Origin of the sequence: Criibacterium bergeronii (genome assembly GCF_001693775.2) — a bacterium.
Taxonomy (GTDB): domain Bacteria; phylum Bacillota; class Clostridia; order Peptostreptococcales; family Filifactoraceae; genus Peptoanaerobacter; species Peptoanaerobacter bergeronii.
The window spans coordinates 1-44,195 of sequence record NZ_MBEW02000015.1 but is presented as its reverse complement, the minus strand read 5'-3'; the positions used below and the strand labels follow the sequence as shown (position 1 = coordinate 44,195).

40 protein-coding genes are annotated in these 44,195 nt (G+C 33.9%); 10 read left to right on the top strand and 30 right to left on the bottom strand.

Annotated elements, in window-relative coordinates; translation table 11 throughout:
• The 14 genes from BBG48_RS07310 to BBG48_RS07245 all read right to left on the bottom strand — a co-directional run.
• A partial coding sequence (locus BBG48_RS07310; protein ID WP_116170953.1) for an FAD-dependent oxidoreductase occupies positions 1–182 on the bottom strand: 182 nt, incomplete at its 3' end.
• An 11-nt stretch (positions 183–193) separates the two neighbouring features.
• Entirely contained in the window at positions 194–1,627 is a 1,434-nt protein-coding gene (locus tag BBG48_RS07305) for an NAD(P)/FAD-dependent oxidoreductase (RefSeq protein WP_068913329.1), read from the bottom strand.
• A 5-nt stretch (positions 1,628–1,632) separates the two neighbouring features.
• Positions 1,633–2,319 carry an MgtC/SapB family protein gene (locus BBG48_RS07300; RefSeq protein WP_094754442.1) on the bottom strand — a complete coding sequence of 229 codons (687 nt, stop codon included), beginning with the start codon at positions 2,317–2,319 and terminating at the stop codon, positions 1,633–1,635.
• 95 nt (positions 2,320–2,414) lie between these two features.
• The gene (locus BBG48_RS07295; protein WP_068913327.1) at positions 2,415–3,206 is read right to left on the bottom strand and encodes an HAD-IIA family hydrolase; all 792 of its coding nucleotides are present in this window, start codon (positions 3,204–3,206) and stop codon (positions 2,415–2,417) included.
• On the bottom strand, positions 3,206–4,495 hold the full coding sequence (locus BBG48_RS07290) for a TRAP transporter large permease (RefSeq protein ID WP_068913326.1): 1,290 nt from the start codon (positions 4,493–4,495) through the stop codon (positions 3,206–3,208). The genes BBG48_RS07295 and BBG48_RS07290 overlap by 1 nt, the downstream gene beginning before the upstream one ends.
• 2 nt (positions 4,496–4,497) lie before the next feature.
• On the bottom strand, positions 4,498–4,995 hold the full coding sequence (locus tag BBG48_RS07285) for a TRAP transporter small permease (RefSeq protein ID WP_068913324.1): 498 nt from the start codon (positions 4,993–4,995) through the stop codon (positions 4,498–4,500).
• A gap of 109 nt (positions 4,996–5,104) precedes the next feature.
• The gene (gene dctP, locus BBG48_RS07280; RefSeq protein ID WP_068913322.1) at positions 5,105–6,157 is read right to left on the bottom strand and encodes a C4-dicarboxylate TRAP transporter substrate-binding protein; all 1,053 of its coding nucleotides are present in this window, start codon (positions 6,155–6,157) and stop codon (positions 5,105–5,107) included.
• Positions 6,158–6,231: 74 nt separating this feature from the next.
• Positions 6,232–6,798, bottom strand: a complete 567-nt coding sequence (locus BBG48_RS07275) for a glycerol-3-phosphate responsive antiterminator (protein WP_068913320.1) — start codon at positions 6,796–6,798, stop codon at positions 6,232–6,234.
• A gap of 354 nt (positions 6,799–7,152) precedes the next feature.
• The gene (locus tag BBG48_RS07270; protein ID WP_308592777.1) at positions 7,153–8,253 is read right to left on the bottom strand and encodes a M20/M25/M40 family metallo-hydrolase; all 1,101 of its coding nucleotides are present in this window, start codon (positions 8,251–8,253) and stop codon (positions 7,153–7,155) included.
• Positions 8,254–8,354: 101 nt separating this feature from the next.
• A complete protein-coding gene (locus BBG48_RS07265; RefSeq protein ID WP_068913318.1) occupies positions 8,355–9,881 on the bottom strand; it encodes an AbgT family transporter in 1,527 nt (508 codons plus the stop codon).
• A 186-nt stretch (positions 9,882–10,067) separates the two neighbouring features.
• The gene (locus BBG48_RS07260; RefSeq protein WP_068913317.1) at positions 10,068–11,438 is read right to left on the bottom strand and encodes an MATE family efflux transporter; all 1,371 of its coding nucleotides are present in this window, start codon (positions 11,436–11,438) and stop codon (positions 10,068–10,070) included.
• A 210-nt stretch (positions 11,439–11,648) separates the two neighbouring features.
• Positions 11,649–12,959 carry a Na+/H+ antiporter NhaC family protein gene (locus BBG48_RS07255; RefSeq protein WP_068913315.1) on the bottom strand — a complete coding sequence of 437 codons (1,311 nt, stop codon included), beginning with the start codon at positions 12,957–12,959 and terminating at the stop codon, positions 11,649–11,651.
• A 183-nt stretch (positions 12,960–13,142) separates the two neighbouring features.
• A complete protein-coding gene (locus BBG48_RS07250; protein ID WP_068913313.1) occupies positions 13,143–13,391 on the bottom strand; it encodes a hypothetical protein in 249 nt (82 codons plus the stop codon).
• Positions 13,392–13,859 carry an MATE family efflux transporter gene (locus tag BBG48_RS07245; RefSeq protein ID WP_068913312.1) on the bottom strand — a complete coding sequence of 156 codons (468 nt, stop codon included), beginning with the start codon at positions 13,857–13,859 and terminating at the stop codon, positions 13,392–13,394.
• 230 nt (positions 13,860–14,089) lie between these two features.
• Here BBG48_RS07245 and BBG48_RS07240 point away from each other — a divergent pair, with 230 nt between their 5' ends.
• From BBG48_RS07240 to BBG48_RS07230, 3 genes are all read left to right on the top strand, one after another.
• Positions 14,090–14,368: an autorepressor SdpR family transcription factor gene (locus BBG48_RS07240; protein WP_068913311.1), complete on the top strand. Its 279-nt coding sequence runs from the start codon at positions 14,090–14,092 to the stop codon at positions 14,366–14,368.
• 32 nt (positions 14,369–14,400) lie between these two features.
• On the top strand, positions 14,401–15,186 hold the full coding sequence (locus BBG48_RS07235; protein WP_094754441.1) for an SdpI family protein: 786 nt from the start codon (positions 14,401–14,403) through the stop codon (positions 15,184–15,186).
• Positions 15,187–15,248: 62 nt separating this feature from the next.
• Positions 15,249–15,842 carry an isochorismatase family protein gene (locus tag BBG48_RS07230; protein WP_243446765.1) on the top strand — a complete coding sequence of 198 codons (594 nt, stop codon included), beginning with the start codon at positions 15,249–15,251 and terminating at the stop codon, positions 15,840–15,842.
• Positions 15,843–15,932: 90 nt separating this feature from the next.
• Here BBG48_RS07230 and BBG48_RS07225 read toward each other — a convergent pair whose 3' ends face one another.
• The 6 genes from BBG48_RS07225 to BBG48_RS07200 all read right to left on the bottom strand — a co-directional run bounded on the left by BBG48_RS07225 (position 15,933) and on the right by BBG48_RS07200 (position 23,977).
• Positions 15,933–16,568, bottom strand: a complete 636-nt coding sequence (locus BBG48_RS07225) for an ABC transporter permease (RefSeq protein ID WP_068913310.1) — start codon at positions 16,566–16,568, stop codon at positions 15,933–15,935.
• Complete coding sequence (locus BBG48_RS07220) at positions 16,565–17,491, bottom strand: osmoprotectant ABC transporter substrate-binding protein (protein ID WP_068913308.1); 927 nt, start codon at positions 17,489–17,491, stop codon at positions 16,565–16,567. Before BBG48_RS07220 ends, BBG48_RS07225 begins: the two co-directional genes overlap by 4 nt.
• Positions 17,492–18,157: an ABC transporter permease gene (locus BBG48_RS07215; RefSeq protein WP_068913306.1), complete on the bottom strand. Its 666-nt coding sequence runs from the start codon at positions 18,155–18,157 to the stop codon at positions 17,492–17,494.
• Between the two features lies 1 nt (position 18,158).
• On the bottom strand, positions 18,159–19,337 hold the full coding sequence (locus BBG48_RS07210) for an ABC transporter ATP-binding protein (protein ID WP_068913305.1): 1,179 nt from the start codon (positions 19,335–19,337) through the stop codon (positions 18,159–18,161).
• Between the two features lie 220 nt (positions 19,338–19,557).
• Entirely contained in the window at positions 19,558–22,509 is a 2,952-nt protein-coding gene (locus BBG48_RS07205; RefSeq protein ID WP_068913303.1) for an EAL domain-containing protein, read from the bottom strand.
• Between the two features lie 34 nt (positions 22,510–22,543).
• Positions 22,544–23,977 (bottom strand): extracellular solute-binding protein, encoded by a 1,434-nt coding sequence (locus tag BBG48_RS07200; RefSeq protein ID WP_068913301.1) that lies wholly within the window; start codon positions 23,975–23,977, stop codon positions 22,544–22,546.
• A gap of 201 nt (positions 23,978–24,178) precedes the next feature.
• Between BBG48_RS07200 and BBG48_RS07195 the strand changes: the two genes are divergently transcribed.
• A complete protein-coding gene (locus tag BBG48_RS07195) occupies positions 24,179–25,003 on the top strand; it encodes a Cof-type HAD-IIB family hydrolase (protein ID WP_068913299.1) in 825 nt (274 codons plus the stop codon).
• Positions 25,004–25,049: 46 nt separating this feature from the next.
• Here the strand turns inward: BBG48_RS07195 and BBG48_RS07190 are convergent, their stop codons facing one another.
• The 4 genes from BBG48_RS07190 to BBG48_RS07175 all read right to left on the bottom strand — a co-directional run bounded on the left by BBG48_RS07190 (position 25,050) and on the right by BBG48_RS07175 (position 29,419).
• The gene (locus BBG48_RS07190; RefSeq protein ID WP_068913297.1) at positions 25,050–26,375 is read right to left on the bottom strand and encodes a CCA tRNA nucleotidyltransferase; all 1,326 of its coding nucleotides are present in this window, start codon (positions 26,373–26,375) and stop codon (positions 25,050–25,052) included.
• Positions 26,376–26,455: 80 nt separating this feature from the next.
• Entirely contained in the window at positions 26,456–26,785 is a 330-nt protein-coding gene (locus BBG48_RS07185) for a hypothetical protein (RefSeq protein WP_068913296.1), read from the bottom strand.
• A gap of 101 nt (positions 26,786–26,886) precedes the next feature.
• Positions 26,887–27,255: a hypothetical protein gene (locus tag BBG48_RS07180; RefSeq protein ID WP_144015776.1), complete on the bottom strand. Its 369-nt coding sequence runs from the start codon at positions 27,253–27,255 to the stop codon at positions 26,887–26,889.
• Positions 27,256–27,262: 7 nt separating this feature from the next.
• Positions 27,263–29,419 carry a Tex family protein gene (locus tag BBG48_RS07175; RefSeq protein ID WP_068913292.1) on the bottom strand — a complete coding sequence of 719 codons (2,157 nt, stop codon included), beginning with the start codon at positions 29,417–29,419 and terminating at the stop codon, positions 27,263–27,265.
• A 237-nt stretch (positions 29,420–29,656) separates the two neighbouring features.
• Here BBG48_RS07175 and deoC point away from each other — a divergent pair, with 237 nt between their 5' ends.
• From deoC to BBG48_RS07150, 5 genes are all read left to right on the top strand, one after another.
• The gene (gene deoC / locus BBG48_RS07170) at positions 29,657–30,307 is read left to right on the top strand and encodes a deoxyribose-phosphate aldolase (RefSeq protein ID WP_330410366.1); all 651 of its coding nucleotides are present in this window, start codon (positions 29,657–29,659) and stop codon (positions 30,305–30,307) included.
• A gap of 194 nt (positions 30,308–30,501) precedes the next feature.
• Positions 30,502–31,068 carry a TetR/AcrR family transcriptional regulator gene (locus BBG48_RS07165; RefSeq protein ID WP_068913290.1) on the top strand — a complete coding sequence of 189 codons (567 nt, stop codon included), beginning with the start codon at positions 30,502–30,504 and terminating at the stop codon, positions 31,066–31,068.
• Positions 31,069–31,107: 39 nt separating this feature from the next.
• Complete coding sequence (locus BBG48_RS07160) at positions 31,108–33,189, top strand: efflux RND transporter permease subunit (RefSeq protein WP_068913289.1); 2,082 nt, start codon at positions 31,108–31,110, stop codon at positions 33,187–33,189.
• A gap of 2 nt (positions 33,190–33,191) precedes the next feature.
• A complete protein-coding gene (locus BBG48_RS07155) occupies positions 33,192–35,708 on the top strand; it encodes a hypothetical protein (protein WP_068913287.1) in 2,517 nt (838 codons plus the stop codon).
• Between the two features lie 187 nt (positions 35,709–35,895).
• Complete coding sequence (locus tag BBG48_RS07150) at positions 35,896–37,425, top strand: dihydrolipoyl dehydrogenase family protein (RefSeq protein WP_068913285.1); 1,530 nt, start codon at positions 35,896–35,898, stop codon at positions 37,423–37,425.
• Positions 37,426–37,558: 133 nt separating this feature from the next.
• On the opposite strand, the gene BBG48_RS07145 is transcribed toward BBG48_RS07150, so the two are convergent.
• The gene (locus BBG48_RS07145; protein WP_068913284.1) at positions 37,559–38,251 is read right to left on the bottom strand and encodes a hypothetical protein; all 693 of its coding nucleotides are present in this window, start codon (positions 38,249–38,251) and stop codon (positions 37,559–37,561) included.
• A gap of 175 nt (positions 38,252–38,426) precedes the next feature.
• On the opposite strand from BBG48_RS07145, the gene BBG48_RS07140 reads away from it, so the two are divergent.
• Positions 38,427–39,716 carry a carboxylate--amine ligase gene (locus BBG48_RS07140; RefSeq protein WP_243122936.1) on the top strand — a complete coding sequence of 430 codons (1,290 nt, stop codon included), beginning with the start codon at positions 38,427–38,429 and terminating at the stop codon, positions 39,714–39,716.
• Positions 39,717–39,895: 179 nt separating this feature from the next.
• On the opposite strand, the gene zupT is transcribed toward BBG48_RS07140, so the two are convergent.
• The 5 genes from zupT to clpP form a co-directional block, all read right to left on the bottom strand.
• Positions 39,896–40,708: a zinc transporter ZupT gene (gene zupT, locus BBG48_RS07135; protein WP_068913282.1), complete on the bottom strand. Its 813-nt coding sequence runs from the start codon at positions 40,706–40,708 to the stop codon at positions 39,896–39,898.
• A 199-nt stretch (positions 40,709–40,907) separates the two neighbouring features.
• Positions 40,908–41,786, bottom strand: coding sequence for an Hsp33 family molecular chaperone HslO (hslO, locus tag BBG48_RS07130; protein ID WP_068913280.1), 879 nt, complete (start codon positions 41,784–41,786; stop codon positions 40,908–40,910).
• Positions 41,787–42,323 (bottom strand): hypoxanthine phosphoribosyltransferase, encoded by a 537-nt coding sequence (gene hpt, locus BBG48_RS07125; RefSeq protein WP_068913267.1) that lies wholly within the window; start codon positions 42,321–42,323, stop codon positions 41,787–41,789. It abuts the gene before it with no gap.
• An 8-nt stretch (positions 42,324–42,331) separates the two neighbouring features.
• The gene (gene clpX, locus BBG48_RS07120; RefSeq protein ID WP_068913269.1) at positions 42,332–43,591 is read right to left on the bottom strand and encodes an ATP-dependent Clp protease ATP-binding subunit ClpX; all 1,260 of its coding nucleotides are present in this window, start codon (positions 43,589–43,591) and stop codon (positions 42,332–42,334) included.
• Between the two features lie 8 nt (positions 43,592–43,599).
• A partial coding sequence (gene clpP, locus BBG48_RS07115; RefSeq protein ID WP_243446764.1) for an ATP-dependent Clp endopeptidase proteolytic subunit ClpP occupies positions 43,600–44,195 on the bottom strand: 596 nt, incomplete at its 5' end.

Genomic DNA, 44,195 nt, shown 5'->3' with positions numbered 1-44,195 from the left:
AATTCCTCTTTAAATGTGTGCAAGCCAAATCCGTTGTGTATGCACTGTCTAAGTATACCTCCAAGATACTCGTCACGTTCAAGTATTAGGATATCGTCTATACCGTTTTTTTTCGCAGATACCGCAGCTGCCAGTCCTGCTGGACCTCCTCCGACTATTACTATGTCATAATTTGTTTTCATTTGCAGTCTCCTCACCCTTGTTTAATTTCACCTGTTAACAGATAAGAATTTTTATTATTTTTGCATATCTGCTCTTTTGGTACGTTTAGCTCTCTTGAAAGTATATCTATCAAAAATGGTGTGCAAAAGCCTCCTTGGCATCTGCCTGATGTAGGTCTTACTCTTCTTTTTATTCCGTCTAAGCTTTTTGCTCCCACCGGTCTATTTATCGCCTCTACTATTTCACCTTCAGTTATCATTTCACATCTGCAAATGATATGTGAATAGCTTTTATCTTTTTTTATCAGTGCGTTTAGCTCTTCTTTGTTCATTTTTGCTGTACTGTTAAAACCTTTGCGTTTTTCTATAAAATTGTTTTTCTTTTTCAGGTCTATGATATTTGCCACTATTTCTGCTGCCATTTCACCTATAGCAGGCGATGCAGTAAGCCCGGGTGACTCTATACCGGCACAATCTACAAATCCCTTAGCATCTTCTACCTCTCCTATGATAAATTCGTGACCGTCCTCATGTGCTCTCAAGCCTGAAAAAGATGTGATTACCATGTTAAGAGGCGGATTTTTTACAGACATGGATGCTTTATCTGTCAAGAATTGCAATCCCTCTTTTGATGTGCAGGTAGCCTCTTTATCGTCCACGTCTTCTGCATTTGGTCCTACTATCAAATTGCCATGAACTGTAGGAGCTAGTAGCACTCCCTTACCTAATTCATTTGGTAGCTGGAAAATTGTGTTGTTTACATAATTACCCACTTTTTTGTCAAGTAGCATATAGTTTCCTCGTCTAGGGGTAATATGTATTTTTTTATTGCTTACCATATTGTGAAATACATCTGAATACACACCTGCGGCGTTTACTATTGTCTTTGTCTCATAGATTTTATCTTGTGCTTTTACTACCCAATAGCCTTCTTTTTTTTCTAATGCGGTAACCTTTGTGTCAAATATAAATTCTGCTCCATTTACATTTGCATTTTCTGCAAAGGCTATTGTCAAATTAAACGGACATATTATACCGGCAGTTTTTGCGTATAAGGCAGCTACTACACTGTCAGCGATATTTGGCTCAATTTTTTTTATCTCGTCCTTGTATATTATCTGCATATCTTCTACGCCGTTTTTTATACCCCTTTGGTACAATTCTTCCAACTTTGGTATATCTTGCTCATTACTTGTCACAACCAATGAACCGTTGTTTATATAATGAACATCCAAGTCCTCGACGATTTTTTTCATCATTTTGTTGCCCTTGACATTTAACTTTGCCATTAGTGACCCTGTTTGTGCATCGTAGCCAGCGTGCACTATGGCACTGTTTGCCTTTGATGTGCCTGAACATACGTCTTCTTCTTTTTCAAGTACCGCTATCTTGCAGTCATATCTTGATAGCTCTCTTGCTACTGAGCAACCAATTACTCCTGCTCCTATTACAATACAATCATACATCTTTTTTATCCCCTTCCAATCGTAAATTGACAGCTTTCCACGCCTTCTATTTGCATTATGTCTTGCTGTAGTGTCAAAATGTCTACACTATCTATAAATTTAAGATACATAATCACATCTATTTTTTTGCAATCCTCGATGTCTCTTTGTATATCCCAGCCAAGCTTTAGATTTATTATACGGGCATTGTGTCCTAATACTACCTTTTCTATATCGCCTAGGAAATTTTCACTTTGTTGGCATACAATTTTTACTTTTCTGTGCTTTCTAAATACAACTTTTTCTTCTATATGGTTTAGTATAGTCAAAGAAATAATTGTGATTAACGCTGTAACACCTGCAGGTATATACATACCAGCACCAACAGCTAAGCCAAGCCCTGCTGATACCCACAAGCCTGCAGCAGTAGTAAGACCTCTTACTGTAGACTTACCCTTAAATATTGTACCTGCACCCAAAAAACCTATCCCGCTTATTACCTGAGCAGCCAGTCTTGCACTGTCACCCGGTCTAGGTACATATACAAAGCCGTACATCGATACCAGCATCACAAGAGTAGAGCCTACTGTAACCAGTATATGCGTCCTAAGACCAGCCGGCTGATTTCCTTTTTCTCTGTCTAATCCTATTAGTCCCCCTATGATTGCTGACACTAGTATTCTTATCACCATCTCCTTACTGTCAAGCATCATATATCTAATTCCCCCCTATAAAAAAATGCAAAAAGCCCCTATAAAAAATAGGAAAGCTCTCTGCACTCTGCTTATTATTAATTATTTATAATTTATCAGTTTATAAGATTTATCATATCTTTTACTGAATTATATACGAACGTTGCTTTTATTTCACTTTTTTCGTAATCTTCAAGTGTTGTCTCACCTGACAACACCAAAGCTGATTTTATACCAGCTTTTTCACCCATGGCAACATCGGTATACAATCTATCGCCTACCATGAGCAAGCTATCCTTGTCAAAACCATATTTTTTTTGCACACCTTTTATCATAGTTTTTTCTGGTTTGCCAATGACTAGAGGTTGTTTTTTAGTAACAGAATATATAAGGTTTGATATTGCTCCGCTGTCCGGCATAACTCTACCACCCTCTAAAGGACAAACTAAATCCGGATGTGTGCTGATATAAAGTATACCATCCATTATATAGTCACAAGCTATCTGCAATTTTTCGTATGTCAGCTCAGTATCAAAGCTGGATACTACAGCGTCTATTTCCTTGCCGTATTCCTTTACTACCTCTATCCCGCTATTTTTGAACTCATTTTCCAACGACGTATTTCCTACCAAAAAGACTTTTCTTATATTTTTGTCATTTAGGTAGGCAATCGTCGCATCAGAGGATGAATATATTTCACTCTTTTCTGAGGAAATACCTAGTTTATTTAACTTTTCAACATATAAGTTTTTGTCCTTAGATGTGTTGTTTGTCAAAAAAATATATGACCTGCCCGTTTTTTTTATCTTTTCCAAAAATTCCTTTGCACCATCTATCAAAGTATTACCAAGATAAATCGTACCATCCATGTCAAGTAAAAATACTTTTATGTCATCCAAATCGTTCATCATACTCCTCCAAAAATTAGAGGTACAAATAAAGCAATTTTTTCAGAGAATGTAACCATTGCCAAAACTAACAGCAAAGATACTATAAATGGCCAAACCTCTTTTATAAAGTCTTCTAGTTTTACATCAAGTATTGTACATACCGTAAACATCATCGAACCAAATGGAGGTGTCAATCCACCAATCATGATATTTACTATAAAAATCATGCCAAAATGTACAGGGTCTATACCAAATGTTTTTACAGCAGGTACTAGTAGAGGCGCTAAAATTACAAGTGCAGCTCCACCTTCTATAAACATACATATTACTAAAAGTAGCAGATTTATTATTATTAGCAGTACAATCGGACTGTTTGTAAAGCCTACTAAGAATTCAGTAATCATTTGAGGTATTCTTTCTAGTGTCATGTAATATCCAAATACCTTAGCACTTGCTATTATCAATAACACCGCTCCGGTAGATTGTACTGTATCTTTTAATATGATTGGCAAATGATGTAGCTTTAATTTTTTGTATACAAAAAATCCTACAAAAAACGCGAATACACAAGCTATAGCTCCAGCCTCTGTAGGTGTAAATGCACCCATTCTCATACCCATTATTATTCCAAAAGGTATTACCAATGCCCATATAGAATGAATTAATTGCTTTATAAAATCTAAAAATGTAGCTCTTTTTTCAAATGATGGCTTGTAGTTTCTCTTTACAGAAATTATCTGTACCACTATCATCATAGCAATAGTCATTAGTATACCAGGACCATACGCAGCTAAAAACATAGTACCTACAGGTATACCTGCAATGATAGAGTAAAGTATCAGATTTGTTCCCGGAGGAATTACAGGGCTGACAGCAGAAGATGCCGCTGTTACTGCCGCTGAAAATGGCAAAGGAAAACCTTTTTTAGTCATTTCAGGAACTAACATCTTAGACTGCATCGCAGCATCTGCATTAGCTGAGCCTGATATACCGCCCATCAAAGCGGATAACAGCACGTTTACCTGTGCCAGTCCACCTTTTGTATGACCAACCAATACATTTGCCAAGTCCATAAGTGCCTCTGATATACCTGAGTAGTTCATTACTGAACCTACCATTATAAAAAATGGCACCGCTAGATACGGAAATGACTCTACTGAAGTTACAAACTGTTGGATTACCATTTCCATACTCATAGTTGTGTTTATAAATATGAAGTAAACTAGCGATGAACCCATAAGCGAAAATGCTATCGGCACGTTTAGAAAAAACAATATAAATAAAACCACTATCGGTATAAATTGCATTATCAGCCCTCCTTATTTGGTGTCGTTTCAGATACTTTATCTTCTGACTTTGCTTTTTTAACAAGCTTGTATGCTTTGATACATGAATATATACAAATTAATAAAAAAGCAACTAGTATAGACGTATAAATCAGCTGATATGGTAGCTCAAGTGCTGCAGTTATTTTTGTCATGTTTACTATGTATTGCCATGAAAAATAAAACATTATAGTTGAAATTACCAAAACGATTAAATTAGTTATGATAGCTAAAACATCATGCACCTTTCCGTGAAAAAGGTCTACCAATGCGGATATGCCTATCAGCTTATCTGTCCTATATGAATAAGAAAATCCTAAAAAGATTACCCAAACAAAACACCCTACGGCAACTTCTTCAGCCCAAAAAAACGTAAAACTGAAAAAATATCTAGTGATTACATTTATTACGGCCAAAACGAACGTCACCGCATAAAACGCAGAGCCTATATTAAGTTCAAATTCCTTTAAAAATTTTTTCATTGTTGACTCCAAATACAATTTTATTTTGGTTGACAAATATATTTTTATATAAACCTGCCAACAGATATTTTTAATAGTAACCATTGGCAGGTAAAATATTTATATTATTTTATTTTTGTTCCATCTTTGAAAGCTCATCTAGCACTCTTTCGTATATGCCAGGTGTCCATTTGTCAAATTTTGTATATACTACCTGAGTTGCATCTTGGAATGCTTTAGTGTCTACTTCGTTAAAGTGTACACCCTCAGCTTTTAATTTTTCTTCATATTCTTTTTCCAATTTGTTTGTAGCGTCAAGGTTGTCTTTTGCTCCGTTTTCAAATTCTTCCATCAAAATAGTCTGTTCTTCAGGTGTTAGCTTATCCCATAGCTTTGTGCCTATAACAACTGCAGATACACCTAGTAAATGTCTAGTAAGTGAATATTCTTTTACGTTTTCATATTGCTTTGTGCCATAGTAAGACATGATTGAGCCTTCAACGCCATCTATAACACCTTGCTGTAATGCTGCATAAGTATCAGGATATGGCATAGCTACCGGATTTCCACCCATAGCTTCTATAGTGTAAGTATAAAGTTGGCTAGTAGGGACGCGTATGTTTAGTCCTTTTACGTCATCAGGAGTTTTTATAGGTTTATTAGTTTCCATACTTCTAAATCCAAAAACCCAATCCATATTTAAAACTTTTATTCCTTTTTCTTCTGCTTGTTTGTTTAACTCTTGTCCTATAGGTCCATCTACTATATGGAAATATTCGTCAAATGTCTTGTATAGGAATGGTCCAGTTATTGCATTGTAATCAGGTACATAGTCACCCAAAAAGTTTACGCCGTCTACTAGTATCCAGTCAGAGCCTGCTACTACCTGCTCCATACCATCTTTGCCTATTGGCAAAATACCATTTGCAAAAAGTTGTAATTCTAATGAACCGTTACTTCTTTCATTTACTTTTTCTACAACTTTTTTAAGAGATATAGCTGTCTGTTCGTCATCTACGAACTTTGTTGATACCTTTATTACTCTTTTTTCAGTAGGTGCACTTTGCTCTGTCTTAGTTTCCTTTGCGTCTTTGGTTTCTGTAGCTGGGGCTTTTCCTCCGCCGCCACAGGCTGTAAGTAGCATTGCCATTGCTAAAGATATGGCAACTAGTGATTTTTTCATTATGTTTCCTCCTAAATTTTTTTTAAATTATATTTTACTATTGCTAGTTGTTCCTCCTTTCTAAAATCATAATGTCAAACTTGCCATACGTCACTGTTGGTAGACGAAATAGCAACCGCTCCTGATTTTAACATGAGCATTACTTCGTCTTTTGATGAAATCAAACCTCCAGTTATTATAGGCTTATTAGACATTTTTGATATATTGCTTATTACCTTGGGCATATTGCCAGGTAATATCTCTACGGCATCAGCATGGACATTTTTTATCTGCGATTTGACATTTGAGTATGACATAGAGTCCAGTACAAAATATCTCAGTACTGAGCAAAGTCCAATCTCATTTGCTCTTTTGGTGCAGTTTTCTTTTGTCGATATGATACCGTCAGATTCTGTGTATTTTTTTACGAAATCTACTGCTATCTCTTTGTTAGATAGTCCTTGAATGAGGTCTGTATGTACTAATACAAATTTTCCTTTGGATTTTAATTGGCTAACCTTGTCTTGAATGTTGCACACATCTCCATATAGCAAAAAAACAATTTCGTTGTCATAATCTATACATTTTTCCAGCTCTTCATCGTTTTTTATAGCCATTATCAGCGGGTTGTCGTATAGCCTATCTATAAAATCACTCTTCATCTCATTTCTCCAATATTTATTTTAGGCAAATCTATTAGTTTTTGAAATAGTGCTTTTTTATAACCGTAGAGCATTTATTTTCGCTGCTCATTTTTAATAAAACAGCGAACAAAACACAAGTCGAGTTTTTTTAGTCTCAACGTTGTTTTCGTTCGCTCAAGTCTCAAAAACGTTTTTCTATTCTTTTCTCAATTGTAACATATATAAAATTATATTTCAACTGTTTTTTTTGAGTAAATTTTAAACATCCACCTGGTAATTTATCAAAGTAAATGCACTCACAAGTGTGTTCACTTTGTATAACCTTATCAAAAACAACTTGACTTAAATATTAATGGTTTTAATTAATACTGATTAGGCTTTTGCAATTTCAATCAATAATTTGGTGCATTTTTCGATATCTTCTATATTGATAAATTCTTCAATTGCATGAGAATTCCCCATACCTATGCCTAAATTAACCGATGGTATATTGTTAAGGCAATAATTGTTTGTATCTGAACCTCCGCCTGTTTTTCCGGCTACAAATTCTAATCCTGTCTTTTCGCAAGCAGCTTTAACAGCTTTAATAACTTCACTATCTTCATCAATTTTAAACGCACTATATGCTGATATAACTTCAATTTCTGCTTTAAGACCATATTTTTCTTGAGCATCAGTTACACATTTTATCATATGCTCTGTTTGTGCTTTTAATTTTTCTCCATTAAGTGACCTTACTTCTGCCTTGATTTCTACTCTATCTGTTACTATATTTGTAGCACCGCCGCCATTTATAGAGCCTATATTGGCTGTTGTTTCTTCGTCTATTCTTCCCAGTTTCATATTGGCGATTGCCTCTGCTGCGATTTTTATTGCGGATACTCCTTTTTCTGGTGCTACTCCAGCGTGAGCAGCCTTACCTACAAAAGTGACATTCACTTTATTTTGAGCCGGACCTTGGACTACAACATTTCCCGGAGCACCCCCTGAGTCAACGACTATTCCATAATCTGCACTAAATTTTGAATAATCAAGATTTTTAGAGCCTGAAAGTCCAACTTCTTCCGATACTGTAAATGCTACCACTATATTATGATGTGGAATTTTTTCTTCTTTTAGCACCGTAAGCATTTCTATTATAGCTGATACTCCAGCCTTGTCATCCGCAGCAAGTATTGTTTGCCCTTTAGATGTAATAACACCGTCTTTAATTTCAGGCTCTATACCTCTGCCTGGAGATACAGTGTCCATATGTGCTGAAAATAGTATAGTCTTGTCGCCAGTACCTTGAATTTTTGCAATCAGATTGCCAGTATTGCAACCTATCACGTCTCCTGCATTATCAAGCTCGTGACTAATACCTAATTTGTCTAAATCTTGCTCCAATCTTTGTCTAAATTGTTTTTCTTCTTTAGTCGGGCTATCTATTTTTACATATTCTAAGAAACGCTCAATAACTCTTGAATTTTCCATTATTTCCCCTTTCAATTTGTTTTTTAGTTAACTTGAAGATTTATTTACATTTTTATTCTAAAAGAGCCGAAATTACTCGGCTCTTTCAACTTTACAAAAATTTAAATAAATAATGGCGCTCCAGGACCTACAGGTAAGCCTAATAACATCCATACAACAAGTAAAATTGACCATGTAATTAAAAATACTATAGAATATGGAGTCATAGTAGAAATCAATGTGCCTAATCCTTTTTCAGGCTCATATTTTTGCATAAATGCAACTATAACAGGGAAATAAGTCATCAAAGGTGAAATAATATTTGTAGAAGAGTCGCCTATTCTGTAAGCAACCTGAGCTAATGCAGGGTGTATACCCATTTGTAACAACATCGGTATAAATATAGGTGCCATTATAGCCCATTTTGCTGATGCTGAACCCATAAATAAGTTTAAGAATGAAGTTAACAGGATAAATAATAGCACTAGAGGAATTCCCTTTAAGCCAACAGATTGCAAGAAATTTGCTCCACTGACAGAAATAATTTTACCTACATTAGTTACTGAGAAGTAATTTATAAATTGTGATGCAAAAAACGCCAACACAATGTATCCTCCCATACCCTGCATACCTTTTGTCATAGTCTTAATCAAATCTTTTGAGTCTTTGATTACTCCAGTTGTAACACCAAATACCAACCCAGGGATTAAGAATAATAAAAATACAGCAAAAATAAATCCGTCATACAAGAAAGCCTTTATAGAGTCAATTCCTGTCTTGGTTGGGTCTTTAAAAACTGTCATCATACATATTGCCATTATGACAATGTAAAGTAAAAGTGATAGCCCTGCTCTTTTTAAACCTTTTTCTTGCTGAGGTGTTATAACAGTATTTTCATGTTCGTAGTCACCAGTGTACTTTCCAAGATTAGGTTCAACGATTTTTTCTGTAATAAGCGTACCTATAATTGTTAAGAAGAAAGTTGATGCCATCAAAAAATACCAGTTACAAGTAGGGTCTAATGCCATATCAATTCCTGAAATTTTAAGACCTTCATTTGTAATACCTGTAAGCAGTGGGTCGGTAGTACCTATTAATAAGTTCGCTGAAAATCCACCTGATACGCCTGCAAACCCTGCCGCAAGTCCAGCAACCGGGTGTCTACCAACAGATGCAAACATTAACGCTCCAAGTGGTACAACTACTACATAGCCGGCATCTGATGCTATGTTTGACATTATACCGGCAAATACAACAATTGCAGTTAACAATCTAGGATTTACTCCTGTCAATAGCTTTGACAAAGCTATATGGAATAATCCTGTATGTTCTGATACTGCTACACCAAGCATCGCTACAAGAACAGTCCCAAGTGGTGCAAATCCGGTGAAGTTTGCAACAGCAGAATTAAATATGTAATTAATTCCTTCTTTGTTAAAAAGAGACACTGCTATAAGCTCTACTTCTTCATGAGCCTTGGCATCATAGTATTTAAAACTTACACCTGCTCTAGCTAAAGCATCTGCCGCAATCAATAAAAAAACTGTCATAATAAGAAAAATTATGGCAGGATGAGGTAATTTATTCCCGATTACTTCAACGGATTTTAAAAAACCTCCAACTTCATTTTCATTCTTTTTCTTGCTCATAGAAACCTCCAAAAATTTATTTTTTCAATTAGTACAAGTAGACTATGACATTTTAACACATGAAAATGTTTCTTTCAACACACATCTTGCATAATTTTTTAGAAAATAAGCTACATTCCCCTATTAACCTAATTTTTATACAATAAATTTTTTAATTACAGATTATTATCTTAAATTAACAGCACATTACATTTTTCTAGCATATTTTTCCTTTTTTATAACATTAAAAACTATTATCAACGCAACAAGTCCAGCTAAAATATCTGACAGAGCCTTAGAAATGTATACCCCGTTTATACCATAAATCGGAGGGATAATATACAGTAAAGGTATCAATATACCGCCATATCTTAATACATTAAGCAAAGTTGCCAAAAAAGATTTTTTAGTCGACTGTAGAAAAGTCGTAGTTATCGAATGAGCACCAATCATAGGTAGACCTAATAGAAAAACCCTTAAAATTCCTGATGTAAGGCTAAGCAGGCTTTTATTATTTTTTACAAAAATTGATACAATTTGGTCTGCAAACAACAACAATATCCCCAAGCCACCACCTGCTACTATTAATACAAAAATCAACGTAAGCTTGTAGCTGTAAGACACCCTTTTGTAATCTCCACTGCCAAAATTATATCCTATAATCGGCTGCATACCTTGACTTATACCATAAATCACCATAGTAACTAGCATTGATACAGAATTTACAATAGTGACCGCCGCCATATGATAATCTGCACCATACTGTAAGATGGAATTGTTTAATAGCACTGTCACGACTACTCCGAAAAGCTGCATAAAAAAGCTAGGAGTGCCGGCTGAAATAATTTCCAGCAAAGTGTGAAAATATTTTTTCTCCTCAAAATAACTCTTTAAATATTCCCTAGAAAAGTGGAGCTTTATACTTGATTTATTACTTGTAAAAAATCTTATTACAAAAATAGTCACAAGAAATTCAGAAATAATAGTAGCAATTGCAGCTCCTCTCACACCCCAGCCAAATACTAATACAAAAAATATATCTAAAGCAATATTTAAAATACTGCTAAAGCTCACATAAAACATGGACTCCTTAGCATATCCAAGTGCACGCACACTGTTATTTAAACAATATCCTGTAAGTGCCGGTACTGCCCCAATTACTATAATTGAAATATACTTATATGACAAATCATGTAGACTAGAGCCGATTTTTAAGACGCTAAAAATAGGCTCTATAAAAATCATATATAAAATCGAAATTATAAGCTGAGATATTACTATAAATACAAAGCCTGTAAACAGCACATCACTTGCCCCGTCAATATCTCCCTTACCATATTTTATTGATATTAAAGTCGCTGAGCCTACTCCAATAAGTAGTACAAATGCCATCTGCACCACTTGAAAAGGCATAGTAACACCAATTGCACTAAGACCAAGAGGATTTACCCTGCCTACTACAACTCTGTCAGCGAAATTGTATAAAGCGGCAACCAGCATACTAAGTGTAGCAGGTACACTTAGCCTTAAAAGTAAGCCTAAAATATTGTCTTTGCCTAAATCTATATTGTTTTGCAAAATTTACTCCAAAAAAATACCATAAAATTGATAAAACTAGTCCTTGTAAAAATTTGTCTTGATATACATACATTTAAGAAAATTAAAATCAAAATAATAATCCCATATAATAAATATTTGATATAATCTTATCTTTTCATTTAATCCCCCAAGTTAAAATAAACAATAAATTTAATACAATATATGCCAACTCAACACACAATTTAAAATCTATTCTAAATTATTCTTTTTATTTTTGTTAAAAAGTTCTACAATCAGTCTCCAAAGCGGAATCAAATACAAATAAAAACCAAAAAATAAACTTGATAAAGGTGCACCTATAGACGCCAATGGCACTGCTCCCGCTATTGACCAAGGGATAAGTCCGGCAATCATCACTACTGAGTTTTCAAGATTTATTGCCATTTTTGAATTGTCCTTTTCTAAATCCTTGCAAAGTTGGTTTGTCAAAATAATTGCCAAAGTTTGGTTGCACGCTATAGCACTTGCCAAAAAGGAAGTGGCAACCAAAGCACCAAAATTTGTTATTTTTTCACTTAACCTTTTTATCCCAGCTTTTAATTTTGAAAGCAATTGTGTTTTTTGGAAAAAACCTGAATACGATGAAGATATACACAAAACAAAGACAACATTTATCATTGAAAGCAGTCCGCCACCATTTAACATCTTGCCTACTTCTCCATTGGACGCTTTAAATCCAAATAAAGCAATTTTACAAAGCTCTACAATACCAATATGCTGAAAAAATAGACAAATAGGAATTGCACTAAAAATACTTGCAATCATGGCACACTTAACCTTAACCCTAAAAGCTGACAACCCCAAAATCAAAACCGCAGGAATTAGCAAAAACCAAGCCAAATTAAATTCTTTACCAAATATCACCCTCAAATCCATATTTATAGATTTGTGCGGTGTAACAAAGCCAATCACCAAAAACAGTAAAGACGTTACAACAAATGGTACTATAGCAGTCTTAAACATATTTTTTATATTTACATATAAATCGCTATGCGTAACTTCACTAACTAATATCGCACTTGTAGAAAGCGGTGAGCATCTATCTCCAAAAAACACTCCTGATAAAACAGCTCCGCCAGCTAGAACAACAGGAATATCCATAGTAGACGCCATGGTTGCACATATCACTCCCATGGTAGCCGCTGTACCAAATGATGTACCAAGTAAAAACGAAACTATACAATTAAGTAAAAAGCTCATGAACAAAAAAATCGAAGGCTTTATAAAATAACCGGCATACACTATTATCATAGAAATTGTACCTGATGCTCTCCACATAGCTGTCAGTATACCTATTATAAGCATAGTAATAATTATATTACCCGCCTCTTTAATCCCATCAATACACATCTGTAGAATTTGAGCAAAAGAAAAATGCTGATAAAATCCATAAATAAAAAAAATTACAAGTCCTGTAAAAAGTGCAACAACTATTGGAAATCCCAGAGAAATAAAAAGTATTAGTACAAAGCAAAATAAAAATAGTGTCAAAGTTTCCATGAATTTATACCTTTATGTGAGTAATATTAAATTTAACTACAAAATTACATAATTATTAATCAACTACTAGTTTAACCGCATAAAGCCATATTTGTAAAGCTAAAATTATTAATGCCAAAGTAAATAAACCTTAAAGTTCATTTACTTTGGCATTTTTTACCTTACATATTCCATTTTATATAATTATACTTTGTGTGACAGCCACTTATCTGTCCTTGTCCTTGTAGTAGATGCAAGCATTCTTAGCGACTGGTCGACTAAAAAGGCAAGCCAAGCACCTGATAAGCCTAAATTAAATTTAAATGTAAATATATATGTTAGCATAGGTCTGACGAACGCAATTATTATCAAGCTATATTTAGCAACATACGCTGTATCCGATGCACCTCTTAACGCTCCTGAAAATATTTGTGCAAGTGCCTGTTGCACCATTTAAAGTGCGGCTATAATCATAACCTTGTCACCAAGAGCTACTGCATTTGGGTCACCACTTAACATCGTAAATATAGGTCGCCTTAGGAAAATAAAAATAAAAGTAGCAATAACACCTGCAAGTATTCCTGAGTTTTTAAATACTTTTATATACTCTTTTAACTCTTTTTTATTCCCTTCTCCTAAAACTCTGCCCGTAATTGATGATGATGCCTGCCCCATTCCCATAAATATATAGTAAACTACATCTACTGCAATCATGACGATGTGACTTGTTGCAGTGGCGACAGCACCAAGCTCAGCAATCATTCTAGTAAATAAAAACATTCCTATTCTTTCAAAAATCTGTTCCAAAATTGAATTACCTGAAATTTTAGCTACACTTTTGTAATCTGCAAATATATCTTTACCACTGTTTATACTAACTCCACTTTTGTGTAAAGAATAGCCTAAAGCTACAACTATCAAGCCTTCCCCAATCAGTGTACCTATACCCGCACCCTATGGGTAGAGTTATAAGTCCATACATTCCACATCAAATTAAACTACGTCAAGGTAAACAGCTTTAATTATGAAAATAATTTCTATTTAGAAATTTATCAAAATAGTTGTTGACATTTTTAGCATAAGTAATATAATCTATTTAGATATATATCGAAATAGATTTAGTTCATAAAAATTTTTACTGGAGGTGAAATTTGCCACTAATAGATACTTTTAAAGCATTAAGCGACCCGGTGAGAAGAGATATACTAAACATACTTAAAGATGGCACAAAAAAATCCGCAGGAGATATCAGCTCTTGTTTTGACCTTAGTCCGGCGACTATTTCACATCATTTATCCATACTAAAAAATGCGGATTTAATAAGACAAACAAAAGAAAAAAATTACATCTACTACGAATTAAACACCTCAGTGTTTGAGGAGATACTGTCCTATATTTCAGGTTTTATGGATAAGGATAGTAATAAGTAATAAAACTTTTATAATAATTACAGGAGAATAAAATGGATAACCTAAATAAAAAATCAGACCCAACTTCTAAAAAATCCGCTCAGTCAGATTATGACACCGGTATTTACAATATAGAGCTTGAAAAAGATGAACTGCAAGATACAAAAGGTATACTAAAAAATAAGAAAAGGTATTTCATACTTGTAGCTGTACTTTCACTTTTATGCTTAATACCAATGATAATAGGCTTAACAGTTTATGATGAAATCCCCGATATATTGCCAAACCACATGAACTTTAAGGGTGAGATTGACGGCTACGCATCAAAAAATGAAGTGGTGTTTATCATGCCACTAATTATGGCAGCTGCTACAATTATTACAGGTGTGGTGACTTATTTTGACCCGTTCGACAAGCGTAGAAACAATAAAAATTCATTCTTACTAATCTTATCCTTAGTTGCAATTCCAGTTGTAAGTAATTTGATTTTTTGGCTGTCATATTTTTGGTCTCAGGAGAAACATTTTAACTCCCCAATAGTATTCGTATTTGTAGGTATAATCATAATAATAGCTGCAAATTACATGACTAAAAACAAGCTCAACTCCCAAATTGGTTTTAAAACTCCATGGTCTTTAAAGGACGAAGAAAACTGGAACAAAACCAATCGACTGGGTGCTTATATGTTCATATTTTTCGGGATATCATTTCTACTGGCCCCTATACTTATAAATTTCTTTGGAGATGCAATATATACACTATATCTGATATTAGGTTGTAGCGTAGCTGTAATACCATCTATTTACTCTTTTATAATTTATATCAAAAAACAACGCTAATTTTTTGTAATTTGTGGTATCATATAAATGTAACGATAAATATAAATTTTTAGGAGGAATATATGTCAGAAAATATGGCACATCACTGCGGTCATCTAAAAAAAAGATTGCAAGCCTTTTATCATAATAACGATGATACCCTACTGTTAGTAATAGATGTTCAGGACAAATTGTCTAAGGCAATGTTTAATGAAGATTTGGTCAAAAAAAACACAAAGATTTTGGTGCAAGCCGCTAGAATATTAGAAATACCTACTGTATTTACAGAGCAATATCCAAAAGGTCTTGGAAATACTAACCAAGAAATATTTGCAGAGGCAAAAGAGCCTACTGTCATAGAAAAAGTTTCCTTTGCTGCCTACGATGGAGAGCTAAAAGAAAAATTGGCAGAGCTTGGCAAAAAGCATATCATCGTTGCCGGTATAGAGGCTCACATCTGCGTAATGCAAACTGTACTGGATTTAATGATGGACGGTTACGAAGTAACTGTAGTAGGTGATGCGGCAGGCTCTAGGTCAAAAGAAAATTATAAAAATGGACTGGAAATGATGAAAGATATGAAAGCTGTAATATCCAATACAGAGGCTGTACTGTTTAGCTTGCTTAAAACTTCAAAACATCCAAACTTTAAAGAAGTACAAGCGTTAATAAAATAAATTATCACATCGTTATTTAAGCCAAAAATAAAGCGTAGTATATTAAATTTTTTAATATATTACGCTTTTTTTATTCAATATTTAGCTCTTTTATTTTAACGGGTCTAATAACTTTTCTATCCTTTGCAAAACTATATCACTTATTACCGCCATCAAGGCTGTCGGCAGTGCTCCAGCAAGTATGATTGCAGAGCCGTTGGATACATTTATCCCTCTTGTAATTATATCTCCAAGTCCTCCCGCTCCGATAAATGTGCCTATAGCAGTAACCCCTATTGCCATGACTAAAGCATTTCTTACTCCTGCCATTATTATAGATATGCTCAATGGTAATTCTATTTTAAAAATCACCTGTAGCTTTGTCATGCCCATAGCTTTTGCCACATCTACTAAATTTTTGTCTACATTTCTTACACCTGTATAAGTATTTTTTATAATAGGTAGCAAGGAATATAAAAATACCGCCATTATGACTGTATTTACTCCAAGTCCCATTACTATCATCAAAATACTTACCATTGCAAGCGATGGTATTGTCTGCAAAATATTTGCCAAAGATATTACAATTTGAGAAAGGTTATATTTCCTAGAAATATAAAACCCTATAGGAATGGCTACCATTGACGCAAACAACACACCATATATTGAAATAAGAAAGTGTCTTACAAACTGCTCAAAAACATAGGCTCCATTGGTCGCATAATATTCAAGAAATTGTCTTATCATTTTGACACCTCCTCGAAATAATTATTTTCCTCCAAAAAATTCTTAGCAACTGTTGCTGGCTCAATAAGCTGCTCGTCTGACATCCTATTAAGCTTTTGCATAGTAGAGCTATCTATTTTACCTTCTAACTTACCAAAGACGTCATCAAGCTCAGGATGTTTATTTAATAAATCATAGCTGGCTACAGTACTGCAATCGTAAGGCGGAAAAACGTGTAGGTCATCTTCAAGCAAAACTAAATCATAAGAATTAATTCTTCCATCGGTAGAATATCCTAGCACTAAATCCATTTCACCATTATTTACAGCATCGTAGACTAAACCAATCTCCATAGGGTATACCTTGGCAAAATCATAGCCATAGGTCTGTTTAAACGCCTCGTATCCATCGCCCTGCCTCCTCATCCAAGAGGTATCCACTCCGGCTCTTAATTTTGGTGCAAGTGCCTTTAAATCTGATAAGGTTTTTATATTATTTTTTTCAGCAAATTCCCTCTTTACCATGAAAGCATAGGTATTTGAAAATCCATAGGAGTCATACCATTTCATATTAAATTTATCCTTATATCCATTTTTTACTAATTCCATTGCTTTTTGTGGATTAGTCTCAGGCTCCATGCCCAGCTCTCCTGTAAGTGACGTGCCTGTATACATACCGGCAGAAACATTGCATATTCCCCTCATAAATGTCTGTACTATCAAGGTAGTTGAGCCTAGATTATTTATAACGGATACCTTAGCTTTTGGCATATAATGCTGTATAAGCTGCTTTTGTATTTCTGATAATATTTGTCTTTCAGAAGTATTTCCTCCTGCTATAACTATACCACTTTTTGTATCTGAGCTGCCTAAAAATGGCAACGAACACGCAGTCAAGCTAACGCATAAAATTGCTGAGGTAATTAATTTTATAATTTTTTTCATTTATATCTCCTCCTTTAAATCGGAAGAAGGGGCGGTCTTAACCTGAGATGTCTCTTTAGGTTTTACTTTTTCTTCGACTTTACCTAAAATTAAGTCCGCTACCAACGCTAAAAGTGTGACAGGCACTGTACCAAGTAAAATAAGCTTGGTATCAAATGTATTTAAACCTGAAAAAATAAAATCTCCAAGTCCGCCCGCACCGATATAAGAGGCTATTGCAGTCCAAGAAATTACATATATAGCAGACAGTCTAATCCCCGACATAATCACTGGTGCAGCTAATGGTAGCTGTACCTTTTGTATTATTTCATTTGGTGTCATTCCCATACCCTTTGCCGCATCTACTAAGGACTCATCAACCTTATTTATTCCTATCGTAGTATTCCTAAGTATTGGCAAGAGCGAATAAATAAAAAGTGCTATTATTGCAGGCTTTTTACCTACTCCGACCAAGGGCACCATTATAGAAAGTAATGCAAGCGATGGAATAGTCTGCAATATAGACGCAATAGTCATAACTATCGAAGATAGTTTTCCATTTTTAGTTATAAATATTCCTATTGGCATTGCAACTAAGACTCCTAATGCTAAAGCCAAAAGAGCTATTATAAAATGCTCACCCAGCTTGACAACCAAATCGGAAAAGTTTTGTGTTAAAAAATCCATCCTACACCTCCTGATTTTTTTCAGGTGTTGCTTGAATTAGTTCTTTATTTTCATTTTCCGGAGCATAGTCTCTTAAAAAAGATTTATAAACTATATCCATGATTGATGCTCTGGTAACTAGACCCACAAGCCTTCTTTCATCATCAACTATAGGCAAATTACGATGTCCTAAATCATTAATATAGTAAATAGCATCCTTTAGTACAGTTTTTTCGTTAATCGCCTCTACCGGCAACGCCACATCTGAAACCATACCATCAATTTTCCCGCTGTCTCTGATTTTAAATACGTCTGTATATCCAATCAAAATATTGTCGTCATTAACCAAAAATATAGAATCTACTCTCGACTTGTGCATGATTTCCAGTGCATCTTGTATGCTCCTCTTGTCATTTATAGATTTTGGATATTTTATCATTACATCGCTGACAGGCAAATAGTCAAGCGACGCATTTTGTATCCTTTTTTCACCTAGTAAATTTCGTACAAATTTATTCGCCGGATTTTTTAATATATTTTCAGGAGTATCATACTGTATAAGCTGACCCTTATCCATAATGGCGATTTTATCCGCCAAATCCAAAGCCTCGTCTATGTCGTGAGTTACAAATACAAAGGTCTTGCCCAGCTCCTTTTGCAAATTTTTGACTAATTGCTGTAAACTCTCTCTAGTAATCGGGTCTAGTGCTCCAAAAGGCTCGTCCATAAGAATTATGTCTTGGTCTGCTGACAATGCCCTAATAACTCCTATTCTTTGCTGCTGACCGCCTGACAATTCCTTTGGATATCTATCCAAAAATTCCACCGGCAAATTTACCTTGGCAATCAAATTTTCAGCAAGTGGTCTAAGTTCACTTTCCGCTTTTTTAAGTAACCTTGGCACCATTACTATGTTGTCGAAAATTGTCATATGCGGCATCAAACCGATTTGCTGTATTACATAGCCTATTGACCTTCTCAGCTCTACGCTGTTTAGCTTTTTAATATCTGTTCCATTTATAAGGATTTTCCCATCAGTAGGCTCTATCATTTTATTAATCATACGCATACAGGTAGTTTTACCTGAGCCACTAGTACCAATAAATACAACAAACTCGCCATCTTTTATTGTCAAATTTATGTTATGGACTGCTATTTTCCCACCGGGATAAGTTTTTGATATGGAGTCAAATTCTATCATATAGACCTCACTTTCGTAATAAACCGCTTTTTTGTGAACTGTTCCTTATAAAATTATAGTTTAAAAGGCTGAAATTATTTTTAATTTTTAAAATTATTCATTTTTTCGTACTCATTAACTAAAATCTTATTATATAATTGTATTATAAATATTAAAATTATACAAATATACAAAAAACTGCCAAAATTTGGCAGTTTTAATTTGAATTAATTATTATTAATTAATTCATTTTTTCATTTACGTTTTCTACTAGCTTTAATTTTTTCATTATACTGTCTGTTGGCACTGACAAATCAAAGCTTGAACCGGCAAGATAAAAGCCCTGAACTAAATCAACTCCAAGACTAATTACCTCAACAAGCTCCTCATGTGACTCTACCCCTTCTGCCAAAACCAAGGTACCTGTTGAATGACAATATGATATAAGATTAGCAACCAATTTTTGTTTTCTAGGGTCATTTTGGATATCTTTAATAAGGTCAATGTCAATTTTTACTATGTCAGGCGATGTATTAAGCACTCTTATCTCTCCGGAATATCCCTTTCCAAAATCATCGACAGCTATCTTTACGCCAGCTTTTTTAAGTTCATTTAAGGTGTCTGAGCTTTCGTTTTCTACCACGTCAAATTCAGTTTCAGTTATTTCAATTACTACATTATTTATATCGAATGGAAATTGCTCTTGGATTTTTTTTAATTCTTCCTTTGTAATCATAAATCTAGGAATACTGTTTATAAATATTTTTTCATTGTTCAGTACACCTCTAAGAGAGTGAAGAGTCTCAAACGCTACCTTAAATACCAATCTTTCGATAGCTCTTAGCTTTGATTGGTGCTTTGCTACCTCAATTATTTCTGACGGCTCTTTGAAAGAGTCCATCTTGGAACGCATCAACGCCTCATAGCCATATAATTTTTTATTTTTTACATCAATTATCGGCTGAAAAGCAAACTTTATCAGCTCATTATCTATAAGGTCAATTATTGACTCACTTTTTTCGATTATATATTTATTTTTAAGGTAATGCTCTAAATTAAATTCAGTAAGAGTTCCTTTTTCCGTAGATTTGGACTCGTGCATTGAAGAGTCGGCAAATTTTAGTAATTCTTTGATATCTAAAGAGTCATACGGATACCAAGATAGACCCATGGAATATCTTACAGGTAGAAATTCGTTTGTTGGTGTTTGTATATATTTTTTTTCATTGTAAATCAAATGTTTTCTAACAATTTCAATTAACTCTTCCTTTGTGTTGAACCCATACAAAAATATTGCAAATTCGTCTCCGGAAATCCTTGATACTATAGCCCCGTACTTGTTTAGCTCTGCAAAAAGGTCAGCCGCCGCTATTATAAGCTCATCCCCTACCTCATGCCCGTAGTTGTCATTTACATACTTTAGGTTATCCAAGTCTAAAAATACAATTGCACCGATTGAAATTGGATTTTTATCTATTTTCTTTATACATCTGCTTTCAAGAGCTGATTTTGTATATAAGCCGGTGAGAGCATCAGTTTCCAGCATTTTTGTATATTTGATTTTTTCTGCGACTTCCTTTGTTACGTCTACTATAGCTCCAATCCTACTGTCTAGCATTTCTTTTTCAGTTATTCTTATATAGATAGTTTCCTGCTCAAAGGTTGTAAATTTATATATGCCTTCATCGTAGGAATAAACCACACTTTTTAACCTATCTAGGTAAGTCTGCCACTGCTCATTTGGCATACTGATTGCTTTTGGGTCTAACCCAAAAAGTTTTGAAACATAGGTGGTAATTGAAGTTATACCGCTGTCATATCTCATTTCAAAACCGCCAATGGGTAATAAGGATAATTCAAATATACTTGAAGTTATTTGGTTTAATCTTACAAGCTCTGAATTAAGCTTTTCTATTGCACTGGTTAATCCATCTATTTCTATTAAATTTGTTTTTTCAAATTTTACAGGCTTATCCGGTTTTATATTTGATAAAAAATAAGTTATGGAGGATATATTTTTTGTAAATCTTTCAGATAAAATTATACCGACAAATATCAGCACGATACTTGTTATGATTATAATAAACCAAATGGTCTGCCTTACGTCCTTAGAATTTTCTCTCAAATCCTGATTGTCGACAAAGCCTACCAATGCCCATCTTTTTTCTTTAAATGGCGAATTTTCACCATAAAGTGTAAGGTTATTTATACTAAGATAAGTATTTTCTAATCCATTAAAATTAGTCCTATAAATACCATCTAAATTGCTAGGGTGAAAATAGATTTTTGAATTTTCTTTGAAATTCATGTTTGCAGAATTATTTTGAGAAATCACGTTATCCGCCAAAAGATAATTGTCCTCACGTTTCAACACTGCAAAATAGCTGTTTGGAAATGGAGACTTAGTTAAAAAAAGGTATCTGTCAGCAAAAAAGTTGGAATGTAAATCTATCCCGATAATTCCTAGCGGTTCATTGTCTTTGTCAAATATAGGCAAGCTGAATGTAACATACTGTCTATCATATTCAAAAATTGGAGACGGTTCATTCCAATAGCCATATCTAGCTAAATCAGAGTCAGGATACATATTAAGTGCGTTGATAGGATTTTTGTAAATAGGGTTATTTTTAAACTCCTTAGACCTCAGACCTAGTATCTGCCAATCTGTAGCACTTGACAGACCAAGCTTTTTAATAATTGCAGTCGGTCCAATTTTCAAAAATATATTATCCCTAACAACATCATTAGTGCTACCATAGGTTGTCCTCATGTAGATAGTTTTAGCAGGATTATTTCCCAAAAGTTTTTTGAGTTTTGCATTTTCCTCATCAAAAATTACAAAAGCTCCACTAACCTCTGACTCATCAATCAATTTTTCTAAAATCGTTGACGCTTTTATCATTACGTCATCATAGCTATCCTCTGATTTCATTTTTTCATTTAAAGCATACGTCATATACAAATTTAGCTCTTTGTCTGCATCACAAACATTTTCGACCAATTTACCAATTTTCAAATTTGCATTTGTCAGCTGGTTATTAGTAGAGTTGTTAAAAATCATAAATGCATTTTGGTCCATCTTGTAAAATGTTTTGGTGATGAATAAAGAAAAAATCAGCATACCTGTCTGCATTAATATAAGAGTTGTCATAATTAAAATCAGTTTGCTTTTTAAAGACGATTGTCTGTTCATGTTTACCCTTCTTAAAGCATTCACCAATGTTATATTAATTTATTTCTTCGTAAGGTATTTCTTTTTCTTGGGCATCTAAGATTATACTTTCAATCCATTTGTTGAAATATTCATCGTAATTTAAATCATTGTTGCCGGAGTTTACTTGTTCTAAGCCTTTTTTTGTAATGTCTTGTAAGGTGTCTGATAAAATATTTCTACACTCATAAGCTCCATCAAATGGCTTGACAGCATATGTTTTTCCATTTCTTATCTGCTCTATTGCCACTTCGTACACCTTTACAAGATTACTCAGCCTTGCATCTCTTTGTTTAAGTTCACTGATAAAGGTGTCAAATTTTCCCTTTTCGTATGCCTCTTTGACTGATGGTAAATATCCTGAGTCAGATGCAAACCTGATATTTTGTTCGTAGTCTGTAAACCATTTTAAAAACTCTACTGATGCCTCTACTTTTTTTGGTTCTGCTACAGCTACTGCCATACCTGCTCCTTGCTGTATCGCACAATTTTCACCATTACCAAAATTTGGATATGGCAAAGCTTCAAGCTCTACCGGTATAATTTTATCATCAATTCCTATTTCTGATGGGAAATATGCTGCTCCTGAGCTTGAGCCAATATAGGCTATTATATCCCCTGTTTTAAGATTTTCAGTCCTTAATTTGCCAGCTTCATAATAGTTTCCATTTACAATATTTTTGAAATAATTGTCAAATATATTTCTAAGCACTTTTTTATCTAGTTTAAGTCCTTTTAGTTCATAATTTACCACTTCTAGTCCTTGTTGTTTTGATGCCATTACTACATAGTTTGGAAGAGAGTCAAATCCAAAAAATGAATTTTCTGTCAAGGTTGAATATTTATTTTTGTTGTTATGATATAAACTAGCTATCTCTGAAATACCAGCCCATGTCTTTAGTTTTGATAAATCAATATTTTTTTCCTTTGCAAATTCATCAAATAGAGTTTTGTTAATATATAAAACCTCTGTACTTTTTAATATAGGCACTATTAATAAGTTCCCTTCACCTGATTTACTGGTTTGTAAAAAATCAGGAACAAATTTATCCTTATCCTCTTGTGTCAAATAGTCATTTAAATCTACCACTTTATCTTTTGAATAAAGCTCCACTGCCTTATCAATATATGATGAAAAAATATTTGGCATTTCCTTTGCGTTCATAACACCGTTTGCTGAATCTGTTATAGTCTTTTCAAGGTTCAATATTGTACCTTGTGCTATCGGCTTTACTATAATTCCCTTTTCTTTGCCAACTGTATTGTTGTAGTCATCAATTATGCTTTCTAATATGTACTTATTTTCGTCAAAATAATAATGCCATAAAGTTATTTCTGTAGGTTTTTTAGGGTCTAACAATGATTTTTTGCTATCTTTATTACATGACATCGTTAAAATGCTCAAGCTTAAAACAACGCAAATCAATAGGAATACTTTTATTTTTTTCATAATATCTCCCATTAAAAAAATATAGGAATCAATGTATTAGTATATTTTAAACCAATCAAGGCTTTTTTTCAATTAAAAGTGTGTTAATTTCACAAATTATTTATAAGAAAAGTTAAGTGTTGATTTTTATTTATAAATAACGTATTATAAGAATTAATTCATTTATTTTGTGTGTTCATTCAATGTAAAATAAGAGGTATTATGATTAATTTAGTAATCCTAGATTTAGACGGCACGCTTTTAACTGACGAAAAAAAGGTAACTCAAAACACATTGGCAGCTATTGACAAATATCATAAAAAAGGTGTCCAATTTGCTGTTTGTACCGGTAGGTCAATGATTGAAGCCACACATATATCAGAAATCAGTGAGGTTTTTAGTTATTGCGACTATGTTATTACTTCCGGCGGTGGTTCAATAGCAAGCCTAAAAGATTTTAAAAGGCTTTACACTTTTAATATCGCAAGAGATAAAGTTAAACAAATATATAACAGCATAAAAGACAAAGAAAATATGTTTGAGGTCTTTGTAGACGATAAAGCTTTTTGTCCCTCTGATGCGTTGGTAGATTATAAAGAATATATTCATCAAGCTTTTTTCACACTTATTAAAGAAACCAGTGTACCTGTAAAAGACATGAGTAAATTCCTAGATGAGTCTAAAGGAAATATTACGATGCTTTTCATATCGTTTAAAAGTCAAAAGACTAGAGATGAGGCATACGAAATTATTTCAAAGCTTGACGGCATTAAAGCTCACCTGTCATGGACTCAAGCAATTGAGGTTGTTTTAGAGGGTGTGGATAAGGGCGAAAGTGTTAAAAAACTAGCTGAGATTATAAATGTTAAAAAAGAAAATATCATGTGTATGGGTGACAGCTATAACGACATACCTATGAGAAAAGCCTGCGATACATTAGTCGCAATGGGTAACGGTATAGACGAATTAAAAAATATTGCAGATTTTGTGACATTGACTAACAATGAGGGCGGAATAGAACACGCCTTGGAAAAATTTTTAAATTAAACAGCAACATATATTTAGGGGCGAGCTTAGTTCGCCCGTTAAATTTTTAATAATTCTCTTTTACTATTTTTATTAATTCTTCTCTTTGATTTAGTTTTGGCTCGTCTAGGACTTTTTCAAAGAGATATTTTTTTATCTCGCCAATTTTTTTGCCTTTGTATCCCATTTCAATCAAATCATTTCCATTTAGTGCCAAGTCATTTTGTCTAAAGGCGTGCTCCTGAGATAAAACTTGTTTGACTTTATCACCAAAAATAGAGCTTTCTCCTATGGTTGTAGATTTTGAGTCAGCTTTTTGTAATTTTACCAGCAAATCTATTTTATCCTCACCAATAGTTGCTATCAGCTTTCTTATACCTTTTTGTGTAATTTGCTCAGGCTGTACCATGTGTTTAAGGCACAAAAGTGATACTGTTTTTATGATTTCATTGCTGTATTTTAGTTTTTTTAGTGCAATTTTTGCAATTTCCGCACTTTTTTCGTAATGCCCGTAAAAATGCCCTACACCATTTTCATCAACTGTCTTTGTGTAGATTTTGCCGGTATCATGAAATAATGCTGAAAGTCTCAAGGTCACGTCTTTTTCACTGTTATCTACCACTTCCATTGTATGATGGAATAAATCCTTTGAATGATATGGATTTTGTTGGTCAAAGTCATACATCTTGTCTATGTCAGGTAGTATATGCTTTAACAATCCGGTTTCGTGCATCAGCTCAAAGGCTATTGACGGCTTGTCCGACTGGAGCATTATTTTATTGATTTCTTGGGCAATTCTTTCCACCGATACCGATTTTATTAACTTTGCATCTTTTTTTATAGCATGTTTTGTGTTTTCTTCTAATGTAAAGCCTAGTTGTGAGCAAAATCTCACCGCTCTAAGCATTCTCAGCCTATCTTCAAAAAATCTTTGGTCAGGGTCACCGACTGTCCTGATTATTTTATTTTCTAAGTCATCAATTCCCTCAAAGAGGTCAACTAAATTCTCTTTATCATTGTATGCCATAGCATTTACTGTAAAATCTCTTCTTTTCAAGTCATTTTCTAATTTTGTTTCATATACAACTCTGTCAGGGCGTCTGCCATCTTCATAGCCACTTTCTGAGCGAAATGTGGTTATTTCCATAGGATTTTTATCAATTATTACTGTAACAGTTTTGTATTTTATGCCGGTTAAAGCTATTGTATAATTATCTCTAAATAGCTTTATTACTTCAAATGGTCTTGCATTTGTGGTTATGTCTATATCATGTGCCTGTTTGCCAAGCAGGCTGTCACGCACTATACCACCTACGATGTAGGCTTTAAAACCGCTTTTTGTGAGCGTATCTATTACAATTTTTGCTTGAACGGGTAAATTTATTTTTTCCATGCTTCTTCTCTTTTTTAAATCCAATCCAAAAAAGCAGTGCTAAATCACTGCTTTAATATTTTATGACGTATTAAATATATTTATTTTAGCAAATCAGACTCTTCCATTCTCTTTTTTTCCAATTTTCTCGCTTTCATCAGCTCTTGGAAATAACCTGTAGCTGTTTGTCTATCAATTTCTTTTCTTGTCTTGGTGTCTTTGAAACAGTCAATGATTTCTTCCAAGTGGTCATTTATAAATTCCAGCTTTGAATTTATATCCTCTTGTTTTGCATCAGAATTTAAATCTTCCCCTTGCTGTAATATCTCGCTGTCTACCTTGTCTTCTTGGACTAAATTAAACCTTTTTAAAATATTATCAATCTTAGACTGTTTGTTCATGTCATTAAAATCAATTTTTTGTGTATCCATGATTTACTCCGGTATCAATCGTATAAATAAACTTAAAATTTTTCTTAACTTAGAATAGATTATACTATGAATTTAAAATAAATATAGAATTTTATTGAAAATTATTTGACTGCTTTTTTTAATACAAGGTGATAGTAAAGAAAGTAATAAGCTGAGGTTATTAAAAATGTACCTCCCATCATATTGATGTAGCCATTTTTTCTTATACCGACAAGCAAGCCAAGTAGCACTGATACTGCTATAATAATATACTGAACCTTATTGGTTTTCATTTTATCGGGAACAGTCTTGATACATAATTCATAGTTGTCTTTAGTTTTTAAATAAAATACAAAAGGTAACAAAAAATTGAACAAAAAGCTGTCTGAAAACCGCCTAGCTCTTACTCCATACTTAAACTCAACGTAGGTTAAAATCAGTAGCACTACAATTACTACATAAGTTAAATATCTACTTCGTTTTTTATCCATTTGTATCCTAGCTTTCCTTATTGACATCTCTCATAGATAGACTTATTTTTCCTCTGTCATAATCTATACCAATAACTTTTACATCAACTATATCACCTATGGCTACCACGTCACTGGGGTCCTTGACATATTTGTCGCTAAGCTTTGAAATGTGGACTAAGCCGTCATTTTTTAGACCAACGTCAACAAATGCTCCAAATTGTGTAACGTTTCTGACTGTTCCTCTTAGTACCATGCCGTCTGATAAATCTTCTAACTTTAATATGTCACTTCTAAGCTGCGGCTTGATATTTTTTTCATCTCTGACGTCAAGTCCCGGTTTTTGTAGCTCTTTTATTATGTCTAATAAAGTCGGCATACCTATTTCTAATTTGTCTGCTAAATCCTTTTGAGACTGGCTGCTGATTTTTTGATTAAATTTTGCTATAAAATCTTCGCTGTTTATATCCAAATCTAATAATTCAATTAATTTTTGAGTTTGGTCGTAGGTTTCCGGATGTATTCCAGTGTTATCTAATACATTTTTGCCATCTCTAACTCTTAAAAAGCCTACCGCCTGCTGATAAGATTGCTTGCCTAGTCTTGGCACTTTTAAAAGCTGTTTTCTGTCGGTGAATTTCCCATTTTCATCTCTGTATGCTACTATATTTTTTGCAACTGAGGCTGATAAGCCTGAAATGTAAGATAATACGCTGTATGATGCAGTGTTTATATCTATACCGACCTTATTTACGTTGTCAACAACTACATTTGTAAGGACTTCTTCAAGTCTTTTTGCATTTACATCATGCTGATACTGACCTACTCCTATAGATTTTGGGTCGATTTTTACAAGCTCGCTCATTGGGTCTTGTAGCCTTCTTGCTATTGATACAGCCCCTCTGATAGATACGTTTAAGTCAGGCAATTCTTTTACTGCAAGCTCAGAGGCTGAATATACAGATGCCCCCGCCTCGCTGACTATTGTGTAATAAACTCCATCGTGAGTTTTTAATATATCAGATACAATTTTTTCAGACTCTCTTGATGCAGTACCATTGCCTATAGATATTATGTCTACCTTATCTTTTTTTATCATTTCATTAATAATTTTAGTTGTTTCTTCAACTTTGTTTTGAGGAGCTGTAGGATAAACTGTATTGATGTCTATTACTTTACCGGTAGCGTCTACTACTGCTATTTTGCAACCGGTACGAAAAGCCGGGTCCCATCCCATTACAACCTTGTCCTTGACCGGTGACTGCATAAGTAGTGCAGATAAGTTTTTACCAAATACGTTTATAGCCTCTTCTTCGGCTCTATCAGTCATGTCTGAGCGTAATTCTCTTTCAAGTGATGGTAAAATAAGCCTTTGAAGAGAGTCTTTTATAGTTTTTTCTATTAATTCTGCATTTTTTTGTCCAAGTGGATATTTTTTTTGTACCTTTTTTTCAAATTCTTCTTGCTCAATTTCTATCTTTACCTTTAAGATGTCCTGCTTTTCGCCTCTATTAAGTGCTAATACTCTGTATGATGGCATATCATAGGCTTTTTGAGAGAAATCAAAATACATTTTGTAGATGTTGGCGTCTTCTTTTTGATCAGCGTCTTTTTTCATGCTAGAAATTAAAATGCCCTTGTCAAAATATATTTTCCTAAGCTCTTTTTTTAGCTCAAAATCTTCAGAAATCATTTCGGCAACTATATCCATAGCACCGTTTAAGGCATCTTGGTCTGTTTCTACACCTTTTTCTATATCTATATAAATATTAGCCTCAGTTTCGGCAGATTTTTCATCACCGATTAAAATCAACGCAAGTGGCTCTAGTCCTTTTTCCTTTGCAACGGATGCTCTTGTCTTTTTCTTTTGCTTAAATGGAGCGTAGATGTCCTCCACTTCCTGCAAAGTCATGGCAAGCTCTATTGCCTTTGTGATTTCATCAGTCATTTTGCCCTGCTCTGTAATGGAATTTGTTATAGCTGTTTTTCTTGCCTCCAAATTTTGCAAATAATTGTATCTATCGTAAAAATCTCTAAGCAATACATCGCTGGCACTGCCTGTCATTTCTTTTCTGTATCTTGCAATAAATGGTACTGTGTTGCCCTCTTGCAATAGAGATATTATATTTTCAGTGTGATTTTTCTTGATGTTAAATTCCTTGGTTAGTATTTCGATTAAATCCATCTTTCCTCCTGAGTTAGCCTACAAGTAAATCAATATTTTTGTTGCCTGATTTATAATTTTACTATAAAAAGTTTTTAATGGCAAATAACAATTTATAGATTTAACCTCTTTCTTATAATCTATATTGATTAACGATACGCTCTTACTTTCCATACAAATTATCAAAACTTGACACTACATTTTATGTATGGTAGTATTTTCTCAAATTATGAACAAATATTAAATCGGAGGCATTTAATGGAAAATATAAAATTAAATAAAATGATAGACCACACTATACTAAAGGCAGAGGCTACTGAAGAAAAGGTTAAACAACTTTGCTCAGAGGCTAAGGAATATGATTTTGCATCTGTTTGCGTAAATTCTTGCTACGTAGCTCTTGTATCATCAGAGTTAAAAGGTACTGATGTTAAGACCTGCTGCGTGGTAGGTTTTCCTCTTGGAGCTATGAGCACAAAGGCAAAGGCTTATGAAACAAAGATTGCTGTAGAAGACGGTGCTGATGAAATAGACATGGTTATAAATGTAGGCTACATGAAAGCCAAAAAATTTGATATGGTTTTAGATGATATAAAGGCTGTAAGAGCTGCAGTTCCTGCTCCAAAAATTTTAAAAGTAATAATCGAAACTTGTCTGTTAACTGATGAAGAAAAAGTAAAGGCGTGCGAACTGTCAGTGGAGGCAAAGGCGGACTTTGTAAAAACTTCTACCGGATTTTCTACAGGCGGAGCTACAAAAGAATATGTCGATTTGATGAAAAAAGCTGTAAATGGCAAAGCCTTAGTCAAAGCCAGCGGCGGTATCAGAGACAAACAAACTGCCCTTGAAATGGTAAAAGCCGGAGCAGACAGAATAGGTGCTAGTGCAAGTGTAGAAATTGTAAAATAAAATTATTCTTAAAAAATTTTTAAGACAAACCTATTGAAATTTTTTCAGTAGGTTTGTCTTTTTTTTACTAATGTATCAAGTATTTTGAGCAAAAAATAAATATTGACCAGCGGTCATTTTAGTATTATAATGAATATATGACCGATGGTCATTTTTAATTTGTTTTAAATTTTACATGACGATTAGGAGGCAAAATGGAAGATGTAAACCTTAAAAATAATAAAAAACAGCTCATATATAATTCAGCATTGGAGCTTTTTAAAGAGTATCAAATTGAACAAACCAGTATCAGTGACATTGCTAAAAAAGCAGGCGTTGCCAAAGGCACATTTTATTTATATTTTAAGGACAAAGAAGAGCTTATTCAAGCTGTAATAATAACAGAGTCTAAAAAAATCTTTGAACAAATTTTTCAAGACACCCAAAAGATGGATACCTTGTCACCTGAGGACAAATTAATCTATCTAGTTGACAATTTAATTGGGCAATACGAACTAAAAAAGGAATATTTAAAAATTATAAGAAAAAATTTATACACCGGATTATTTAAATATATAAATGACCCTCTAGTAACAAAAGCCGTATCGACTTTTTTGACTGATATCAAATCAACTGATATAGAAAGAGACAAGAAAAAATTATATTTAATAATAGAATTAGTTGGAGGAGTTTGTTACAACGCATTTGAAAAAGTATCCCCCTACTCTATAGAAGATATCAAAGAGGAATTGTACTGCTCTATTATAAACATTATAGCGTAATAACAATATTTACAATTAAAAATATTTTAGGAGACAACTTTGTTACATTTATTCGCAAAATATATTTCAAATCACGCAAAAGTCATAGTTTTGCTCAGTTTTTTACTTGTATTACCCTGCATTTACGGTGCAGCAATGACAAGAGTAAACTATGACGTTTTATCCTACTTGCCAAAGGACAAGGAGTCAGTAATAGCGGAAAATGTGCTAGAACGTGATTTTAAACTGGCGGCTACCACATTTTTAATGATAGATAATATGCCACAGTCTGACGTGGCTAGTTTAGCAAAAAAAATCAAACAAATACCTGCTGTAAATGATGTAATTTATCTTAGAGATTTTGTAGGCTCAGGAATACCAAAAGATTTTTTGCCTAAGGAAATAACAGATAATTTTTACTCTCAAAATGGTGAAATGCTGATGGTAAAATACGAGGAAAAAGCCGCCTCTGAAAGCACCATGGAGGCAATCGCCACTATGAAAACATACATGAACGAGCAATGCTTTATGAGTGGTCTGTCTGTACTTCTTAAAGATATAAAAATGCTCATACTAAGAGAAATGCCAATATATATAATGCTGGCAGGTGCACTTTCTCTTGTAGTTTTGCAACTTTGCATAGAGTCCTATGTACTTCCATTTATCTTTATGCTTTCAATAGGTCTTGGTATAATTTATAATTTTGGCACAAACATTATTTTTGGTGAGATTTCATATATCACTCAGGCAATTGCTGCAATACTGCAGCTGGCTGTCACAGTCGATTACGCCATATTCGTAGTCCACAGATATGATGAAGAAAAAGAAAAATGCAATAACTCAAAGCTGGCTATGGAAAATGCTATAGTTGGTGCGTTTTTATCCCTAGCAGGTAGCTCTCTTACTACCATAGCAGGTTTTGGCTCTTTGTGCTTTATGGGGTTCACCATTGGTATAGACCTTGGACTTGTAATGATGAAAGGTGTAGTAATTGGAGTGCTAACTTGCGTAACATTTTTACCTGCAGCGATACTTTTATTAGACGACAAAATCAAAAAATACACACACAAGTCATTAATCCCAAGCACTGATAATCTAACTGACAGAGTATTTAAAAGAAGAAAGCTTGCTGTTTTATTTATTTTAATTATGATGCTGCCCGCATACTATATGCAATCCCATGTGCCGGTTTATTACAACATCAGCCAGTCTTTGCCAAAGACAATAGATGCAAATATTGGCAAAAATAAACTTGAAAATGACTTTGGAATGTCTGACTCTCACATAATTGTAATGAGCGATGACATACCTGCAAGTGATATGATTATATTTTTTAAAAAGCTGGAAAAAATTGACGGAGTAAAAACCGTACTTGGCTACCAAAAAATAATTGGCAAGGGAATACCTGACAGCTTTATCCCTGACTCAATAAAAGATATTTTCAAAAAAGATGGCAAACAAACTATAATTATAAACTCCATGTATGCCACAGCTACAGACGAGTCGAACGAGCAAATTGATAAAATTAATCAGCTTGCAAAGTCTTATGATCCAAATGCCATGGTCACAGGCGAGGCAGCACTTACAAAAGATTTATCAATCACAGTAAATAAGGACATCCAAATTACAAACATTATTTCTGTAATTTCAATTTTTATTATAGTTGCCCTAGTTTTTAAATCCTTACTAATCCCCGTTATATTGGTTTTATGTATAGAGTTTGCAATATTTATAAATATGTCAATACCATTTATAACCGCAAACGAAGTATCCTTTGTAACCCCGATAGTAATCGGTGCAATACAGCTAGGTGCAACTGTTGACTACTCTATCTTGCTCACTACAAGATTTACCGAAGAACTATCAAACGGGCTTAATGCCAAAGACGCAGTCAGAATAGCAACCACTGCATCTTCAAAATCAATCATCACCAGCGTTTTAGTATTTTTATCAGCCACATCAGGAGTAATATTTGTATCTTCCATAGATATAATAAAAGGTATATGTATAACCTTGGCAAGAGGCTCAGTAATATCAGGACTAGTAATAATATTTATACTACCGCCTATACTTTACCTATATCAAACATTTATGGAAAAAATCAGACCAAGTAAAACAGTCAATGTTAATTTAGGAGAATAAAAATGAATTATCAAAAAACTATACTAAAAAAAGGAATTTCCGCTACTATGGCTGTAATGCTAATAGCTTCAAATTTTCTATATATAAATGCACAAAATGACAACAAAGCGTCAAATGTCAAAAGAATGGAAACCGTCTACGCAAACCTAGACCCTACAGGCAGTGCAACCGAAATCACCATAAGCAACTGGCTAAAAGACAGTGTCCAAGACAAAGTCATAACAGAAAATACAGACCTTGAAGATATAAAAAATATGAGCTCCGTATCCTATTTTAAAACAGAAAATGGGGAGCTAAAATGGAGCGACCCACACGAGGATATAATTTATCAAGGCACAATTAATAAAAAATTACCGGTAACTACAAATATAAAATATTATATTGATGACAAAGAAATTTCACCTAAGGACATTGCAGGCAAAAGCGGTAAAGTCACAATAAAAATCAAATTAACAAACAACACCTTTATTAGAAAAAATGTAAATGGAAAATTTGAAAACGTGGCAACACCATTTACAGCCATAGTAGTAGCCGGCTTTGACAGCGAAAAATTTACAAATATTCACGCTGACGAGTCAAAAATATTCTCCGATGGCAACAACCAAATGCTAATGTTTATGGGATTTCCCGGATTAAAAAAATCTTTAAACATAGATAATTCCAGCATAAAACAGCTAAGAGATATTAATTTACCTGACGAATTTACCATCACAGCAGATGTAAAAGATTTTGAACTAAATACAATCGCAATCGCCCTTACACCTGAGCTACCAGACTTTTTGAAAGATATCCACCCACTTGATAAAAATGCTGAGTTTGAAAGTGACATCGATACCCTGTTAAATGCTCAAGATACAATAAAAGCAAAAGATAAAAATAACAGCATAAAAAATTTGTTACTAGACCAAAATAAGACAAATGACGCAAAAAAATTAGTAGATGATTTATTTAAATACTATGACCTAGACACAAATATTGCAAAAATACTACCAAACTATGTTACAGAAAATAATGTCAAGCTGTATGATAAAATTAAAGCCGACCTTGATGACACAGACCTAAAATATGCCATAGACAACCAAGTGCTAAGATATATCCCTGATAGATTAACCGATGCTCAAATACAAAAAGTAAAACCGATAATAAAAGATTATGACGAGCTACAAACCCTAGATATGGATAGATTTGACAAAGCTACAGACATCATAGACAAATACGATGATATGAAAAATATCATTGACACCGGCTCAGATTTATATGACAACGTAAAAAATCACGACACTGAGCTGGAAAACTTGCAAAAAGCAACAGGCTATACAGATAAAATCTTTGATTTACTTGATGAAACACAAGAGCTATCACTTGGCGGCATCAGCGAGGACGATATAAATTATATGCTCAAGGCTCTAGCTGAAAAAAAGTCAAAAGAGGCAACCTCACAATTTAGTTCACTTTTCCCAGACAACCCTAATGATCCTTTAACTCCTATCCAACAAAGACAGCTTGCAGGCTTACTTGACCAAGCAATAAGGTCAGGTCAAATAGGTGCAACTACAGGAGCACAGCTACAAGTATTGGTAAACTCAGGGCATATACCCGAACCCTATAGGTCACAAATTATGGGGCAATTTTCCGCTGTCGCACAAAATAAAATCAATTCTGCCATTTCCGGAGCAACTACAGACTTTAGAAACGTCTTAAATAAATATCAAACACTAAAATGGGATTTAGAAAAAGATTTCAGCTACAGCTACAAAAGTGAAATTAGAAGTGCATTAGAATATGCTAATTCCATTATGCCACAAATAATAACACTAAAAGACGAAATAAAAAAGAATCAAGACACCATGGACGATGCTGTTGATTTGCTCAAAAATAAAGAAGATATGGACTACTACACCTATTGGCTACACAAAGCAAAAGATATGAAAAAAGATATGGACGACAACAGCGAAAACATAGACATACTAAAAGATATGCTAAACCAATATGACGACCCAAAAATAAAATACATCTACAGTCAAATACCAAAATTAAGAGCAGATTTTGACCAAGCAAGACCAATCCTAGAAAATTTTGCAGACGAGCTAAAATTACCAATATACAATAAATCTTTCCATAATAGTCCAAAAACTGTAAGCACCCTTGTAAACATGATGGACGATTTGGATAGTACAAAATACATTGGCGACACCCTAAACCTAGCTCTTAGTGACGAAATAGTTGACGTAGCAAGACAAGTTATAAAATTAATTGACAAAACCGATGAAAATGGCGACCTAAAAGACATAAAAAATAAATTAAATGACGCAGACGACATAATGGCTAGAAAAAATCAAATCATCACATTGTCTGATGCGTATAACTCCTTTACAAGCTCAGACATCACAAACTCCACAGTTAATTTTATAATGAAAACCGACAAAATAGAAGTAGCAAAACAGAAAAAAACATTCGTGCCAAAGGCTCAGCAAAAAAAGTCATTTACAGGCTGGTTAAAAGGAATTTTCCACAAATAAAAATTTAATAAACCATAAATAAAGCCTATCATATTCAGATTTATAAATCTTGTTTGATAGGCTTTTTAATTTTAATTAGCATAAAAAAAACTTTGAAATTTTCTTATACATTAAACTTCATTATTTATATACAAATTTAAATTTTCGTGTATAATTATATGTAAAATAACATACTTAGAGGTGAATAATGAAAAAATACGATGTAGCCGTTATCGGTTCAGGTAGTGGCAATATTGTTATAGATACAGCTGTAGCAAAAGGACTTAAATGTGCCTTGATTGAAAAAAATAAATTTGGCGGTACTTGCCTAAATCATGGCTGTATACCTACCAAGGTACTGACTACAGTTGCTGACAGCATCAGAAAAACACAAAAAAATAATGACATAGGCGTGGAAGTCAACAGCTATAAAATTAATTTCCCCAAAATAAAACAAAGAGTCTTTGAAAAGACCATGGAAAACGAGCAAGTAAGAGAATATTATGAAAATCTTGAAAACGTAGACGTCTACCATGGAGAAGGAAGATTTTTAGACGATAACCGATTAAAAATCACCCTAGAAGATGGCTCTACAGAAGAAATATTTGCTGATAAAATCGTAATAGCAGTAGGTGCAAGAACACAAATCCCACAAATTGATGGCTTGGACGAAACCGGCTATATAACTAGTGAGAGCTTTTTTGGCAACGAATTTCCCTCATCTCCTTATGAATCACTGGTAATAATTGGCGGAGGCTTTATAGGCGTAGAATTTGCCCATATATTTTCTTCCTTGGGTACAAAAGTTACAATCCTTCAAAGAAATATAAATCTTATGCCAAGAGCCGATGAAGACATAATCAAAAAAGCCACTGAGTCCTACCTATCAGCCGGAATAGATGTAGCCACAAAAACTCAGCTATTAAAAGTCGAAAAGCATGGAAACAAAAAAAAGGTATATTATAAAGATGTCAGAGCCAATCAAAACCTATATGTAGTTGCAGACGAAATAATGCTTTGCACAGGACTAGTAAGTAACGCTGATACCTTAGACATACAAAATACGTCCGTAGAGCTTGACCAAAGAGGTTATATCCCTACGAATGAACTACTACAAACCACTTCAAAATCAATCTATGCAATAGGTGACATAAACGGTATCTATCAGTTTAAACACGTAGCAAATATGGAGGCGGAGATACTTTCTCACAATCTATTTGAGGCAGAAAATAGAGATTACAGATTTATGTCATACAATGCAGTACCAAGTGCTACATTTTCTTTCCCACAAATAGCCAGTGTCGGCATGACACAAAAAGAGGCACTAGAAAAAGGCTACGATATAAACGTTGCTATAAATCATTATTCAAATACAGCCAAAGGCTACGCACTAGGCTATAAAAAGGGAAGTATAATGGATGGATTTGTAAAAATTATTACAGAAAACTTTAGTAATAAAATACTTGGCGTCCATATAATAGGAGAAGAGGCATCCCTATTGCTCCAACCATATGTTGAGCTTTTAAATACCGGCTTAAAATATCTTGAGCCTATAAATATGCAGATAACCTCTAACCTAGTAGACGAACTCAGAGCAAATGACTATACATTTACAAACCCGCCTTATACCCTAGCCTCTACAGACAATTGTATGGTTACACACCCATCACTAGCAGAGGTGTCTATGTGGACAAAATATATGCACTTTGAAAATATAAAAAAGTCAGAAACTATATAAACATTTAAAATCCAAATATATGGGCGAACTCCCTTCGCCCGCAGTTTAAGAGTTTATATAAACTTACAATTAAACCAAAAAGACTGCGGTTAAAAATATCTAATATCTTTAACCACAGTCTTTTATCTAATCTCTAATCAGATAAACCGGCAAGTAGCTCATCAAGTCCAAGTAGCTCCTTCATTTCAGGAGTAAAGTCCACTTTTCCCTTCCTGCCTGTTTTTTCCTCATAGGCTTTTGCCGTCCTTACTGCAAAGGTATAATTTCTAAGATTTGCATTTTCAATTATGTCATTTCTGATGATTTTATCTCTTATTTTCTTTTTCTTGTTGCGTTCAAAAACAATCTTGTCAATTTCCCTTTGCCTTTTCGCCCTCTTAGCCCAAAAATCATCTTCCTCATCATCTTTTTTAGGAATTTCCTTTAGCTTTTCAAAACGCATTTCGCATTTGCCGTCTTCGCCAGTAAATTTGACGTGCATTATACCCTTACTCTTTAGCTCATCATTTGCAAAGATTGACTTAATTTGTGAATAAATCATATTTTCAAAGCTGCTGTCCTTTTGCATTTTTGCTAAAGTTTCATCAGAAATATTTATATTATAAGTAACATATTTTTGAGCAGGATTAATCTCAAATGAAGTTATTTTTTCATACACATATTCTTCAAAAGCCTCCTTGCTCAACTCACTTTTTGAAATTTCCTTTGCCATAAATTTATCAAACTCATCTGCAATCTTGTCCCCTACAATACTTCTCCTAACCGATGGATTTGTATAAAATCCGGAAATTGCACAATTAAGCATAGATAATCTAATATCACTCATATTACACCCACATAAATTTACATATCATGAAATAACAAAATCATTATCAGAAAAATTCCACTTATCTATTATATCGTTTAAAAGAATATTTTCTTAAACCCATTTTTAAAATACGAAAAATTTGGTATTATATAAGTATATAATAAATTAAAATCGTTACTGTAAAGGAATACTTATGAAGAATAAAGAAGTCAACAACATTGAACAAATAAACAAAGTCACTGATATAAAAATCACCGATGCCTCAGCAGTGCAACCAGTCCTAATAGGAGGAGATATCAATGCGTATTCAGTCGCTAGAGCCTTCCACGAGCAATATGGAATAATAAGCATAGCAATAGCCAAAGATTTCCTAGGAGCTACAAATCATTCTAAAATAATAGACTTTTACAAAGATGAAAATTTAACCGACACCGAGCATTTCGTGCAGATGCTAACAGAGCTTGGACAAGACCTTATCGAAGAAGGAAAAGTGCCAATTTTGATTGGCACAAAAGACGACTATGTTGAGTTAATCATAGACAATAAAGACAAACTGAAAAATTACTATATAATGCCATATATAAATGCAGAGCTAAAAAATAAATTGCTAGTAAAAGAAAAATTTTATGAACTCTGCGAAACCTTCAAAATCGACCACCCAAAAACACATATACTAAATAAACAAGACCCACTAACAGACTTTGACATACCCTACCCAATAATCATAAAACCCTCCGATACAGTGCTATACTGGAGCTCAAGATTCGAGGGAATGGAAAAAGTCTATATCGTAAAAAATAAAAAAGAGTATATAGACAAAGTTAATCTCATATACTCCACTTACTACGATAAAGCATTAATAATACAAGAATTTATCCCGGGAGACGACAGCAACATCTTCACCCCAACATTTTATCTTGATGAAAAAAGTAAAGTCAAAATGATGGCACTAGGAAATGTAATGCTGGAAGAAAAAGTCCCAACCGCCATAGGCAACGATGCCGCGATAGTAACTACACAAGCACCCGAACTGATGAATACACTAAAAGACTTTTTGGAAACCATAGGCTTCACCGGATTTTGCAATTGCGATATCAAATATGACCAAAGAGATGGCAAATATAAACTATTTGAAGTAAACATCCGCCAAGGCAGAAGTAACTACAGCGTAACTGCCTCAGTCGCAAACATCGCAAAAGTGCTGGTAGAAGATAGAATAATGCACATTGATTTTCCACTTATACAAGATTACAAAGAAATATTTTGGCACGTTGCACCAAGTAGCACAATACTAAAATATGTGGACGATCCCCTAAAAAGAGTTAAAATTTACTCCCTAGTAAAAAGCGGTAACGCAATCCACACCTTCGACTACCCATACGACTTAAAAGGTAATATCAAAAGAAGTATGTATGTAATGCTGTATAAATTAAATCATATCAAAAAATTTAATACCTATATGAAAAATAGATACGATAAATAAAAATCCTTTAATACTAATACATTATAAAATAATCAATAAAGGCAGGGTATGTTCATCAAAGGAAATTGTGAGCCACCGCCGTAGGCGAAAAACGCTCCAAGATGAATATACCCGGCCTTTTATTAGAGAATAGTATAATTTTCTAAAGTCGTAATTGACTATGAAATTAGTTTATAAATCTAAGCAAACATCAATAGACTTAACGCCATCACTGCCATACCGCAAATAACTCCAGCAATTGCTATGTGATGTTCTCCATATTTTTCTGCAGTTGGCAAAAGCTCATCTAAGGAAATATATACCATAATACCTGCTACAGAGGCAAACACTATACCAAACATAGTGTCATTGAATATAGTCCTTAGCAAGAAAAATCCTATTAATGCTCCAAGCGGCTCTGCCAATCCGGATAAAAAAGAGTAAATAAAAGCCTTTTTTCTATCTCCAGTTGCATAATATATCGGAACTGATACAGCTATTCCTTCAGGTATGTTATGAATTGCAATAGCTACTGCAATACTCACGCCCATAGTAGAGTCGTGAAGAGCACCAATGAATGTGGCTAATCCTTCTGGGAAATTATGAATGGCAATAGCTAACGCAGAAAAAAGACCCATTCTTAATAAGGATTTATTTTTTGCACACTGAGAATTTAATTCATCAACGTCGTGCAACTCATGAGGATTTTCCTCCTCCGGTACTAGCTTGTCAATTATAGCTATAACTGCTATCCCTGCAAAAAATGCTATTGTCGTTACCCAATACCCTTTTGTATCTCCATATACAACTATCAAAGAATCTTTTGCTTTGGCAAAAATTTCAATTGTCGAAACATAAATCATAACCCCTGCCGAAAACCCTAGAGCAGCCGACAAAAACTTGTGATTTGTTTGTTTTGTAAAAAATCCAAGTGCACTGCCTATACCTGTCGATAATCCGGCAAATAAAGTTAATAAAAACGCAAAAATTACATTACTCGTTGTAAAGTCCATAAATTATGTCGAATAAAAGTTCTTCGACACTCCTTTCTAATACATTTTATAGATGTATTAATTTTTAATTAATACTCATTATCGAATTAATACCCAAAATAAAATTTTTAAATTTTTATTTAATATTAACTTAATTGAAAAAATCGAGGATTTTAAGCAATAATCTGCTTTAATCCTCGATTTTATTTATTAATAAAAATTATAGCTGCTGTATAATTTCTTTTAGTTCTTCTTTATTAAAATTGTATTTTTTATCACAAAAATGGCATTGCATTTCTAGCTGTCCGTCCTCATCGTATATTTTTTGCAATTCATCTTTGCCTATCGTAACTAGTATTTGCTTTATTCTGTCAACATTACAGTCACACTCATACTTCACTTCATCTTTAGCTAAAATCTCCATGCCCATGCCGTCTAGTATGATTGCTGCAATATCCTCAGGTGTTTTACCTTCTTGCATCATTTTCGTTACTGATTTTATTTTTGATAAATTTTGTTCCAGCTTCTGTATAGTTTCTTCTTTAGCAAATGGTAAAAGACTTACTAAGAATCCTCCTGCGTGTTTAATGGTATAATCCACGTCCACAAGTACACCTAATCCGACACTTGAGTTAATCTGCTCTGATGTAGATAAATAATAAGCAATGTCCTGGGCAATTTCTCCGCTTACTATTGGAGCTTTGCCTACATATGGCTCTTTCATGCCTAAATCTTTTACTACTGTGATTACTCCATTTTGCCCTACAGCACGTCTTACATCAAGTTTGCCATCAGACTCTCTAGCTGGCATATCGATGTCATATTTATTTGCTGTAGCTTTTACATAGCCTCTTGAATCTGAGGTTACTGTAATAGTACCGATAGGTCCGTCACCTTTTATTATTATGCTTAATTTACTTCCTATATCCTTCATTGACAAGCCCATCATTGATGCCGCTGTCATTGTCCTTCCTATTGCAGCACTAACTACCGGATAGGTGTCATGGTATTTTCTCATTTGCTCTACCATTTCAGTAGTTTTAATAGCACAAACACAGACCTGCTTTGAGCTATCAATTGCTGTAATCATATAATCCATTTATTCTTCACCTGTCAATATTGTTACATACGGTAGATTTCTATACGTTTCGGCATAATCAAGTCCGTATCCTACCAAGAAATAATCCGGTACTTCCATACCCACATAATCTGCCTTTAAATCTACTTTTCTTCTATCCTGCTTGTTGAACAGTACGCAGGATTTTATTGATTTTGGATGTTTTTCTTTGAAATGCTCGATTAACACTTTCATTGTATTGCCTGTATCAAGCACATCGTCTACAAGTAGCACATCGTAATCAGATATATCATAATCTATGTCTTTTACAATTTTTACGTTGCCACTACTTACTGTTTCATTGCCATAGCTGGATGTAATTACTACGTCCAATTTTAATGGGATGTCGATTTTTTTTGTCAAATCTGATGTAAAATATAGTGCTCCCTTTAAAATTGATACTACTAATAGATTTTTGCCCTCATAATCCTTGGTAAGTTTTTCACCAAGTGTTTTTGCGATTTCAAAAAGTTTATTTTCATCGCATAAAACCTGAGCCTTTTTATTAGAAATTTCCATTTATCCTCCTAAGCTCTTGCTTTTGGTTGTTGCATTTTAGATGATAAAATTACTGGTTCTTTTTCTTTATCTATGCAGTCTTTTGTAACTACAACCTTATCTACATCGTCCCTAGATGGAATATCATACATAATGTCCATCATAGTTTCTTCTAATATACTTCTAAGTCCTCTAGCTCCGGTTTTTCTTTCAATTGCTTTACCTGCAATTTTCTTTAGAGCCTCTTCGTCTATTTCAAGCTCAACATCATCCATCTGCATCAATTTTTGATATTGTTTAACTAACGCATTTTTTGGTTCTTTTAATATTCTGACAAGTGCTTGTTCATCAAGTGGCTCTAGCGTTGTTATTATCGGTAATCTACCAATAAACTCAGGTATTAGTCCGTATTTTAAGAAGTCCTCAGTTTGTACTTGTTTTAGTACATCTCCAAGCTTCATTTCTTTTTTGGACACTACTGTTGAGCCAAAACCCATTGAACTTTTCCCAATTCTTTTTTCTATAATCTTTTCTATGCCATCAAAAGCACCGCCTACTATAAACATTATGTTTGTAGTATCTATTTGGATTAACTCCTGATTTGGATGCTTTCTACCTCCTTGAGGAGGTACAGAGGCTACTGTTCCTTCTATTATTTTAAGTAGTGCTTGCTGTACGCCTTCGCCGCTTACGTCTCTTGTAATTGACATATTTTCTGATTTTCTTGTAATCTTGTCTATTTCATCGATGTAGATTATGCCTTTTTTAGCTCTTTCTATATCATAATCAGCATTTTGAATAAGCTTTAACAGTATATTTTCAACGTCCTCACCTACATATCCGGCCTCAGTAAGTGTTGTAGCATCTGCAATCGCAAACGGTACATCCATTATCTTTGCCAAGGTCTGTGCAAGTAAGGTTTTTCCGCTACCTGTTGGTCCTAATAAAAGTACGTTACTTTTTTGTATCTCTAACGAATCGTTTGAAGAATCTTGTGCATTGTAAATTCTTTTATAGTGATTGTATAAAGACACTGATAATACTTTTTTAGCGTCCTCTTGACCTATTATATATTCATCAAGATACTGTTTTATTTCTTTTGGCTTAGGCAATTTATTTAAGTCTGATGTTTTTAGTTGCTTGTCGTCTTCTTCAATAAGTCCTTCGCAAAGCTTTACGCACTCATTGCATATATAGACATTATTTCCAAATATCATTTTTTTTACTTCATTTTGTGTCTTACCACAAAATGAGCATCTGACAATCTGTTCATCATTGTGTGTTGTCATTACTTCTCCTATTTTACTAAAGCTTTCAAGGCGTTCCTATCGGTAATAACTTGGTCAATCAGACCATAGTTTTTAGCTTCTTCAGCTGTCATGAAATTATCTCTTTCTGTGTCGCGATTTATAACCTCAATAGGTTGACCTGTACGTTCAGACATAATTTTATTTAATTTTTCTCTCATTCTAATTATTCTTTCAGCGTGGATTTTAATATCTGTAGCTTGACCACGTGCACCACCAAGTGGCTGGTGAATCATTACTTCGCTGTTTGGTAGAGCATATCTTTTGCCTTTTGCTCCCGCATTTAGTAAAAATGCTCCCATGGACGCAGCCATACCAACGCATATTGTAGATACGTCAGGCTTTATATATTGCATTGTGTCATATATCGCAAAGCCTGCTGAAATACTTCCACCAGGTGAATTTATATATAATGAAATGTCTTTATCAGGGTCTTCAGACTCTAAAAATAATAACTGCGCTACTACTAATGAGGCTGTTTGGTCATTTACTTCATCAGCAAGAAAAATTATACGTTCTTTTAATAGCCTTGAATATATGTCGTAGCTTCTTTCTCCTCTGTCTGTTTGTTCTACTACCACTGGTA

What these genes read in the sequence shown, in the direction of transcription:
- BBG48_RS07305 (WP_068913329.1), bottom strand. Translation starts at nt 1,627, where the DNA reads ATGTATGATTGTATTGTAATAGGAGCAGGAGTAATTGGTTGCTCAGTA.
- BBG48_RS07300 (WP_094754442.1), bottom strand. Translation starts at nt 2,319, where the DNA reads ATGATGCTTGACAGTAAGGAGATGGTGATAAGAATACTAGTGTCAGCA.
- BBG48_RS07295 (WP_068913327.1), bottom strand. Translation starts at nt 3,206, where the DNA reads ATGAACGATTTGGATGACATAAAAGTATTTTTACTTGACATGGATGGT.
- BBG48_RS07290 (WP_068913326.1), bottom strand. Translation starts at nt 4,495, where the DNA reads ATGCAATTTATACCGATAGTGGTTTTATTTATATTGTTTTTTCTAAAC.
- BBG48_RS07285 (WP_068913324.1), bottom strand. Translation starts at nt 4,995, where the DNA reads ATGAAAAAATTTTTAAAGGAATTTGAACTTAATATAGGCTCTGCGTTT.
- dctP (WP_068913322.1), bottom strand. Translation starts at nt 6,157, where the DNA reads ATGAAAAAATCACTAGTTGCCATATCTTTAGCAATGGCAATGCTACTT.
- BBG48_RS07275 (WP_068913320.1), bottom strand. Translation starts at nt 6,798, where the DNA reads ATGAAGAGTGATTTTATAGATAGGCTATACGACAACCCGCTGATAATG.
- BBG48_RS07270 (WP_308592777.1), bottom strand. Translation starts at nt 8,253, where the DNA reads ATGGAAAATTCAAGAGTTATTGAGCGTTTCTTAGAATATGTAAAAATA.
- BBG48_RS07265 (WP_068913318.1), bottom strand. Translation starts at nt 9,881, where the DNA reads ATGAGCAAGAAAAAGAATGAAAATGAAGTTGGAGGTTTTTTAAAATCC.
- BBG48_RS07255 (WP_068913315.1), bottom strand. Translation starts at nt 12,959, where the DNA reads ATGGAAACTTTGACACTATTTTTATTTTGCTTTGTACTAATACTTTTT.
- BBG48_RS07250 (WP_068913313.1), bottom strand. Translation starts at nt 13,391, where the DNA reads ATGGTGCAACAGGCACTTGCACAAATATTTTCAGGAGCGTTAAGAGGT.
- BBG48_RS07235 (WP_094754441.1), top strand. Translation starts at nt 14,401, where the DNA reads ATGGATAACCTAAATAAAAAATCAGACCCAACTTCTAAAAAATCCGCT.
- BBG48_RS07230 (WP_243446765.1), top strand. Translation starts at nt 15,249, where the DNA reads ATGTCAGAAAATATGGCACATCACTGCGGTCATCTAAAAAAAAGATTG.
- BBG48_RS07225 (WP_068913310.1), bottom strand. Translation starts at nt 16,568, where the DNA reads ATGATAAGACAATTTCTTGAATATTATGCGACCAATGGAGCCTATGTT.
- BBG48_RS07220 (WP_068913308.1), bottom strand. Translation starts at nt 17,491, where the DNA reads ATGAAAAAAATTATAAAATTAATTACCTCAGCAATTTTATGCGTTAGC.
- BBG48_RS07215 (WP_068913306.1), bottom strand. Translation starts at nt 18,157, where the DNA reads ATGGATTTTTTAACACAAAACTTTTCCGATTTGGTTGTCAAGCTGGGT.
- BBG48_RS07210 (WP_068913305.1), bottom strand. Translation starts at nt 19,337, where the DNA reads ATGATAGAATTTGACTCCATATCAAAAACTTATCCCGGTGGGAAAATA.
- BBG48_RS07205 (WP_068913303.1), bottom strand. Translation starts at nt 22,509, where the DNA reads ATGAACAGACAATCGTCTTTAAAAAGCAAACTGATTTTAATTATGACA.
- BBG48_RS07200 (WP_068913301.1), bottom strand. Translation starts at nt 23,977, where the DNA reads ATGAAAAAAATAAAAGTATTCCTATTGATTTGCGTTGTTTTAAGCTTG.
- BBG48_RS07195 (WP_068913299.1), top strand. Translation starts at nt 24,179, where the DNA reads ATGATTAATTTAGTAATCCTAGATTTAGACGGCACGCTTTTAACTGAC.
- BBG48_RS07190 (WP_068913297.1), bottom strand. Translation starts at nt 26,375, where the DNA reads ATGGAAAAAATAAATTTACCCGTTCAAGCAAAAATTGTAATAGATACG.
- BBG48_RS07185 (WP_068913296.1), bottom strand. Translation starts at nt 26,785, where the DNA reads ATGGATACACAAAAAATTGATTTTAATGACATGAACAAACAGTCTAAG.
- BBG48_RS07180 (WP_144015776.1), bottom strand. Translation starts at nt 27,255, where the DNA reads ATGGATAAAAAACGAAGTAGATATTTAACTTATGTAGTAATTGTAGTG.
- BBG48_RS07175 (WP_068913292.1), bottom strand. Translation starts at nt 29,419, where the DNA reads ATGGATTTAATCGAAATACTAACCAAGGAATTTAACATCAAGAAAAAT.
- deoC (WP_330410366.1), top strand. Translation starts at nt 29,657, where the DNA reads ATGGAAAATATAAAATTAAATAAAATGATAGACCACACTATACTAAAG.
- BBG48_RS07165 (WP_068913290.1), top strand. Translation starts at nt 30,502, where the DNA reads ATGGAAGATGTAAACCTTAAAAATAATAAAAAACAGCTCATATATAAT.
- BBG48_RS07155 (WP_068913287.1), top strand. Translation starts at nt 33,192, where the DNA reads ATGAATTATCAAAAAACTATACTAAAAAAAGGAATTTCCGCTACTATG.
- BBG48_RS07150 (WP_068913285.1), top strand. Translation starts at nt 35,896, where the DNA reads ATGAAAAAATACGATGTAGCCGTTATCGGTTCAGGTAGTGGCAATATT.
- BBG48_RS07145 (WP_068913284.1), bottom strand. Translation starts at nt 38,251, where the DNA reads ATGAGTGATATTAGATTATCTATGCTTAATTGTGCAATTTCCGGATTT.
- BBG48_RS07140 (WP_243122936.1), top strand. Translation starts at nt 38,427, where the DNA reads ATGAAGAATAAAGAAGTCAACAACATTGAACAAATAAACAAAGTCACT.
- zupT (WP_068913282.1), bottom strand. Translation starts at nt 40,708, where the DNA reads ATGGACTTTACAACGAGTAATGTAATTTTTGCGTTTTTATTAACTTTA.
- hslO (WP_068913280.1), bottom strand. Translation starts at nt 41,786, where the DNA reads ATGGATTATATGATTACAGCAATTGATAGCTCAAAGCAGGTCTGTGTT.
- hpt (WP_068913267.1), bottom strand. Translation starts at nt 42,323, where the DNA reads ATGGAAATTTCTAATAAAAAGGCTCAGGTTTTATGCGATGAAAATAAA.
- clpX (WP_068913269.1), bottom strand. Translation starts at nt 43,591, where the DNA reads ATGACAACACACAATGATGAACAGATTGTCAGATGCTCATTTTGTGGT.